Origin of the sequence: Bacillus velezensis, assembly GCF_001461825.1 — a bacterium.
Classification (GTDB): Bacteria; Bacillota; Bacilli; order Bacillales; family Bacillaceae; genus Bacillus; species Bacillus velezensis.
On sequence record NZ_LLZC01000020.1, the window covers coordinates 57,672 to 115,342 of the forward strand.

The 57,671-nt window shown below is 46.4% G+C and carries 50 protein-coding genes (2 of these 50 cut by a window edge); 22 read left to right on the top strand and 28 right to left on the bottom strand.

Going from position 1 to position 57,671, the window contains the following annotated elements:
* The 8 genes from tuaE to AR442_RS15360 form a co-directional block, all read right to left on the bottom strand.
* A protein-coding gene (gene tuaE / locus AR442_RS15325) for a teichuronic acid biosynthesis protein TuaE (RefSeq protein ID WP_014419016.1) crosses the window boundary here: on the bottom strand, positions 1-261 show its beginning. It extends 1,227 nt beyond the left edge of the window; the window shows 261 of its 1,488 coding nt (coding positions 1-261); it begins with the start codon at positions 259-261; its stop codon lies beyond the left edge, outside the window.
* A gap of 67 nt (positions 262-328) precedes the next feature.
* The gene (gene tuaD, locus AR442_RS15330) at positions 329-1,669 is read right to left on the bottom strand and encodes a UDP-glucose 6-dehydrogenase TuaD (protein WP_014419017.1); all 1,341 of its coding nucleotides are present in this window, start codon (positions 1,667-1,669) and stop codon (positions 329-331) included.
* A gap of 4 nt (positions 1,670-1,673) precedes the next feature.
* Positions 1,674-2,870, bottom strand: coding sequence for a teichuronic acid biosynthesis protein TuaC (tuaC, locus tag AR442_RS15335; RefSeq protein WP_014419018.1), 1,197 nt, complete (start codon positions 2,868-2,870; stop codon positions 1,674-1,676).
* Complete coding sequence (gene tuaB, locus AR442_RS15340) at positions 2,867-4,315, bottom strand: teichuronic acid biosynthesis protein TuaB (RefSeq protein ID WP_022553871.1); 1,449 nt, start codon at positions 4,313-4,315, stop codon at positions 2,867-2,869. The genes tuaC and tuaB overlap by 4 nt, the downstream gene beginning before the upstream one ends.
* Before the next feature lie 36 nt (positions 4,316-4,351).
* On the bottom strand, positions 4,352-5,011 hold the full coding sequence (locus tag AR442_RS15345; protein WP_014721880.1) for an exopolysaccharide biosynthesis polyprenyl glycosylphosphotransferase: 660 nt from the start codon (positions 5,009-5,011) through the stop codon (positions 4,352-4,354).
* A 216-nt stretch (positions 5,012-5,227) separates the two neighbouring features.
* Entirely contained in the window at positions 5,228-6,718 is a 1,491-nt protein-coding gene (locus AR442_RS15350) for an N-acetylmuramoyl-L-alanine amidase (RefSeq protein ID WP_012118582.1), read from the bottom strand.
* Between the two features lie 21 nt (positions 6,719-6,739).
* Positions 6,740-8,860, bottom strand: coding sequence for a SpoIID/LytB domain-containing protein (locus AR442_RS15355; protein WP_022553874.1), 2,121 nt, complete (start codon positions 8,858-8,860; stop codon positions 6,740-6,742).
* Between the two features lie 32 nt (positions 8,861-8,892).
* Positions 8,893-9,210, bottom strand: coding sequence for a hypothetical protein (locus AR442_RS15360; protein WP_014419022.1), 318 nt, complete (start codon positions 9,208-9,210; stop codon positions 8,893-8,895).
* A 180-nt stretch (positions 9,211-9,390) separates the two neighbouring features.
* Between AR442_RS15360 and tagU the strand changes: the two genes are divergently transcribed.
* Positions 9,391-10,308: a polyisoprenyl-teichoic acid--peptidoglycan teichoic acid transferase TagU gene (tagU, locus tag AR442_RS15365; RefSeq protein WP_014419023.1), complete on the top strand. Its 918-nt coding sequence runs from the start codon at positions 9,391-9,393 to the stop codon at positions 10,306-10,308.
* A 30-nt stretch (positions 10,309-10,338) separates the two neighbouring features.
* Here the strand turns inward: tagU and wecB are convergent, their stop codons facing one another.
* Positions 10,339-11,478, bottom strand: a complete 1,140-nt coding sequence (wecB, locus tag AR442_RS15370) for a non-hydrolyzing UDP-N-acetylglucosamine 2-epimerase (RefSeq protein ID WP_014419024.1) — start codon at positions 11,476-11,478, stop codon at positions 10,339-10,341.
* A gap of 228 nt (positions 11,479-11,706) precedes the next feature.
* On the opposite strand from wecB, the gene galU reads away from it, so the two are divergent.
* Positions 11,707-12,591 carry a UTP--glucose-1-phosphate uridylyltransferase GalU gene (galU, locus tag AR442_RS15375; RefSeq protein ID WP_003151367.1) on the top strand — a complete coding sequence of 295 codons (885 nt, stop codon included), beginning with the start codon at positions 11,707-11,709 and terminating at the stop codon, positions 12,589-12,591.
* Between the two features lie 38 nt (positions 12,592-12,629).
* On the opposite strand, the gene tagH is transcribed toward galU, so the two are convergent.
* The 5 genes from tagH to tagD all read right to left on the bottom strand — a co-directional run bounded on the left by tagH (position 12,630) and on the right by tagD (position 19,497).
* Positions 12,630-14,174: a teichoic acids export ABC transporter ATP-binding subunit TagH gene (gene tagH, locus AR442_RS15380; RefSeq protein WP_053285364.1), complete on the bottom strand. Its 1,545-nt coding sequence runs from the start codon at positions 14,172-14,174 to the stop codon at positions 12,630-12,632.
* Between the two features lie 20 nt (positions 14,175-14,194).
* Positions 14,195-15,022 (bottom strand): ABC transporter permease, encoded by an 828-nt coding sequence (locus AR442_RS15385; protein ID WP_003151365.1) that lies wholly within the window; start codon positions 15,020-15,022, stop codon positions 14,195-14,197.
* Positions 15,023-15,207: 185 nt separating this feature from the next.
* A complete protein-coding gene (locus AR442_RS15390) occupies positions 15,208-17,382 on the bottom strand; it encodes a CDP-glycerol glycerophosphotransferase family protein (protein ID WP_053285363.1) in 2,175 nt (724 codons plus the stop codon).
* A gap of 49 nt (positions 17,383-17,431) precedes the next feature.
* The gene (locus AR442_RS15395; RefSeq protein WP_053285362.1) at positions 17,432-18,970 is read right to left on the bottom strand and encodes a glycosyltransferase family 2 protein; all 1,539 of its coding nucleotides are present in this window, start codon (positions 18,968-18,970) and stop codon (positions 17,432-17,434) included.
* 137 nt (positions 18,971-19,107) lie between these two features.
* A complete protein-coding gene (gene tagD, locus AR442_RS15400; protein WP_003151361.1) occupies positions 19,108-19,497 on the bottom strand; it encodes a glycerol-3-phosphate cytidylyltransferase in 390 nt (129 codons plus the stop codon).
* Positions 19,498-19,852: 355 nt separating this feature from the next.
* On the opposite strand from tagD, the gene AR442_RS15405 reads away from it, so the two are divergent.
* Positions 19,853-20,623, top strand: a complete 771-nt coding sequence (locus AR442_RS15405; protein WP_014419028.1) for a WecB/TagA/CpsF family glycosyltransferase — start codon at positions 19,853-19,855, stop codon at positions 20,621-20,623.
* Between the two features lie 32 nt (positions 20,624-20,655).
* Positions 20,656-21,822, top strand: coding sequence for a CDP-glycerol--glycerophosphate glycerophosphotransferase (locus AR442_RS15410; RefSeq protein WP_014419029.1), 1,167 nt, complete (start codon positions 20,656-20,658; stop codon positions 21,820-21,822).
* Between the two features lie 60 nt (positions 21,823-21,882).
* Here AR442_RS15410 and AR442_RS15415 read toward each other — a convergent pair whose 3' ends face one another.
* On the bottom strand, positions 21,883-24,528 hold the full coding sequence (locus tag AR442_RS15415) for an N-acetylglucosaminidase (RefSeq protein WP_014419030.1): 2,646 nt from the start codon (positions 24,526-24,528) through the stop codon (positions 21,883-21,885).
* A gap of 140 nt (positions 24,529-24,668) precedes the next feature.
* Positions 24,669-25,619, bottom strand: coding sequence for a mannose-6-phosphate isomerase, class I (manA, locus tag AR442_RS15420; protein WP_014419031.1), 951 nt, complete (start codon positions 25,617-25,619; stop codon positions 24,669-24,671).
* A gap of 217 nt (positions 25,620-25,836) precedes the next feature.
* Here manA and gerBA point away from each other — a divergent pair, with 217 nt between their 5' ends.
* Genes gerBA through AR442_RS15435 form a run of 3 tightly spaced genes read left to right on the top strand, consistent with a single transcriptional unit; the run spans position 25,837 to position 29,527 of the window.
* Positions 25,837-27,288: a spore germination protein GerBA gene (gerBA, locus tag AR442_RS15425; RefSeq protein WP_014419032.1), complete on the top strand. Its 1,452-nt coding sequence runs from the start codon at positions 25,837-25,839 to the stop codon at positions 27,286-27,288.
* Positions 27,289-27,293: 5 nt separating this feature from the next.
* A complete protein-coding gene (locus AR442_RS15430; RefSeq protein WP_014419033.1) occupies positions 27,294-28,400 on the top strand; it encodes a GerAB/ArcD/ProY family transporter in 1,107 nt (368 codons plus the stop codon).
* Complete coding sequence (locus tag AR442_RS15435) at positions 28,397-29,527, top strand: Ger(x)C family spore germination protein (RefSeq protein ID WP_014419034.1); 1,131 nt, start codon at positions 28,397-28,399, stop codon at positions 29,525-29,527. The genes AR442_RS15430 and AR442_RS15435 overlap by 4 nt, the downstream gene beginning before the upstream one ends.
* Positions 29,528-29,530: 3 nt before the next feature.
* Here AR442_RS15435 and AR442_RS15440 read toward each other — a convergent pair whose 3' ends face one another.
* Together AR442_RS15440 and AR442_RS15445 are read right to left on the bottom strand one after the other, a co-directional pair.
* On the bottom strand, positions 29,531-30,943 hold the full coding sequence (locus AR442_RS15440) for a glycosyltransferase (RefSeq protein ID WP_079891280.1): 1,413 nt from the start codon (positions 30,941-30,943) through the stop codon (positions 29,531-29,533).
* Positions 30,944-31,036: 93 nt separating this feature from the next.
* Entirely contained in the window at positions 31,037-32,413 is a 1,377-nt protein-coding gene (locus tag AR442_RS15445; RefSeq protein WP_053285361.1) for a sugar porter family MFS transporter, read from the bottom strand.
* 304 nt (positions 32,414-32,717) lie between these two features.
* Here AR442_RS15445 and AR442_RS15450 point away from each other — a divergent pair, with 304 nt between their 5' ends.
* The 3 genes from AR442_RS15450 (at position 32,718) to AR442_RS15460 (ending at position 35,547) form a co-directional block, all read left to right on the top strand.
* Complete coding sequence (locus AR442_RS15450; RefSeq protein WP_014419036.1) at positions 32,718-33,704, top strand: LCP family protein; 987 nt, start codon at positions 32,718-32,720, stop codon at positions 33,702-33,704.
* A 154-nt stretch (positions 33,705-33,858) separates the two neighbouring features.
* Entirely contained in the window at positions 33,859-34,716 is an 858-nt protein-coding gene (locus AR442_RS15455; protein WP_053285360.1) for a Cof-type HAD-IIB family hydrolase, read from the top strand.
* Positions 34,717-34,821: 105 nt separating this feature from the next.
* A complete protein-coding gene (locus AR442_RS15460) occupies positions 34,822-35,547 on the top strand; it encodes a sunset domain-containing protein (RefSeq protein WP_038461639.1) in 726 nt (241 codons plus the stop codon).
* 38 nt (positions 35,548-35,585) lie between these two features.
* On the opposite strand, the gene AR442_RS15465 is transcribed toward AR442_RS15460, so the two are convergent.
* The 5 genes from AR442_RS15465 to pgsB all read right to left on the bottom strand — a co-directional run bounded on the left by AR442_RS15465 (position 35,586) and on the right by pgsB (position 39,953).
* Complete coding sequence (locus tag AR442_RS15465) at positions 35,586-36,821, bottom strand: C40 family peptidase (protein WP_053285359.1); 1,236 nt, start codon at positions 36,819-36,821, stop codon at positions 35,586-35,588.
* Between the two features lie 150 nt (positions 36,822-36,971).
* The gene (gene edmS, locus AR442_RS20370; protein WP_003151344.1) at positions 36,972-37,133 is read right to left on the bottom strand and encodes an extrachromosomal elements maintenance protein EdmS; all 162 of its coding nucleotides are present in this window, start codon (positions 37,131-37,133) and stop codon (positions 36,972-36,974) included.
* 7 nt (positions 37,134-37,140) lie between these two features.
* Positions 37,141-38,289, bottom strand: a complete 1,149-nt coding sequence (locus AR442_RS15470; RefSeq protein WP_017418784.1) for a CapA family protein — start codon at positions 38,287-38,289, stop codon at positions 37,141-37,143.
* An 18-nt stretch (positions 38,290-38,307) separates the two neighbouring features.
* Entirely contained in the window at positions 38,308-38,757 is a 450-nt protein-coding gene (gene pgsC / locus AR442_RS15475) for a poly-gamma-glutamate biosynthesis protein PgsC (protein WP_003151340.1), read from the bottom strand.
* Between the two features lie 14 nt (positions 38,758-38,771).
* Entirely contained in the window at positions 38,772-39,953 is a 1,182-nt protein-coding gene (pgsB, locus tag AR442_RS15480; protein ID WP_003151337.1) for a poly-gamma-glutamate synthase PgsB, read from the bottom strand.
* Positions 39,954-40,684: 731 nt separating this feature from the next.
* Between pgsB and AR442_RS15485 the strand changes: the two genes are divergently transcribed.
* The 10 genes from AR442_RS15485 to AR442_RS15530 all read left to right on the top strand — a co-directional run bounded on the left by AR442_RS15485 (position 40,685) and on the right by AR442_RS15530 (position 50,702).
* Complete coding sequence (locus AR442_RS15485) at positions 40,685-42,154, top strand: spore germination protein (protein ID WP_014419041.1); 1,470 nt, start codon at positions 40,685-40,687, stop codon at positions 42,152-42,154.
* Positions 42,144-43,235 carry a GerAB/ArcD/ProY family transporter gene (locus AR442_RS15490; protein WP_012118599.1) on the top strand — a complete coding sequence of 364 codons (1,092 nt, stop codon included), beginning with the start codon at positions 42,144-42,146 and terminating at the stop codon, positions 43,233-43,235. Before AR442_RS15485 ends, AR442_RS15490 begins: the two co-directional genes overlap by 11 nt.
* A complete protein-coding gene (locus tag AR442_RS15495) occupies positions 43,225-44,358 on the top strand; it encodes a Ger(x)C family spore germination protein (protein WP_021494852.1) in 1,134 nt (377 codons plus the stop codon). Before AR442_RS15490 ends, AR442_RS15495 begins: the two co-directional genes overlap by 11 nt.
* A 92-nt stretch (positions 44,359-44,450) precedes the next feature.
* Positions 44,451-45,440, top strand: a complete 990-nt coding sequence (locus AR442_RS15500) for a LacI family DNA-binding transcriptional regulator (protein WP_053285358.1) — start codon at positions 44,451-44,453, stop codon at positions 45,438-45,440.
* Entirely contained in the window at positions 45,433-46,314 is an 882-nt protein-coding gene (gene rbsK, locus AR442_RS15505) for a ribokinase (protein ID WP_021494850.1), read from the top strand. The genes AR442_RS15500 and rbsK overlap by 8 nt, the downstream gene beginning before the upstream one ends.
* On the top strand, positions 46,311-46,706 hold the full coding sequence (gene rbsD, locus AR442_RS15510; protein WP_053285357.1) for a D-ribose pyranase: 396 nt from the start codon (positions 46,311-46,313) through the stop codon (positions 46,704-46,706). The genes rbsK and rbsD overlap by 4 nt, the downstream gene beginning before the upstream one ends.
* 16 nt (positions 46,707-46,722) lie before the next feature.
* Positions 46,723-48,216: a sugar ABC transporter ATP-binding protein gene (locus tag AR442_RS15515; RefSeq protein WP_053285356.1), complete on the top strand. Its 1,494-nt coding sequence runs from the start codon at positions 46,723-46,725 to the stop codon at positions 48,214-48,216.
* Positions 48,206-49,177, top strand: a complete 972-nt coding sequence (rbsC, locus tag AR442_RS15520; protein WP_053285355.1) for a ribose ABC transporter permease RbsC — start codon at positions 48,206-48,208, stop codon at positions 49,175-49,177. Before AR442_RS15515 ends, rbsC begins: the two co-directional genes overlap by 11 nt.
* A gap of 13 nt (positions 49,178-49,190) precedes the next feature.
* Complete coding sequence (rbsB, locus tag AR442_RS15525; protein ID WP_053285354.1) at positions 49,191-50,108, top strand: ribose ABC transporter substrate-binding protein RbsB; 918 nt, start codon at positions 49,191-49,193, stop codon at positions 50,106-50,108.
* Positions 50,109-50,168: 60 nt separating this feature from the next.
* Positions 50,169-50,702 carry an SH3 domain-containing protein gene (locus AR442_RS15530; protein WP_021494846.1) on the top strand — a complete coding sequence of 178 codons (534 nt, stop codon included), beginning with the start codon at positions 50,169-50,171 and terminating at the stop codon, positions 50,700-50,702.
* Between the two features lie 124 nt (positions 50,703-50,826).
* Here AR442_RS15530 and AR442_RS15535 read toward each other — a convergent pair whose 3' ends face one another.
* The 3 genes from AR442_RS15535 to alsS all read right to left on the bottom strand — a co-directional run bounded on the left by AR442_RS15535 (position 50,827) and on the right by alsS (position 53,994).
* The gene (locus AR442_RS15535; protein ID WP_020956445.1) at positions 50,827-51,351 is read right to left on the bottom strand and encodes an NAD(P)H-dependent oxidoreductase; all 525 of its coding nucleotides are present in this window, start codon (positions 51,349-51,351) and stop codon (positions 50,827-50,829) included.
* A 102-nt stretch (positions 51,352-51,453) separates the two neighbouring features.
* Positions 51,454-52,221 (bottom strand): acetolactate decarboxylase, encoded by a 768-nt coding sequence (budA, locus tag AR442_RS15540; RefSeq protein WP_003151318.1) that lies wholly within the window; start codon positions 52,219-52,221, stop codon positions 51,454-51,456.
* A 60-nt stretch (positions 52,222-52,281) separates the two neighbouring features.
* A complete protein-coding gene (gene alsS / locus AR442_RS15545; protein ID WP_032860108.1) occupies positions 52,282-53,994 on the bottom strand; it encodes an acetolactate synthase AlsS in 1,713 nt (570 codons plus the stop codon).
* Positions 53,995-54,150: 156 nt separating this feature from the next.
* On the opposite strand from alsS, the gene alsR reads away from it, so the two are divergent.
* Entirely contained in the window at positions 54,151-55,059 is a 909-nt protein-coding gene (alsR, locus tag AR442_RS15550) for an acetoin biosynthesis transcriptional regulator AlsR (protein WP_007407528.1), read from the top strand.
* 195 nt (positions 55,060-55,254) lie between these two features.
* Positions 55,255-56,586: an arsenic transporter gene (locus AR442_RS15555; RefSeq protein ID WP_012118610.1), complete on the top strand. Its 1,332-nt coding sequence runs from the start codon at positions 55,255-55,257 to the stop codon at positions 56,584-56,586.
* Between the two features lie 47 nt (positions 56,587-56,633).
* On the opposite strand, the gene AR442_RS15560 is transcribed toward AR442_RS15555, so the two are convergent.
* Both AR442_RS15560 and AR442_RS15565 read right to left on the bottom strand, forming a co-directional pair.
* Complete coding sequence (locus AR442_RS15560; RefSeq protein ID WP_007407530.1) at positions 56,634-57,308, bottom strand: hypothetical protein; 675 nt, start codon at positions 57,306-57,308, stop codon at positions 56,634-56,636.
* Between the two features lie 41 nt (positions 57,309-57,349).
* Positions 57,350-57,671, bottom strand: partial view of a hypothetical protein gene (locus AR442_RS15565; RefSeq protein ID WP_014419049.1) — the final stretch only. It continues 572 nt past the right edge of the window; only the last 322 of its 894 coding nucleotides appear in the window; the start codon falls outside the window, past its right edge; it ends in the stop codon at positions 57,350-57,352.

Consider the following 57,671-nt stretch of genomic DNA (forward strand, 5'->3'; position numbering starts at 1 on the left):
TCCGAGATGAACCGCAAAGAAGGCCTGGTTTAAAAATGTACACGCGATCAGTATGTAAATGAGCCCCATAAACATCTGACCGTTTGTTGTAAAGGCGGATAGCAAAGCAAGCCCGGCAATGCCGATCATGGCGGCAAGCAGCAGCACGGTGATTTTTCCGAAGCCGGCATCCGCTCTGACCGCCTCCAGCATGATGAATCCTCCTGTAATGAGAGCGGCAAGCAGCACAAGAACATGTGCCGCTGAACGTTTGATACTCACATGGCAAACCCCTTTCCAAAACCGGCAGCCGAGCCGGGCTGCCGAGAGCCTGAAGACAAATCTTTTTCTATCTTGCCAGTTCTTTTATTTGCCGATCGGCATGAACCGCCGGACGTCCGACGGAATGATAAGTGAATCCTGAAACCCTCATATACTCCAGCGGAAACATATTTCTGCCGTCAATGATGACCGGCTGTTTGAGCAGCTGCTTCACTCTCTGAAGATCCATCTCCTTGACTTCCGGCCAATCTGTTGTAATCAGGCATGCGTCCGCGTTTTTGATGGCACTGTACAGCTTTGTGTGATATTCAATACCGCCGTCTCCTAATATCGCTGACGCTTCGGGAATCGCGATCGGATCATACGCTTTCACGTGAGCGCCCTGCTCTTTAAGACTTGTGATGATATCAAGAGCCGGGGCGGAGCGGACGTCATTTGTGTGCGGTTTAAAGGCCAGCCCCAGTACGGCCACGGTTTTCCCTTTTAAGGGACCGATAGCGCGGTTCAATTTTTCCGTAATACGGACCCGCTGCTTCTGATTGGTTTCAATGACGGCTTCCATCATTTGAAACGGATAGCCGGCGGCGTTTGCGATATGCAATAAAGCCGTTGTATCCTTCGGAAAGCAGGATCCGCCGAATCCGATGCCCGCCTGCAGAAATTTATTCCCGATCCGGCTGTCAAGACCGACGCCTTCTGACACGTGGGAAATGTCCGCCCCGACACGTTCGCAAATATTGGCGATATCGTTAATAAAAGATATTTTGGCGGCTAAAAAAGCATTTGCGGCATACTTAATCATTTCCGCGCTTTCAAGATTGGTCTTTACGATCTTCGTACGGAACGGCTTATGAAGCTCTTCAATGACCGAAGCGGCATGTTCGCTTGTGGCGCCGATAACCGCCCGCTCCATCTGCATCGTATCCCGCACCGCCGAACCTTCGCGGAGGAATTCAGGATTTGACGCGACATCAAACGGATATTTTCCCTTTGACGCTTCGCTGACGATTTGGTAAACGAGCTTTCCCGTCCCGACCGGAACAGTGCTTTTGGTGACAATGATTTTGTATCCGTTCAGCTGTTCTCCGATTGTTTGCGCCGCTGCCTTAATGTAGGTCAGATCGGCTTCACCCGTCTTTGACATCGGCGTACCGACGGCGATATAGATGATATCAGCGGCTTTCACAGCCGGCTCAATATCGGCCGTAAAGGATAACCGCCCGGCACTGACATTTTTTTCGGCTAATTCCTCAAGCCCCGGTTCATATATCGGGATGACTCCGTTTTGCAAGCTTCTGATTTTCGCTTCATTGATGTCACAGCAAGTCACATGATGGCCGATTTCCGCAAAACAAGTTCCAGATACAAGACCTACATACCCTGTTCCTAATACAGCGATTTTTTTCACAGCTTCATCCCTCTTTCGAAAGGTTCTCCTCTTGCCCGGCCCGGTTCATTACGGATCGGTATTTCTCTTTCAGCGCTTTCGCGTTTTGGCTTGCGTCAAAATACGTGCGGACGGTTTGATAAAGTTCCTCGGCTGTTTGCGGCGTCCAAGCCTCTCCTCCGTCATATTGCAGAATCGATTCTGCCAGCGTCTCAGGTGAACCCGGCTTGATCAGCAACCCCCGGTGTTTCCCGAATAAAGAAGCCAATCCTCCGACATCGGTGCAGATTACCGGCACCTTCAGAGCGAGCGCCTCAATGACCACAGTCGGCATGCCTTCGCTGTAGGACGGCAGCGCCATTACATCCGAGGCCAGCAGATAGTCCTGTACCTTGTCGTTCGGCACTTGCCCCGTGATGATATGAGCGGCTTCCCGCAATGAAGATGCGGCGGGACCGTCACCGACAAAGACAGCTTTATATCTTTCATCCAATGACTGAACGGCTTTTGATAAGTCGAAAACACCTTTCTCTTTGACAAGCCTGCCGATGAACACGATCATTTTTTTATCCGGAGGAAGGCCGAGCCGTTTTCTGACGGCTTCTTTCGTCTCGTTCCTTTCTCGGAAGGCGTCAAGCGTGATGCCGATCGGAAGCACGCTGCACTCCGCTTCGATGAGCTTTTTCATTTGTTCCCGCAGACTGCCGCTCACAGCGTAAATATCGGCTGCTTCCCGCACCGCAAATGTAAATGCGCGATGAGCGCTTTTGCTGTAATGCGGATAGACATTGACATCACTGCCATGCAAGGTCAGCACATACGGAATGCCTAGAGCCTTCGACACAATGGCGGCCGCTCCGCCTGACGGCATGGCGAAATGCGCGTGAATCAGATCGGGCTTCAGGCCATGATTTCTAATCGCGGAAAGAACCGATGCCGCCATTCTTTTATGCGGCTGCGCCCATTTCAGCTGCCCGGGAACCGCCTGATAAAACGGCCGGTGGACGGACACGCCTTTCCGCCATTCATGCGCCGGCCTTATATCCTTTTGCCGATACGTCTTTTTCAGCACCCGGAATGGCGCGGCAAGTTTCGGCCGCGGACAAATGACGGTCATCTCCGCGCCAAGCTTTCTCAGTTCTTGCGCCTGTGTTTCATGAAAAACGCCTTCCCCCGGCTTTTCACTGCTCGGATAGACACTTGTCATCCACAATACCTTCATAGCAAACGTCCTTTTCTTAATTTACTTTTCATATGCGGATAAGCTTTTCCTAACAGGAATAAATAACACAACGCGCCGCAGACTACGGAGATTGCCAGACGCAGCTTGACATCAAGGCTGATCCGCTCCGTGCCGAAGCTGGCTGTAAAGGCGATGACACCCATTGCCGCCGTAAGCAGAAACGGTTTGGCCACGGCTTTGAAGTAAGCCGACAGACGCAGCTTAATGACATATGCCAACAGCCAGCGCCCGATCAGGAAATTCAGGATGCTGATGAAAGCGTACGTCCAGGCTACCGTCAAGAGATTTCCGGACAGCACGGCGGCGTACAAAGATGCACCATACAGCAGCATCACCCCGGCGTCCCAATAAAACGCCAGATCGGCCCGCCCTTTTGCGAGCAGCACAGATCCGTTCGGATTCATCAGAACCCTTAAAATCCCGACGATGGCGAGAACGTTTAAAACCGGGACAGCCGCCAGCCATTTTTCTCCGAATACCGAAGCCACGAATGCATCCGACACTGAAACCAAACCGAGCAAAAGCGGAAAGGATATCAGCGCGAGTATTTTGGTCATATTGAGAAATCCTTCTCTGATAACGCTGTTTTCATGCTTGTTTTTCGCAAAGACGGGAAACGCGACTCTCGTAATGATCGGATTAATTTTTAATACCGGAAGCGTGACAATCTGGTAGGCCAGATTGTAAATGCCAAGCGCCTCGGCGCCGATAAAACTGCCGATCAGAATCATATCAATATTCGCCCCGAGCCGGTTCACAAGCCGGGAAGACAGCTGAAAGGCCCCGAAAGAAAAGAAGCCTTTCATTCCTTTCAGATCAAAAACGAACGCCGGTCTCCATGTTTTTCTGCAGGACATCCAGTACAGAATGCCTTTTGACGATTGCAGCAGCACCTGGGAAATCACATAGGCGAGAATCGGGTCCGTATAAAAAACCGCGGCCGCCAAATACACGAAGGACAGCACATTTGAAAAGATTTCAATCTTGCTTAACGTGTTAAATGCCAGCGCTTTTTGCAGCATATACTGGTATTGCTGACCGATCGGCGCGATTAAAAACATGACGGCCAGCACGCGGATTAAATAGACAAGCTCCTCCCGCCGATAAAAATCGGCGATGAGCGGACTGCTGAAAAACAGCAGCGCAAACAGCGCAAGCCCCGTTATGATATTCAGCCAGTACAAGGAAGACATCTGTTTATCAGTCACATGATCTTTTTGAATGAGCGCGGCGCCAAAACCCATATCAAGCGCAATTTGGGCAAACACCACTACCGTTGTGATCATGCCGACAAGACCGAATTCAGCCAGTGACATGACCCGCCCGAGCAGGGCGAATTGGATGATTTGAATGACCGTAATACACGCTGTCGAAATACTTGTCCATTTGGCGCCGCTCAAGATTTGATTTGTAATACTAGGCATCGTTTTCCCTACTTTTTTGTCTGCTGACCAGAATTTTTATCGCGCCCCGTCACCGGTCCAGATCACTTTGCACGTTTTGAGCATAATCTTCAGTTCCAATGAAAAGGTCAGGTTGCGGATATAATATAAGTCAAACATCAGTTTTTCCCTCGGTGTCATGTCATATCCCCCGTTGACCTGCGCCCAGCCGCTTAATCCCGGCTTAACGGCCAGCCGCTCCGTAAACCCCGGAATCTCAGCCTGAAACTGTTCCGTGAACACGGGACGCTCGGGACGCGGGCCGATCAGGCTCATTTCTCCCCGAAGCACATTTACCAGCTGCGGCAGCTCATCAATACGGGTCCTTCTGATAAAAGCGCCGACCTTTGTCACGCGGGGATCCTTTTTCAGCGCCCAGACCGCCCCCGATTTTTCAGCATCTATTTTCATAGAGCGGAGCTTATACAAATAAAACGGCTTCCCGTCTTTGCCTACCCGCTCCTGCTTATAAAAAGCCGGGCCGGGCGACTCCAAACGAATCAGTATGGAGAACAGGCCCATCACCGGGAGCGCCGCCAAAAGCCCCGCAAGCGCAAACACAATGTCCATGAATCGCTTAAAAGCCAAATAACGGGCCGTTCTTTCCGTAACGGCACCGGAAGTCCCCTGCCGCACTGCATAGTTATTATTTACATTCATGCTTTTCTCTGCTCCCACTGACACACACCTCACGATTTGTTGGGATGTTTGATGACCTATGCCGTGAGTTTAGCAGATGGATGTTAATTGGAAGTAAAGGAAGCGTTAATGTTTATTAGAATGTTTCGATTATTGTTTTTTTATTGTAAATCTATTCATATCCATATTTGAGACAAAGCATAATGAAAAATAAAAAAACAGACCGGTATGAACCGGTCTGTTTCCATGAAAAAATTATCGGAAATAGGAGGAAACGCCTTGGGTGATCCCCGCCGCGAGTCTGTCCTTTTTCGTTGATTGTTTTAAAATATTGGCATCAATCGGGCTTGTGACAAAACCGGTTTCTAACAAGACACTCGGCATTTTAGAATACTTAATGACGTAAAATCCGGCAGTTTTCACACTGCGGTCACGCGTGCCGAGGGCAGAAACCATTCTCGGCTGAATATTTTGGGCAAGCCTCAGACTGTTTGCGGATTGGTACGTTTTATCATAATACGTCTCCGTACCGTTTGCACTGCTGTTATCATTCGCATTTGCATGGACGCTGATGAAAATATCGGCGTTCGCCTTCGCCCCTTTGTTCACTCTCTCCTCAAGCGAATCAAAGGTGTCGCCCTTTCTTGACATTACAGTAAGCGCGCCCGCGCCGTATAATTGATTGTTAAGACGCGTAGCGATATCAAGGTTTACATTTTTCTCAAGCAAGCCGTTTCCGGTTGCACCCGAATCCTGATAGCCGTGCCCTGGATCAATAAAGACCGTTTTGCCGACAACGGGATTTTTCAGCTGCGACGCGGCATTGTTGCTTAAAGATGAAGCACTTCCTATAACGGTGAAGCTGGTGATGTTTTTACTTCCGATATACGTCCGGACGTCTTTTGACAGACTGTCTCCATTCGTCAGCAGGTGAACTCTTCCCTGTTTGGCGCTCAGCACGCCTCCGACGATGGTATCCGCCTCTTTAAAACCATTGGTAACAAACGTATAGCCTGTGCTTAAGCCTGTCTTTTTTGCAAGATTCACAGACAGGTTATAGCGGTTTTTGCCGCTGATTCTTGAAGGGTTCGGCAGTTTATTGTAAAGTGAGCTGCTGATGCTGCTTGTCCCGCCGATGACAATCGTGTTTTTAATCCCTAAGCTTTTGATCGCATTGGACGTAGAACCATTTAACGTTGAATCATTAGTGAATAAAATCGGATATTTTTTAGCAGACGCATAAGAAATCGCAGCCATTCCATCTGCATCAACAAACCCGTTGACCACAAGGGCTGTAGAAGATCTTGTCATTTCACCCGCCACTTTTGCGGCTGTGGCATATCTCGTGCTTCCTGATAATCGTTTGACACTGATGCCTAATTTAGCAATTTGATTTTCAGTATTTTTCGAAACGGCAGGTGTGCCGCCTACGATAATCACATTTTTCGTTTTTAAATCAATTAATCCCTTTTTTGTGCCGGCAGACAGCTGATCTTTATTTGTAAACAGCAGCGGTGCATTTTTTTGATATGAAAGCGGCGCAGCGGCAATTGCATCGGCATATGAAGTCCCGCCGGTGATAATGACCGTTTTCGCTTCACCCCATGATTGTTTTGCCGCCAGTACAGCCGTATCATACCGGGTGCTTCCGCCGATCCTTTTAACCGTGTTGTCAGCCAAAGCGGAAGGGACAAATAGAATGACCCCGAGAATGAAGACGGGGAGACATTTTATGATGAATTTCAATCCGATCTCCTCCACAGAAGTTTAGTAGTTTGTAAGTGCTGTATTAGGATAATAGAACGCAAGAATAGAAGTATACGGCTCTCCGGCCTCCGCTCTTTCTTTTGCTCCGTATTGACTCATTCCTACGCCGTGACCGTATCCCTTTCCTGATATCGTGATTTGCGAAGAATTACCGGACGCACTGGCGTATGTGCTTTTAAAAGATGAAGCTCCGATCATCGTCCTGAGTTCAGACGCTTTCACCTCAACAGATGCAGTCTTGTTCATGACATAGCCCTTCGACTTGTCATTCACATGGTACGTGACCTTCACCGCGGCGTCTTCCGCGCGCTGGCCTTTTGTTTTTCCGGTGAGCGAGAGATCAGAGATGCTTGCAATTTTTATGGAACTTGCATTGGTTTCTTTATTTTTCATCAGCCAATTTTTTATTCCGTTGAGCTGCGCGGCATTTGCTTCGTTTGTTTTAGACCACCAGGATGCGGGATTTTTCATATCCAGACCCGCTGGCAGCTGCTGCTTCTGCAATGTTAAAGACCAGCTGATTTCCGGATCTTTTGTATCCTTTTTGGCTACTAAATACGGCACTTTCGATCCCCACACTTCATCGCCGGCTTCCATGTAACCGCCATTGCTTGATGAGTAAGTGGCATCTATCAATCTGCCGGAATAAGTGAGCACTTTCCCTTTTGTTCCGTTAACGGCTGCGGTGGCGTTTGGATACCAGCTGTATCCCCCGTAAACCTGGAAGGCCGTTGTATCCGCGACCGTTTGTCCCATCTTGCCGATAGAGTAGGTGCGGGCGGCAACAGCCTGGGCTTTCAGCGCTTCTGTCGGCCAGCTTCCCGGCATTTCATTCGGCAGGACACCTTTCAGATAATCCTCAAAAGGAATGTTTTCATTAACAGGTCTTACATATTTTCCGGATTCCGCAGTGAAACTCATATTCCCCAGATATGGTTTCCCGTCAATGCTGATTGTGTTTGCTGTTGAATATTTTTCAGGAACCGCCTTGAAAGACGTTTTTCCGCTGTTAATGCCTGCAACGCCTAATTTGCCGCCGGACGTTTCAATACGGTACGTCTTTCCGTTTACGAGATAAAACTCTTTTGCGTAAGCAGCCTTAACTGAATCGGCAATTGAATTCGCGCTGCCTATTAATGTATAAGAATAGGTGCCTTTCGTTTTAAAAAGGCTGGCCTCGTCGGCGGGTGTTTCGCTTTTTTTGATGTATACAAGCGGCATGTGATTTGCGGCGGCAATATTTGATCCGACAACGATGTCCGCTAATTTAGTCCCATTGGCAGCCACCGTTTTGCTTGCATCCATGCCAAGCGAAGTGACTGCGTTTGCTGATATTTGATATCTGTTTGATCCGGTAATTCTTTTGGTGACCGAGGCCTTCTTTTTAATTTGATTCTCCACATCTTTGCTGACGCTTGAAGTGCCTCCCATGATGATCACTTTTTTAGGCAGATTGTAGCTCGGGAGGGAGTCTTTTTTCGTCAGGAGAATCGGATAGCCGTTTTGCGCAGCATAAGGCGCGATTGCCAGCGCATCCGTATATACATCCCCCGTTACTACGACCGCCTGGTCATAGCTGCCCATTTCGGCCGCAATATTTTTGGACAGATCATATCTGTTTTTTCCGCTGATCCGTTTCGTGCGGCCGTATTTCTTCAATGTCTTTTCCGCGGCTGACGAAATACTGTTCGTCCCGCCGATGATTAAAATATTATCCGGACTGAATTTCTTGATTTGCGCTTCTGTGCTGCTGCTCAGTTTTTTCGCTTCAGTCAGCAGAACAGGCGCTTTCAGTTTATTCGCTAAAGGAATGACGGAAAGCGTGTCCGCAAAATAAGCATCCGTATTAACGACGACTACGTTGGACGGGTTTTTCCAATACTTAGATGTCGCAGCGTTAGCCGTATCATATTTGGACGCGCCTCCCAATCTGACAACGGAGGAGACATCGCTTCCCGTCAGTTTATAAGTTCCTGAAGGTTCGATATTCAGAGTCGATTTATTACCAATATAATTCGTCAGTTTTACTGAGATATCAGAACTGGCCGCAAAAGTGCTTTCCGGTAATAAAGCCAGGCTGAATATCACAGAAAAACAGACAGCCCATATTGTTTTCTTCAATTTTTATCCCGCCTTTTGCTGATCATGGTGTATTATTTTTCTTTCTCGATTTCCTTGATCTCTTTTTGGCCTTTATCATTTGTGAAATAAGTAATGCTGACTTTGTCATTTTCGCTGAATTTATTCAGAACATCAGAGAAGTCATCAGAAAATTCAAAGCTGACGGGCTGATCATCCACTTTTACTTCAATTGTGTGCGTATCCGCCATACCGACATAATATGCCGTTTCTTTTTGAGCCTGGTTCTCCGCAGAACCGCTTCCCTTCTTTGATTGATCCGCCGTTCCGCACGCTGCCAACACAACAGAAAAAAGCAGTATTAAGAACGAAGCTGCAATAGTTTTTTTCATTTTTTTCACCTCATCTTTATGTATCGTCTTATACTAACTTTTTTTTAAGGTAATTTTAAGGTCTTTTTGTAACCTTTTTTTAAGAATTTCGTCTATTACATGGTTATAAGTAAAAATATGACTGGGTTTATAAAGATTAGTAAATTGTATCAGGAAAGTTAATAGAAAAGGTGATGACAAATGAGAGCTGAACGAAAAAGAAAGAAGAAAAAAGTTCTTCTGACAATCGTAACAATCATCGGGCTGTTAGTTTTATCATCAGGAGGCTACATCTACTACTTGTGGCACAAAGCAGCTTCAACGGTGGCAAGCATTCAGGAAGACTTGAAAAAATCGGACAAACGTGACACGGATATAGATCTCGGAAAGAAGGATCCGATTTCTGTTTTAATCATGGGCGTCGATGAGCGGAAAAATGACAAGGGGCGCGCGGATACGATGATTTATATGACCGTCAATCCTAAAACGAATACAACAGAAATGGTCAGCATTCCGCGTGATACGTATACGAAAATCTCCGGCAAAGGTACGATGGATAAAATCAACCACTCCTATGCTTTCGGCGGAACGCAGATGGCCGCGGATACCGTCGAGGACCTGCTTGACGTGCCGGTAGATTATTTTGTGAAAGTAAACATGGAGAGCTTCAAAGATACCGTGGATACACTCGGCGGGATTACGGTGAACAGCACGTTTGCCTTCAACTACGACGGGCACTCTTTCGGAACAGGGAACATCAGCCTGAACGGCGAAGAAGCACTTGCCTACACGCGTATGAGAAAAGAAGATCCCCGGGGGGATTTCGGCAGGCAGCAGCGCCAGCGCCAAGTGATTGAAGGGATTATTTCTAAAGGGGCAAACATCTCGTCTGTCACGAAATTCGGAGATATGTTTAAGGTCATTGAAAACAATATGAAAACAAACATGTCATTCGATGATATGTGGACGGTTATGACTGACTATAAAAACGCCCGCAGCAAAGTCACTCAGCATGAACTGAAGGGAACGGGAACGAGAATCAACAATATCTATTATTACAAATTAGATGAAGCAAGCCTCGCTTCAGTCAAAAAAGAATTAAAAGAAAGCCTGAAATAATAAAAAACTCTGCATATGATGCAGAGTTTTTTATTCTGTAAAAGGCTGCGGACGGGTTTTTCTATAGCCGTACCGATAAAGCAGTTCTTCCACAATCCGTTTTGAAGCCGATCCGTCACCATAAGGGTTTGACGCCTTTGACATCCGTTCATATTCAGCCTGATCGGTTAAGAGCTGTTTTGTCAGCTGATACACCGTTTCTTCATCTGTACCCGCCAGCTTTAATGTCCCGGCTTTCACTCCTTCGGGGCGCTCGGTTGTGTCCCGAAGCACCAAGACCGGCTTTCCGAGAGAAGGCGCTTCCTCCTGCACTCCGCCCGAGTCGGTCAAAATGAAATGTGCTTTCGCAGCGAAGTTATGGAAATCCACGACCTCCAGAGGTTCTATTAAATGCACCCTGTCCGAATCAGCGAAATGGGCTTCTGCGGCCTCACGAACTGCGGGATTCAAATGAACGGGATAAACGACTTGTACGTCCTCAAACTCTTCAACGATTCTTCTGACGGCCTTAAACATCTGTTCCATCGGCCTGCCTAAATTTTCACGTCTGTGCGCTGTCAAAAGAATCATCCTGCTTCCGTCCAGCTTGTCAAAAATCGGATGAGAATAGTCTTCCCGCACTGTCGTTTGAAGCGCGTCTATCGCTGTATTTCCCGTGACAAATATAGAATCCGGCTTTTTATTTTCAGCAAGCAGATTCTGTTCAGCCTGGCTTGTCGGCGCAAAATTCACATCAGCGATCACGCCCGTCATCTGCCGGTTGATTTCCTCAGGGAAAGGAGAGTATTTATTTTGCGTACGCAGACCGGCTTCCACATGGCCGACAGCGATTTGATGATAAAAGGCGGCAAGGCTTCCGGCGAACGTTGTCGTCGTATCTCCGTGGACCAACACGATATCTGGTTTTACTTCTTGGAACAGCTTGTCCAGTTTCAGCAAAGCATGAGATGTAATTTCTGAAAGCGTTTGACGCTCTTTCATAATATTCAAATCAAAATCAGGCGTAATGCTGAATGCTTCAAGCACTTGATCCAGCATCTGTCTGTGCTGTGCGGTTACAGTCACCAGCGAATCAATTTCCTGATATTTTTCAAGCTCTAATACAAGCGGAGCCATTTTAATTGCTTCAGGTCTTGTACCGAATACGGTCATTACTTTTAGTTTTTTCAACGGTTTGTCTGCACCTCGTTTTATATGTCGGATATCCCTTCATGTTAACATATTTATGCCGTTTCTAAGATATTGTAAAGCTTAATGGCAAACAAAGCAAAAACCTTTATAACACTCTTTGAAAGCGGATTAAAAGGTGTGAATTTTAATCAATTGTGGTAAAGTGGAAAAAGACTAGGTTATAGTTCTGAAAAAAAGATTTTGCAGAAACAAGGATGGTGTTATTCAGTGAAGAAAGTACGCAAAGCCATTATTCCGGCAGCAGGTTTAGGCACTCGTTTTTTGCCGGCCACTAAAGCAATGCCTAAAGAAATGCTTCCAATCGTTGATAAGCCTACAATTCAGTATATTATCGAAGAAGCTGTCGAATCCGGCATCGAAGATATTATTATCGTAACCGGAAAAGGAAAAAGAGCAATAGAAGACCATTTCGACAATGCCCCTGAACTGGAACGTAATTTAGAAGAAAAAGGGAAAATCGAACTGCTTCAAAAAGTGAAAAAATCGTCAAATATTGCGGATATCCACTATATTCGCCAAAAAGAGCCAAAAGGACTCGGTCATGCCGTTTGGTGCGCACGCAACTTCATCGGCGATGAACCTTTCGCCGTTCTTCTCGGCGATGATATTGTCCAGGCTGAAAAACCGGGACTTCGTCAGCTGATGGATGAATACGAAAAAACATTGTCTTCAATCATCGGTGTTCAGCAAGTTCCTGAAAGCGACACACACCGCTACGGAATTATCGATCCGTTAACAAATGAAGGCCGCCGTTACCAGGTCAAAAATTTTGTAGAGAAGCCTGAACCGGGCACAGCTCCTTCCAACTTGGCTATTTTAGGAAGATACGTTTTCACTCCTGAAATTTTCATGTACCTGGAACAGCAGGAAGTCGGTGCAGGAGGAGAAATTCAATTAACGGACGCCATCCAAAAGCTCAATGACATTCAGCGTGTCTTCGCTTATGATTTCGAAGGAAAACGTTACGATGTCGGTGAAAAACTCGGATTTATCGAGACGACGCTTGAATTTGCCTTACAGGATCAGGATATCCGCCATAAATTGATTCCGTTCATGAAGGATCTTCTTGAAAAAGAAGAAGCTGACGAATAGAAAAAGCTGCCGAATCCGGCAGCTTTTTTATGTGATCTTTACTTTTTAGACGTTACCGTCAGTGTTTTATCAGCATTGTTCACAGAAAAAGTATATTTCTGGTTTTTAAGCATGAGCAAATTCTGATTGATTTTGCTGCCGCCTTTTTCACTTAAAGCTGAGATGTCTGCGGGACGCGATAAATGAAAAACCACTTCGGAAACTGTATCATTGTCAATTACTACATCCGTTTTGGCATCGGATGTTTTTAATACGTTCCGTCCGTCAGCCGTTTGTCCGGCAGCTGGATTTTTCAATTTACTCTGTACATCGTCCCGGCTTTTATTGAGATATGAGAGAAACTCTTCTGCTGTTTGGCTTGATAAACTGCCGCTGAAATCATTAAGCTGAACATCCGTCTTTTTTAAAGCGTTCACTTTATACAGATCAGTCTTTCTCATAAAGTACTCTTTATCGTTTAATTTCACTTTGGCTGCCTGGTTATTTTCAGCTTCTACCTGCACCTTCGTGCCGAAACTTACACTTGCGGAGGCTTTTCCTTTTATATCTTTTTCAGTATAAAGGTCCGCCTTTTCAGCTTTTACCAAAGCAGGTTTATTCACAGACTCATAAAGGCCGGCATCGCTCTGTTTGACGTCACCGAAAGATGCGATCGCACGCAGAGGCTTGTCTGAAAACATCGAAGCGCCTGCGCCGACAGCCAGCAATGCAAGCAGCGTAATCTGTATCGTATTGGCAATGAATTTAGGCTTCGCTTTCTTTTGCTGCGCCTGAGTGATTTTCTGTTCCTCGGCTGCCCGCGTTCTGCCTTCAATCTGCTCGTTTTGATATTTCTTTTTTTCTTTCTTTGAAAGCTTGTTGAACCAATCCACAAAAGCTTTATATTCTTTCACAACGGCTTTCGTTTCGTCGAACATGCGCATTTCGCCGTAATGCATCCAAGCCACCCGATCACACATTTTCTCAATCTGTCCGATGGAATGACTGACGAAAAAGATCGTTTTGCCGCGTTCTTTAAATTCCGTAATGCGGTCCACACATTTCTGATAGAAAGTCTGGTCCCCTACTGAGAGCGCCTCATCAATAATGAGGATGTCAGGGTCCATATGCGCCGATATGGCAAAACCGAGACGGGATTTCATACCGCTTGAATAGCTTTTAACAGGCTGATCTATAAAGTCGCCGATATCCGCGAATTCAACGATTTTTTCATAAAGCTCGTCTATCTGCCGATTGTTGAGACCCATCATCAAGCATTTTAAACGAATGTTGTCTTTACCGCTTAATTGATTGTTTAATCCGGCAGAAATCGCGATTAAAGACGGCTGCCCGTTCATATCAATCTCACCGCTTGTCGGCGGAATGATCTTTGCAAGCAAATTGGACATCGTTGATTTTCCCGAGCCGTTGATCCCTACGAATCCGATCGTTTCCCCTTCATAGACGTCAAAAGAAACATTTCGGACAGCGAAAAAACCTTTTTGATTTCTGTTTGGGAAAAACAGTCCTTTAATTTTGTCAGACTGTTTTTTATATAGAAAATACTGTTTTGAAACATTTCTGAACGAAACTTTTAGTTTCATCGTATAATCTCCTTACTATATTAAAGAAAGTCAACAAACTTATCTCTGAATTTCATATGAAGAAGTGAACCGACTGTTAACAACAGCAGTGTGACGAACCAGAAATACAGCGTGTATTTCACATCGTGGAAAAACCACTGCCCTTCCATAAAGCTGTCTCTAAAGCCCTCGATAATATAGAAAAGAGGGTTTAACTTCAAGATGGTCAAAACTTCAGGTCTGTTTCCAAATTTCTCCGCAATGTCCCAGAAAATCGGCAGAAGAAAAAAGAGCAGCCTTGTGACGGCCTGAAGCAAAAACTGGTAGTCCCTGATTAATACGCTGATGGTTGAATTAAACAGGCCGAAAGCAAACATAAAACTAATCATGCAAAACAAGTAATAAATATATTGCAGCCAGTGAAGCGTCGGAAACAGTCCGTTGCTCAGCAGCACAATAATGTAAATCGCCATCATCACAAAGTAACTGAATAAATTGGATGCTATCACTACAGAAGGCAGTGAACTGATCGGAAAGTTCATTTTCGACACTAAATTTATCCGTTTAAAAACGCTGTTAGATGCATCCAGTATCGTCGGACTGATAAAGAACCAAGGAATTAAGCCGGCCAGCATCCAGACGATGAACGGTACGCTGTCTCCATTTCCAAGCACCATATCATGTCCGCCGCGAATCCCGAGACCAAATACGAACCAGTAAGCCAGCATTTGAATCATAGGGTTGAGAAACTGCCACAATATACCCAAATAGTTCACTTGATACTTTGATTTCGTTTCGTACACTGCAAGCCGCATAATCAGCGGAAATGAGTTGAATTGCTCTTTCAGAATTTTTACCAATGCATTCATTCTAATCTTCCTTAGTCGTAAGTTTTAGGTAATAGCTTTGACTTACAAAAGCACCGCTCATAATTGTAACAGATTACGATGTATTTTTCACTTCATAACAAGCCTGAGCCCCATGAGCGCAACATGCCGTCACTTAAGCAAAAAAGCATAATTAACGTGGTTAAATTATGCTTTTTTGCACTTATTTACTTGTCCCCGAAAATCACTTTTACGGCTTTTTCAGACGATTCTCCGGTTTCTAAATAACAGAACTTCTCGTAAAAAGGCCCGAACGAATCCGGAAGCTTATAATCATCTGATTCCGTTTCATTGACCCATTTGATAACGTCACCTGTTTCTTTGACAAGCGGGCCGGGCGCTTCTTTTTCAAAGTCAAAGTAAAACCCTCTGAGTTTATCCCGATACGTTTCGATATCAGGCACATAAAACAGCATCGGTCTTTTCAGATTTGCATAGTCAAAAAAGACAGAGGAATAGTCCGTTATGAGTAAATCAGAGACCATATACAGCTCACGGATATCTTCGTAGCTGGAGAAATCATAAGCAAATCCTTCATACGGTCCGAGATCAAAGTTTTCCGCCACGAGATAATGCATCCGTAAAATAATGACATAACGATCGCCGATCGCTTCTCTCAATTGATGAAGGTCTAAATCAAGGTCAAACTTGTATTTTCCCTTCTTATAAAATTGGTCATCCCGCCATGTCGGTGCGTAGATAATCACTTTTTTATCTTGCGGAAGATTCATTTTTTCTTTCAGCGCTTTGATGACAGAAGGGCTGTTATCCGTTTGAAGGAAGTCATTCCGCGGATATCCCGATTCAATCATGGTTTTACTAAACTGAAACGCCCGGGCGAATATTTCGGTTGAATATGCGTTCGGTGAAATCAGGTAATCCCACTTTGAAGCCTCTGTCGTAAAGTTGCGCTTGTATTTTTCAGTGTTTGTTCCCGGCATATGCACTTCATCCATATCTACTGCAAGGCGCTTTAAAGGCGTGCCATGCCATGTCTGGACATATGTCGTATGCTCAGGTTTCGGAATCCACAGCGGCATACGGCTGTTGACAACCCAGTACTCGGCTCTTGCCATGGCAAACAGCCATTTGAACGTAAAGCGTTCGATATAAGGAATTCCTTTATCTTTAAATGTCTGTGAGTAAGCGGGGTTTACACTCCAGCAGAGACGGTATTCCGGCATCTCTTTGCTCATGTATTCATAAATCGCCCGCGGATTGCAGCTGTACTGTTTTCCGGCAAAACTTTCAAACATGACAAATTTCTGTTTGACAGGCAGTTTCCCCGCAACCCTGAATCCCGCTTTATAAGTGTTTTGTATTCTTTTCTCAATGAACTTTTTCAGCTTATTCTTTCTCTTGCGTACAAAGGAAGCGCCTCGTTTCAGCTTTCCTTTCACAAAATACTCCACGCGGGTGCTGAAGCTGTAATCGTTCATTCTCAGGTGGAGATTTTTCGTTTTCTTTTTCGTGAAAACGTGAAATCTGGCAGGCCCTTTCTCCGTTTTCAGGATCGTGAATTGGTTAGGGTTTACTTGTTCAGATTTCAGAACCTTTAACGGTTTGCTGTTGGTGATAATCTCTTCACCTGTCCCGGCATCTTCAAAAATGAATTGAATATGGAATTGAAAGATTAGCTGCTGATTCAATTCTTTATAAATGGCATTCAAATCAATTTTTGTATCAAAGCCTATCGTGTCAAGCATCGTTGTGTCCTGAACATATTCATCAAGGTCGTGTCTCGGCACGTCGTGAAGCGGATACTTCAGAATGAGAGGCTCCTCTTCTTTTCCTTTTTTCATTTTCAGAATCAGGTTTTTTTCTTTTATCTTTAAGGTTTCTGCCGCATTCAGCCGGAATGCAAAACCTTTCAGATGTAAGCTGCCGTCAGATTCGAGCTCCATTTCATCAATCCGCGTGACGAACTTTTTCTGCAGCAGCTTTAAGGAGAAATTCCCTTTCTTCGTCGTGTAAGGGAAAAAGAACATATGATGAGCCTCATCTTTATAAGAAGACAGTTCAATAGGTTCAAGGCTGGATTTTAACCGTTTTTTACTGATATCACTGTCATCATTGATAAAGGAGACATAGAAATCCAGACATCCTTTGCCGTCCGTATGGTCAGAAAGCAGATCCGTGCTCATGACAGCATGGTACTCCCCGCCTTCTCCGGCCAACCGTTTCAGAGGGACGGAAAGTTCCGCTTTTGTCTTACGATTTATAATCTGAAGAGAAGGCTCTTCCCCTGCAGTGACATTTTCACAGGATATCGTAATGCTGAATGTCTCTTCCTTTATGTTAAGATGTTTTAACTTGTATCTGACAGGATTTTCTATACCCATAAAATAAGTCTACTCCTCTGTTTCAATTAAACATATCCAATCACAATCATCATTTTGTTACTTTCAGTGAAAGGTTCTCCTTCACCGTCCGGTAGAATTGATATTGCAGTCCGTTCGCTTCTGCCGTCACCTTTTCACCGTCTTCTCTGTTTAACATGACACGTTCATAATCGTTATAAATGACATACATAATATAACCGCCAAGTCCGACTTTTTCAATGTCACGTAACGGGATTTCAAGGACGTACCGCCCGTCTCCCAGTGACTGAACCGGAAACTGGTGGAATACTTTCATGTTATCTCTGTGCTGAAACTGAATATATTGGGCATTATTTCTGTCCTGTCCGAACAAGCGGAACGTAACGGTGAATTTATGATCGGCGAACACCGCGTTTTCCGTTTCTCCGTGCATGCGAAGTTCGACCAGTTTATTTTCTTCATCCGTCAGCGGGCTTTCTAAATAAGCCAGCCCGTCTTGCGTCACGATGTTTTTATCGGGCTCTTTTTTGGACCAGCGGAACAGCTTTTCGACCTCGTCATACCGTTTTTGAGTCAGCAGACGGTAGGCTGTTTTATGAATCGGATGAAAAAATGTCTCGGAAATATCGTATTTCGTCTTCTTTAACACATTCAGAATTTCATTGAATTTATTGTAGTAGGCTTCTTTGTTTTCGCTTTTCAGGAAGTGCATCCGATCGAAAAGCCGCGTAATGGAATCGAATTCGATCAGGCGGTTCATCGCCATCTTCTCTTTTTCAGTATCTAATTTTTTGTTCAGAATATACTTCATTACGGCTATGTTCGTGTCGGTTTTTTCCATTATATTAGTCTGCTTTGTCAGCGACTCATTATTGTCCATTCTGTTCAGATAATAGACCGGTTCGGTTGACGTTGAAATATCTCCGCACGCCAAAAGAACATCCATAAAAAATTGCTTATCTTCAGCAAATTTCATTTCCGGATATCTGATATCATTATCTTTTAGAAATTGTAAGTTCATCATTCTTGCCCGCGGGCCCAGATGATAGAAAATATGCCGGATTGAAAAAGGCGATACCTTCGCTCTGTTCAGCGAAGACTCATGTTTCCCGATCGTTTTTTGACCGTTCACCTGCATTTCGATCGTTTTTCCGACTGCATAATTTACCTGATCTCTTTCGAGCATGTCGAATAAGATTTTAACTCCGTTCGGCGCAAACCAATCATCCGCATCCAAAAATGTAATGTACTTCGCATTTGCCAGCTCAATTCCCAAGTTTCTCGGATAAGCCGGGGTTCCCGTGTTGTCTTTCAAAAAGACGACTGTAATATTTTCATACAATTCGGCGTACTCAGTCAGGATGTTTCTGGAATCATCAGTAGAGCAATCATCGACCAGAATTAAAGAAATATGCTGAAAGCCGATGTTTTGAAGGATCACTGAATCAACTGTTTTCCTTACATATTCTTCTGCATTATAAACAGGAACGACTACCGCTACCTTCTTCTCTTCCGCCAATGCTTCTTTGTTTAAAATGGTATATTCGCGTTCTTCTATGGACGGCTTGGACTCTTTTTTATTCAACTTAAAAAAGTTACTAAGATTCATCTTTAAATTCTCCTCTTATTGTCTAGCTTTTTTTCAAAAGCGCATAACAAATATAGCGAAAATAACCTTATATTACAAGAAGTACTCCCTATCCGGAGGGAGTACTTCTTTATCATCTGTATATCCGAATGTTTCAATTACACCCCGGCAATTTCTTTTTTAATCTGTGTGGTGGAAATGCCTTCGGTTCTAGGGAGGTAGATGACTTCGCATTGATCTTTAAGGAAATCGAATTTGCCTTCCCAATCGTCTCCCATTACGAACACGTCGATGTTGTGATCCGCTACGTCACGTACTTTTTGATCCCAGCTGTTTTCCGGAATGACTTCGTCGACATAACGGATCGTTTCCAGAATCAGCTTTCTGTGTTCATAGCTGTGGTAGGCCTTTTTTTGTTTTTGCAGGTTGAACTCGTCTGTTGAGATGGCAACAACAAGGTAATCTCCAAGCTGCTTTGCGCGCTCAAGCAGTTTAATATGACCCCAATGCAGTAAATCAAACGTTCCGTAAGTAATGACCTTCTTCATGAAACAAAAGCTCCTTTCTATCATCATACGTATAACAAGCAACTGCTCTGAAATGCTGCGCAGCTGTATCCTTAATCACTAAAGTGCCAATTTCGTACTCATGGAACCTCATTATATCACATAGCCCTGAAAAGGTTAAGCCAATGTAAAACGAAGTTAAATTCCACTTATTAACAAATGTTATTACAATAGGAGTTTAGCAGGGTTTTTGCGCGTATGATTAAAGAAATTGTTATCTTATTTATATTTTTGTAAAACTATTGTTAAGTTTATCTGAAGGTATTATGTTAAAATAAAGCTTAGCCTAAGTCACGAAAAAGTGAAAGAAAATCCCGTACAAAAAGGAGGACGGCAGATGCAGACTGAAATGGTGCACAACCTTTCTTACGTTAATGGAAATTTACAGGAGTTTATTTCATATTTAGACACTTATTATATCGCACAGAAGCAAGGAGCCGTCATTGCGACGGTCAATCCTGAGATCGGATACGCTGCGGCGAAAGACAAAGGTTATCATCAAGTCATTTCTTCCGCGGATTTCGTCCTGCCGGATGGTATCGGTGTCGTGTTAATGTCACGTTTGATGCAGCACCCGCTGAAATCAAGAATTGCGGGATTCGATGTGTTTCTTGCGCTGCTCGGCCTCGCAAACCGGCAGTCTAAAAAAATATTTTTATACGGAGCTAAACAAGACGTGCTTGACGCCGTTTTGAACCGGATCAGCAAAGAGTATCCGAATATTGAGGTTGTCGGAGCCAGCAACGGTTATGAAGCGGATAAACGCTTCGTCGCCAAACAGATTTCCCGGGCGAAACCCGATCTCGTATTTGTCGCCTTAGGATATCCCCATCAGGAACAATTTATTTATGAACACAAACATCTTTTCCCTCAGGCTGTATCGATCGGTTTGGGCGGAAGCTTTGATGTGTTCAGCGGAACGGTGAAACGCGCCCCTGAATGGATGATCAAAACGAATCTGGAATGGCTGTACAGACTGGTGACGAATCCGTGGAGATGGAAAAGGATGCTGAACATTCCGAAGTATGCTTTTACCGTTTTGAGAAATAATAAATCAAATAAAAGCCTGTATTCCAAGCAGGCAGAAGATCAAACGAAACAGCTTTAAACAAATAAAACAGCAAAAGAGATTGGTAATCTATGAACTTGCGATCTTTATTCGCCGCTTTTTATTCTATATATCTGTCTGTTCTCGGCGTTTTGTTCAAGCCTGTAAAGCCCAAGAACCATCTGACCCTGCTGGTATCTTTTGAAGAGAATGCGCAGGCTCTCATCCGTTCTTACAAAGCGCACGCTGAATCGCTTTCTTATGAAATGACGGTTTTGTATACGAGACACGCCGTCAGTCTGAAAAAAGAGCTGGAAGGTGTCGGCTCTTTTTATCTGAACGAAAAACATCCGCTGCATCTTTTGAAGGCTGTTTTGTTCCTTTTTAAAAGCAAAGTGGTGATAACGGATAACTATTTCCTCATGACAAGCGTCTTAAACCGCCGGCCGCAAACGACATGCATTCAGGTGTGGCATGCGAACGGCTCTTTGAAAAAGTTCGGCCTTGAGGATGTGACGAATCAAAATCGTCCGGCATCAGATATCAGCCGTTTTAAAAAAGTGTACCGCTCGTTTGACTTTGTTACCGTCGGTTCAGACGCCATGGCTGACGTTTTTAAAAAGTCGTTCGGCATACGGGACGGCCAGCTGTTAAAAACGGGTATCCCCCTGACTGACGTCTATTATGAAGAACACAAGCCGGAACTGAAGCACAAATGGCCGAAAAAAATCATCTTGTACGCACCGACATTCAGGGATTATGATATGCAGTCCTTTCGGCTGCCATTCACCGAAGAACAGCTCACAAACGCGTTAAACGGAGAGTATATGCTGCTTGTAAAGCTTCATCCTGCCGTTTTGCATCATATTTCGGCTTCGTTTGAAAGCGAACTGATCAAGAACGTGTCTGACATGCGTCTTCATGATCTCTTGAAAGCGGCTGATATTTTAATTACGGATTACTCTTCCGTGCCTTTTGAATTCGCGCTCTTAAATAAACCGATTTTCTTTTTCACGTATGATCTGGAGGAATATGATCGAAAACGCGGTTTAATCGACAATTATACGTCCGTCATTCCCGGAAAGGCTTGTCATGACAGCGAAGCCCTTCTGGAGGAAATGACGAAAAAGCCATTTCGTGCAGAAGAAATGAAGCGGTTCTCGGACAAATGGAATATGTATTCAGATGGAAATTCGAGTGAAGCGTTATTGAAATTTGCGGAAACAAAAATGAAAAATTGTGCTGAAGCACCTGCCTGAATCGACGGCGGGTGTTTTTTGCATGAAGAAAGGGCTGAAGCATACACTTCAGCCCTTTTTTTATACTTTCATATACACGGGAACATCATAGTAAAGCGTATAGTCATCCAGCAGTGAGTATAAGCCGTACATGCGGTTTACCTGCTTATACGCCCAGCCGATGTCTGTCGCATACTGATGGGCCGCGGCTGGAGACCATCTCATTTTATACAGCGTATCCTGCTCGTATGAAGGATTGTGAATATAAGACGCACCGATAAATTGGGCTCCGCCGATAATCGCGGCTTCCGGAGTAAACCAGCCTTGATTATACGCGTATTGTGCGCCGTAGTAATTCGGGTTGCTGTCATAAGCCCCGATGCCGTACATGTTGTAAACCTTTTTACCATTATACATAATGCCGTTCGCAAGCTCTGACGTGCCATTGCCCGTTTCAAGCAAAGCATGCGAAATCAAATACACTTCATTGATGCTGTATTTGCCGGCGGCTGTAATAAAGGCCTGGCCTTTCCCTGTCAGTATTCCTTTATTGACCAGCACTTTTTGATTCAGTTCCGATGCGTTCAGTCCGGCTGTCTGAGAAAGCTTCAGAAATTGAAAGTAATACTTGCTGTCTTGTGCGAAGTGAGCCGGATTGACATACTGCCCGACTTCGTCACTGCTGGCGTTTCTCCAGCCCATGCTGAGTTTGGCCCAGCCGTTTGTCTGGCCTGTGATGCTGACTTTATCGCCTTTTTTCAACTGCCCGATAATATTGCCGGAGCTGACTTCCGGGGTTGACCGGACGTTCAGGACGTCGGCTGTGACCGTTCCGGAGGCCGTATTGATGTACGTAAGCGATGCATAAGCCGCGGCATCAGTCTGCGGGCTGACTGTCATTTGTTTTTTGACCATATCTGCCAGCGAGATGTTGTAATTGGTATTCATGATTTGCGGTCCGTTTTTTATTTTCAAAATAGCCATCGTCCACCCGTACAGCTTTTTCAGCTTTTGGGAGGCGGCGTCCGCTGACTGCGCTCCCGTGAATTGATCGCGAATGCGGAGTTCATAAACCGGATGGCTTTCACTCGTATAGCCGGCCTGTAATTGTTTGGCGCTGAAAAAGCTCATGCTTTTATTTAAAACGGTTTTACTGCTGAATGTTTCGGTTTTGATGACGTACTGTGCAGACCCGGTTTTCCCCGTCTCCTTCACAGTGCCGGCCGCTTTGTTTTGCTTGAAAAAAGCAGTCACGCGGTCAATGTCTTCCTTTTTAAGCAGCGGTGCCGTTTCAATTCTGAATTGTGTATACGCCGCTTCACCTGTTTTCTGTGCGGAGGCGGATACTTTTTTCCCTTTGAAAAAGTCCAGCGAACGATTGATTTTTGCCGTATCCAGCAGTGATTCAGTTGTGACTTGGTACGTTGTGTCCGTCTGCTTGGATATCGTTTTTGTAATGGCAGTCAGTTTATATCCCGCCAGCAGATTCAATCCTTTTTTTATCTTCGACTGGTCTGCCGTCTGCTGAGAAAGCAGCTGATATTCGTTTTCTGCTGTTTTTCCCGCCGCTGTTCTTGCCGTCTTTACATGCTGCTGGCGGAAATACGCCTCCGCTTGATCTGCCTGCGCAGCGGTAAGCTGCCCTGCCGTGATCCGATAAACGGACACTGATGCTGTCTTTTTGACAGGCGATGCGTCGCAATGCCATTTTTTCTTTTTAAAGAAAGCTTGAACGCTTTTCAGCTGCTTAGCCGTCAGTCCGCTCATCCCGACCGTATAATTATTTTTCTTGCCGGCTTTTTGATAGCTTCCGCTGACACCCGTATTCTTCTTGATTTGGGTAATAGCATTTTGTACGGCGCTTACTCCGTTAAAATATCCTGACTGCACGTTGTACACGGTTGCTGTTTTGCTTTGGGCATACTTTTGAACGTTCCCTTTGACGCCCGTTTTCTGCTGCAGCTGTTTCGCTAAACCAGCCGCATCATTTGCATTTGAGATGTCAGAGGCTGTCACGGTGATATTCGGACTGGCCTTTGCCGTGACTTTCAGCGACGACTGCAATCCTGTTTCCTTTTGAAAATCAGTTTGGATTTGAGCGGCTTTTTGATCGCCGGAGATTGTTCCTGATTGGATCTGAAACCGGGCTGTTTCCCGTTTGATCTGACGGTATGACGCTTTCACGCCCGTCTGCTTCGTCAACGCTTGCGAGAGCGCTTTTGCGTCTGCTTCGGCCGCCATCTCAGCAGTCACGACCTGCATGTACGGCTGTTTTGTCCCCGCCGTCTTGACGGCGCCGGTCACGCTCGTTTTTTTCGTCAGTTCGGCAAGAAGATTTTTCGTCTGCCGCTCGTCTGATAGAACGCCTGATGTGACGGTCACGTACGGCTGTTTGCTTCCGCTTGCGCTGTAAGTGCCGGCCACACCCGTCTGCTTCGTAAAATCTTTCAGCACGGTTTTCGCATCCGTTTCATCGTGTAAGCCTGAAGCTGAGATTTGATAAGTGAGCGGCGTATTTCCGGCTTTCTTTGCGTCAGCCTGCCACCCCGTATCCTTTTTCAATTTCGCTGCCGCTTGAAGCGCCTCGTTCTCAGAACCAAATTGCTGCTTCGTTTCCAGCTCGTAAACGGAGTAGTCGCTGTATGCGGCCTCAGCGGGCTGTGCAAGGTTGCAAAAGACAAGGAAAACGGCGGACAATAACATAGGTGCAACGAATCTCTTTTTCATTCCTTCTCCTCTTTCTGATTCAATTGGTTTCTATCAAACTAGTTTATTTATCGGCCGGCCTTCTTCATTTTTACAGAGAGAAATCACCCAATTTTCCAAATAAAAAAAACTTAATCCCAGAGCTGGGATTAAGTTTGGTTTTATATATGAGAAACGATGATCGTGCAATCTCCGTTTATCGTAAAGTCAGGCATCTGATCCGGCAGTATGAAATGCGCGCCTTTTTCAAGCTTGGCGGACTTGCCTTCACAGATGATGGAGCCGCTTCCTTCTGTGACGCTGCACAGCATAAACGGAGCGTCCTGGGTCATTTCCGCCGTCCCGCTGATATCCCATTTGTATACAGAAAAATATTCTCCCTGCACAAAGGTTTTGATGGTGACGCCTTTTCTCGTTTCAGTTGATTCATCTAAAAATCCGTCCACATGAGGAACGGTCGCGGCGTTGACGGCATCGCGGATATGCAGATCACGCGTCCCGCCGTTCTGATCTGTACGCCCGTAATCATATATCCGGTAGGCGGCCTCTGAATTCTGCTGTGTTTCAAGCACGAGCGCCCCCGCGCAAATGGCATGGATGGTTCCGCTCGGCACATAATAAAAATCGCCGGGTTTGATCTTCACGCGGCGCAGCAGGCCTTCCCAGTCACCGCTGTTAATCATGGTGACAAGTTCCGCTTTCGAACGGGCCGTGTGACCGTATATGATTTCCGCATTTTCTTTACAGTCAATAATGTACCAGCACTCAGATTTCCCCGTTTCGCCCAGTCCATGCTCCTCGGCGTCATAATCGTCAGGATGGACTTTAACAGACTGATGATGTTTGACGTCCAGTATTTTCGTCAGCAGCGGAAAACGGTCCCCTTCCGTTCCGCCGAATAATTCTCTATGCTGATCCCACAGTTCCATCAAGGTTTTCCCTTGATACGGACCGCTTTTGACCGTGCTCATTCCGTGCGGATGGGCTGATATCGCCCAGCATTCGCCGGTTGTTTCTGAAGGTATGTCGTATCCGAATCGTTCGCGTAATAACGTGCCGCCCCATAGTTTTTCTTTACATACAGGCTGTAAAAAAATCGGCTCTTGCGTCATGTTCGTTCCCCTCCCCTTAAAAAGCGGCTCATATCCCATTCCCCCTGTGTCTTTTTTAAAACACGGAGGGAGCCGCGGTTAAAAACAATATGTATAAAATGGCTGACCTGCTCATTATACCATTCGGATGGGGCGGAATGCTCAGTCATTTCCTATTCCAGAATAAAATGCCTTGTTTGTTGCAAATTAAAATAACTGATGGAAAGGGGGGAACATTATGACGATACATGCGGAGCTCGGCAAAAACCTTGAAGCGCTGAAAAAACGGTTCGGCCAAAGCGATGACATGATGTTTTATTCGTTTACGTACGGAAACGGCAAATGTGACGCCTGTCTTATATATATAGACGGACTGACCGACAATCAATTGCTTGCGGAATATATTATTTCGCCCGTGCAGGCGGCCGCCCGGCATCAAGAGGAGCCGGCTGAAACAACGCCGTCATCCATCTCTTTCGGCTATCGTCACACCCGGCTTTCTTCACTTAAGGACGCGGAGGCAGACATTTTCTCCGGCAAATCGGTTTTGTTGGCGGAGGGATGGGAGGAAGCCCTTTCGTTTGAGACGGAAACATTTAAAATGCGTGATATTGAAGAACCGGCTTCAGAAGTGCTTGAACGGGGGCCGAGGATAGGTTTTGTCGAAAAGCTCCGAACGAACACGGCGCTGTTGCGCGAGCAGTCCGGTGATCCCAACCTCCAGATCAAAGAGATCACACTCGGCGAACGGACAAAAAAGCGGATCGCCGTTGCCTACATTCGGGATATCGCGCCTGATGATGTTGTAAAAGAAGTGATGAAAAGACTGGATTCGATCACCATTGATGACATTCCGGAATCAGGAGCGATTGAACAGCTTATTGAAGATAACACGTATTCCATTTTTCCGACCGTCTTGACGACCGAACGGCCAGACCGGGTTATGGGCGCTCTTTTGGAAGGAAGGGTCTCCATTCTTGTAGACGGAACGCCTTTTACCCTTTTGGTGCCGGCGACCATTGATGAATTTATCCACTCACCGGACGATTATAATCAGCGGTGGGTTCCGGTTACCTTTCTCAGGCTGCTTCGGTACACATGCATTTTAATCACGATTTATTTACCCGGCCTTTACATATCGCTCGTTACGTTTCACACGGGGCTTTTGCCGACGAGAATGGCGGTTACGATTGCCGGGAGCAGATTGAATGTCCCGTTCCCTCCTTTTGTTGAAGCGTTCATCATGATTTTTACGATCGAGATGATCAGAGAAGCCGGACTCAGGCTGCCGAAGCCGATCGGACAGACGATCGGCCTGATCGGGGGCGTGGTGATCGGGCAGGCGGCCGTTCAGGCGAATATTGTCAGCGCGATGATGGTCATTGTCGTATCCGTTACGGCATTGGCTTCTTTTACGGCGCCCTCCTATGCGTTCAATTTTCCGCTGAGGCTCATCCGTATTTTTTCGATGATTTTGTCGGCGATATTAGGTTTATACGGACTGATCATGTGTTATCTGCTTGTCGTCGGCCATCTGATGCGTCTGAAAAGCTTCGGTCAGGACTATCTTATTCCGATCATGGCGCAGCCTGGCCAAGACTTAAAAGATACGATCGTCAGACTGCCGACGCCTCTTTTGAAAAAACGGCCGACTAGAAAAGAGACGAAAGATAAAATCAAGCAAAGGTGATCCCCATGAAAAAACCGGAAGACAAGCTGTCGTTTATGCAGACACTTCTCATGGTAAGCGGAACAATGATCGGAGCGGGCGTGTTAACACTGCCTCGCTCCGCCGCAACAGCGGACAGTCCGAGCGGATGGATCATTATTCTTGTGCAGGGTGTCGTGTTTATCGGCATCGTCCTGCTCTTTATGCCGTTTTTGCAGAAAAACAGCGGGGAAACCATATATGAGCTGAATCAAAGCATCATGGGACGCGCCATCGGTTCTCTTCTGAATTTATTCATCAGCTGTTATTTTGTCGTCACCGTCTGTTTTCAAGCCCGTTTTCTAGGTGAAGTCATCAATTACTTTTTACTGAAAAATACGCCGATGGGTGTCGTCATATTCATCTTTCTGGCGGTCGGCATCTACCATGTGACCGGCGGGGTCTATCCCATTTCAAAGCTTTATGCCTATCTGTTCCCGGTTACGATCGTCATTTTGATTATGCTGCTTATATTCAGCCTGAGACTGTTTAAGCTGGATTTCGTCCGCCCGGTCATGGAAGGAGGCTACAAAAGCTTTTTTGAGATGTTTCCGCGGACCCTTTTGTATTTTTCAGGACTTGAGGTGATTCTGTATCTGGTGCCGTTTATGAAAAATCCGAAGCAGGCGAAAAAGGCTGCTGTCTTCGGCATCGCCAGCGCAGGCTTATTTTACAGCGTTACGCTGCTTGTCGTCATCGGCTGTATGTCGGTCGCTGAAGCCAAAACGGTGACGTATCCGACCATTTCCCTGATTCACGCCTTAGAAATCCGGGGTATTTTCATTGAGCGGTTTGATATCTTTCTTTTAATCACGTGGACATGCCAGCAGTTTACCTGTATGCTCGGCTCTTTTAAAGGGGCGCATATCGGATTAAACACCATTTTCAGACTGAAAAATAAAAACAATGCCTGGCTGATGGGGAGCTTATTGGCAGTGACATTCGGCCTTTCGATGTACCCCGATGATATCAACAGCGTGTTTGCATTCGCGAATATTCTCGGGTATACGTTTTTTGCCGTCATTATGATTCCTTTTCTCATCTGGTTTGTCAGCTGGATGAAAAAAATAGCCGGGAGGAAACAGACGTCATGACACTTTTCATAAAATGGGCGGCGGCGCTTTTCATACTGATGACGCTTTCAGGATGCTGGGACGCGAAGGAAGTCGAAAAGCTATCTTTCGCCCGGGGACTGGCGATAGACGAGACGAGTGACCGCCGATATAAATTAACCTATCAAAACCTGCTGCCCCAAAGTGAAAACAGCCAGGCTTCCGGCCGGCCCGTGTTTGTCAATGTGACGACGCGGGGGGATACCATTCTTGAAGCCGTCAGTGAAGTCGCTTTAAAAGATCCGCCCGTTTACAGCGATCACTTAAAAGTGCTGATATTCAGCGACAAATTGCTGGCCGACCAAAATATACTGCAGATGATGAATCATTTTATCCGCGATGATGAATTAAGGAGGAGCAGCTATCTCTTCGCGGTAAGAGGAAAAGCGTCCGATATTCTGACGGAGCCGACGCCGAATCAGCAGCAGCCCATGCCCGCGGAAAAGCTGATCGACCTTACGAACAACGGAAACTACAACGGGAAGATTTTACAACCGCTCCGAATCGGGAGAGCTTCAATTTACTGCCATAATAAACGCAGTTTTCTCATTCAGGCCGTCAGCAATCAAAAAGGAAAAACGGTGTATGACGGAGCGGCCATTATCAAAAACGCAAAACAAAACAGATTGGCGGGCTTTCTGTCACCATACGAAATACAGAGCCTGAATTGGCTCATGGGGACGATACGGGGCGGCGTGCTGCCCGCTTTGGATAAAGGGGGGCACCCGATTACCTTCGAGATCAAAAAATCAACATCCGCCATCACTCCCAGGCTGAAAAACGGGAAGCTGTCATTTCATGTAGCGGTAAAAACAAAAGGACTTTTGTCAGAGGATCAATATGCCGGAGAAGATTCATTCGATCAGCACTATTTAAACGGGCTGGAAAAGATTTTCGAAAAAAAACTGAAAAGCGATGTGAAAGAAGTCATCGATAAGCTGCAGAATCAATATGAAACGGACCCTGTCTTCTTTTCTGACAGAGTCCGCATTCAATATCCCGACTATTGGAAGAAAGTAAAGCATCATTGGGATGAGACCTTCTCCGAAGCGGCCTTTGACTATGATGTTTCCATTCAGATTACCAACTTCGGAACGATGGGACGGTAGCCTTCAGCGTGTTTTTTCGACACGGAGGAGAATTTGATAAATCCGGCTTTGTTCGGGCAGCTGTGTCACCGGAAATTGCATCGATTGCGCCATTCGTGTGATTTCCTGTAAAAACAGCTGCACCCGCTCATCCACGTGAACATACGTATAGGACTGCTTTTTCACAGCAAATGTCTCTTCCGGAAAGAGCGTGCGCACCGTCTGCGGCGTAAAAAACCGCAAGTGGGTGCGGTCGAGAATGCCGGCGTCTCTGTATGTCCAGTCACCGAGCAGAAGCGGGAACAGCGCTTCGGCGTGGGAAATATTCGGAATGCTGCAAACGATTGATCCGGCAGGCGACAAATAGGATGAGTACGTTTCAATGACGCGCCACGGGTCTTTTAAGTGCTCAAGGATGTCCGCGAAAATGATGCAATCAAAAAAGCCTTCCGGATAAGGAAGCTTCACTTCTTCGACATCTTCCTGCAGCACCGCTTCATAGTGTCCTTTTGCCGCTTGCGCCGCCAGCGGGTGCAGTTCTATTCCGTACAGTTCGCAAGGCTGTCTGTTTTGTAGTTCCAGCCCCGTAGCCCCCGCGCCGCAGCCGACATCAAGTATCCGTTTCGCCTCCCGGGGAACGAGCTCCGCAATTTCCGGTCTCGGATGAGTAAAGTACGTAAAATCAGTGCCCCATTTTTTCGTAAAACGCTGGCGGTTCTCCGAATATAACTGATTGATATTGATATCCTGATTAGCCGTAAACGTCGCGTGCCCGTGGTGATGCACAAAGGCATCGAGGGCGATGTGCAGGCTGTAGCCTTTTTGCAGGGCTCGCAGACATAGGTCATCATCTTCAAAAGAACCGTATCCGAATTGCTCATCGAACGGGCCGATGTCTTCAATGACGCTTTTTTTCACCAGAAGACAGAAGCCGACAAGGCGCAGCACCCGCTTTGTATGATGCTTTTCCCGTGCGCAATACGCCTCCGCGAATGACTCCAGCTCATCAAGCGATTGATACGCGTCATGGATCATTTGCGCGCCGCTGACATAATTGCTGACGGGCCCGACCATACCGGCTTTTTCAGAATGATACAGCACCCTCAGCATGGAGGTGAGCCAATTTTTCGTGACCATCGTATCGTTGTTCAGAAACAGCAGATTTTCTCCCCCTGCCGCTTCGATACCCTGGTTGCACCCTTTGGCGAACCCGAGGTTTTTTTCATTTAGGATGACTTTGACGTCAGGCAGATTTGATATGTATTCTCTCGTTCCGTCTGAGGAACCGTTGTCAACTATAATCAGTTCAATCTTATCTTTGTCGGTGTATCGTTCAATGCTGGCCAGACATTTTTTCGTCAGCTCAAGTTCATTATATGTAAGGATAATAATACTCGTTTTCACCGGCATCCCCGCCTTTATCGTGACTTTATACAACGTATGACATATCCCCGTCATTTATGTGACCGGGCGCCCGCTCGGCATCCGTTTTGAGGGGCCGGTGAATAACCGCCCCCCTAAAACTGAATATTACGGATGAACTGTCCGCCGATTTGATTCTGATCCCGAGCCTCCGTTACGGCTTTTCAGATCCTGCTCAATTTCTTCAAGGCTTTTCCCCTTCGTCTCGGTCACTTTAAACCGGACGAACAGGAATGCCAGTATCCCGATCGCGGCATAAATGAGAAATAAATAGCTGATGCCGACTGCTTCCATTAACATCGGATAGGTTAATGAGACAATCAATGTTCCGGCATGCAGCATCAAAGTGGAGACACCCGTCCCGATACCCCGGACATGCAGCGGGAATAATTCAGGAAGCATGACCCACACGGCAGGCCCCCAGCTGACCGCAAACACAATGATAAACAGGCCTAAACAAATCACCGTTGTCCATGATGCGGCTGCTGAATGTTCAAAGAAGAGATTGACCGCGGCCAATACGAGCAGACTGATGACCATGCCCGCATTTCCGGCCAGCAGCAGCGGCTTCCGGCCGATCTTATCAATGACTTTAATAGCCGCAAGCGTCATGATGACATTGACGGCGCCGATTCCGACCGTTCCCAATATAGACGCGGAATTGCCGAACCCGACACTGGTAAATGTTTTCGGGGCGTAATAAATAATTGTATTTGTCCCGATGAATTGCTGCAAAAAGGCAAGTCCGAGGCCGGCAATCAGCGCGGGTCTCACCCACGGCTCAAACAATTCTTTCAAGCCGCCTTCGTTTTCCTTTTCCGCTTCTTTCATCTGATCAATCTCATCATCAATATTCTTCGTTCCCCGCAATGATGAAAGGATTTCTCTTGCTTTCTCTTCTCTGCCGATCGTAAACAGCCAGCGCGGGCTTTCCGGCATAAATAAGATTCCGATCAGCAGAATGACTGACGGCACAACCGCAAGTCCAAGCATCCAGCGCCAAGCGCCTGCATCGGCAAATATATAGTTCACGATATAAGAAACGAGGATTCCGACCGTAATCATCAGCTGATTCAGCGAAGAAAGCGCCCCCCGTTTATGCTTCGGAGCCAGCTCCGATAAATAGAGCGGAACGATCGTTGTAGATGTTCCGACAGCCAGTCCGAGAATGATCCGGAAAAGAACCATCACCTCTGTATTCGGGGCAAAAGCGACTCCTAAACCGCCTATACAAAACAGCAGCGCCGCTCCCATGATGGCCTTCCGCCTGCCGAACCGGTCGGTCAGTTTGCCGGCGAATCCCGATCCGAGAATCGCCCCCGCCAATAACGAACTGACGACGAGGCCTTCTGTAAAGGCGTTCAGTCCCAGTTCTTTTTTCATAAATAAAATAGCTCCGGAAATGACTCCGGTATCATATCCGTATAACGCGCCGCCGAGTGCGCCGAAAAAATAGAGCCATTTATTCGAGTGTATGCTTTTCATGTTATTTAGACTCCCTTCATCCAACGCTGTATCCGCGCGGAATTGTTCTACTGCTTCTTTTGCCTGTTTCCGTCCGTTTCAAACCTTCCGCACCGTTAATATCCATTATTTTACTAACTATTTTTTACAAAGCGACGAAACATTTCCCGCTTCCTGCCGTCCAATATAATGTGAACCTGATGCAAAAATAACAGTAGATGTTGTCGAAATAGAGAGAAAGATTTGGAATTTTCTCATTTGAAGAGTTGCTCCAAGTCAACAATTATGGTACGCTTCACAAAGAATAGAAACGAGAGGTAATGATATGGAAGAACGATCTCAACGCAGAAAAAAGAAAAGACGCCTCAGAAAATGGGTGAAATTTGTACTGGTATTCGCCGCTTTCTTATTGGTGATCGCCGGTTCCGTCGGCACCTACGCATTTGTGAAATTGAATAATGCGACCAAAGAAGCGCACGTCAGCCTTGACCGCGGCGACCAGTCCGTAAAACGGATCAAAGAATTTGACCCGAAGAAGGATTCTTTCACCGTATTGCTTTTAGGAATAGACGCCCGTGACAGTAAGGGCGAATCAGTAGATGACGCAAGAAGTGACGCCAACGTGCTCGTCACCTTCAACCGGAAAAAGAAAACAGCGACGATGCTCAGCATTCCGCGGGATTCCTATGTCAACATCCCGGGACACGGCTATGACAAATTCGCGCACGCACATGCTTACGGCGGTTATAATTTAACTTATAAAACAGTAGAAAACATGCTTGATATTCCGGTAGATTATGTGGTTGAGAGCAACTTCGACGCGTTCCGCGATGTCGTCAATGAGTTGAATGGCGTCACGGTAAATGTGAAAAGCCAGAAAATTGCCGATCGTATTAAAGTCGATACAAAAGGAAAAGTCGTGCTGAAGCCGGGCGTCCAGACGCTTGACGGTGAGCAGGCGCTGGCTTATGTAAGAACACGCAAAGCGGACACCGATCTGATGCGCGGACAAAGACAGATGGAAGTGCTGAGCGCCATTATTAAAAAATCTAAATCGTTAAGCTCGATCCCATCTTATGACGATATCGTCGACAGCTTAGGGAAAAACTTAAAAATGAACTTATCTCTTAATGACGCCATCGGTCTGTTCCCGTTTATCACATCGCTGAAATCGGTGGATTCTTTGCAGCTGACAGGTTCAGACAGCTATATTTACACTCCTCAGTACGGCAAAAATATTTATTACTTCAAGCTGAATGAGGAAAACCTTCAAGAAGTGAAAACGAAATTAAAAAATGATTTAAACGCGTAAGATGTCACGGCGGGGTTAGCAAATCCCGCCGTTTTTCTGTTGAAAAAAAGGACATGAAGGTATAGCCTTTTAACTGACGGCTTTCTGCTGATTTCGCACAAAGCTGAACATACTACATGAAGCAGCTTTATTTTTAAGGAGGGCATCCATACATATGAAATTGATAGCCATTGACTTAGACGGCACATTACTGAACTCGGACAGTGTGATTTCTCCGGAAAACAGAGCGGCTTTACAAAGAGCGGATGAAGCGGGCATTCTCGTGGCCATCTGCACGGGCAGAGCCACATTTGATGTAAAAGCGCTCTTAAAGGATTTGGATATTCCGATCATTGCGGCAAACGGCGGGACAGTCCATGACAAAGGATACCGCCTCGTCAGCCGGCTCTTAATGGATCAGCAGGCCGGGAAGGATATCGCCGCTTATTTAACGGACAACAACATTTACTTTGAGGTCTATACAGATGATCATCTGCTGTCCCCGTTTGACGGCGAGTCCAAACTGCAGGCAGAACTGGACATTCTGAAAAGCGCCAATCCCAAGGAAGATATTCGGACATTATGGGAGGGCGCAAAGACGCAGTTCAAACAATTCGGCATTAAACCCGTGCAGGATATACAGGCGATTTTTAACGGAGACGAACATGTTTACAAGCTTCTTTGTTTCTCTTTTGATATGGAAAAACTGAGAAACGCCAAAGAAGAAATTACACATCATCCGAAATTATCCCAGACATCTTCCGGGAAACACATTATCGAAATCCTCCCTGCCGGTTCCGGAAAGGGACGTGCTCTGACGGAGCTTGCCTCACTGTACGGAATTGAAAAACAGGATATTTACGCCATCGGCGACAGCCCGAATGATTTCTCCATGTTTGAAGCGGCGGGAAACCGCATCGCAATGGGCAATGCGATTGATGAACTGAAGGAAAAAAGCACGTATATTACAAAAAGCAACGATGAAAACGGCGTCGCATATTTCATCAACCGGCTTCTCGACAACGAGCAATAAAAGGCAAAAGCCAGGTCTTTCACGGCCTGGTTTTTCATGTTTCCCAAAAAAGGAATTCCCAAAAATGAAAATAAATTGTAAGATAAAGAAAAAAGGAGTTTCATGATGTCGAATGCAATCGCTATTATAGGATGTTTAGCTTTTCTCTGCGCAGTCGGATACGGAATATTCCATCTCATATGCAAAGCGGCAAAAAAAGACAAACATTTTTCAAAAAAGCTGTTTTGGCCCCTTCTCATCGGCGGATTTATCCTGCTTCTGACCGGCGCCTCCCTCGCAGAGCCGGACGCCTCGGCCGTGAAGGCAGAGGAGAAATACAGCACCCTTGATACCGCTTATCAAAAATTGACGAAGGAACACCAGGCGCTTGAGAAAAAATATGAAAACATCAGTGCCGCGGCCGAAAAGGAGAAATCCGAAGCCGAAGCCGGCAATGAAGAAAAACTCAGCAAACTCAGCCAAGAGATAAGCGAGCTGAAAAAAACAAACAAATCACTCAAACAAGACAATGAGAAATTAAAAAATTCACAAAAGAAGCTCGAAAAGACCGCTGAAACGCTTCAGTCAGAAAATAAATCTTTAAAGCGGCAGAAAGCAGAAACAAAAACATCCGAAAACGCGGAAACGGCGCAAAACAACGCCCCTTCCTCCGGCGGACATGCCGAGACGAAAGCAGCCGGCACCTCACAGGGATGCGACATTAAAGGCAGCCGGAACGGCATTTATCACACGCCGGGAAGTACATACTACGACCGGACGACAGATCCCGCGGAAATGTTCTGTTCCGTAGAGGATGCGGTAGCGGCCGGATACAGAGCGCCGAAACGGTAAAAGAAAAAGACGTCAGAGACACTCTCTGACGTCTTTTTTTACGGGAGCCGGATGCTGCCCGCATATTTGTCCTTCCAATAAGCGCTTGTGTTCATATTTGTTATGGTAACGCCTGCGGACACGGTGACATGAATCACTTGTCCGTTCCCGATATAAATGGCCGGATTCAGGCTTTCCGCTTTAAAGAAGACCAGATCGCCGGGCTTCAGATCTTGTTTATCGACCGGAACGCCCGCCTGCATCTGCTTGTCCGCATAACGCGGCAGGCTGATTCCTTTCGCTTTTTGATAGATGTATTGAACAAATCCCGCCGTATCAAAGCCGGTTTCCGGTGAAACGCCGCCTTTCAGATAAGAAATTCCGATATGATCGGCCGCTGTGGACACAACGGGATTTTCTTTAGAAATGGCTAAATTGCTGAATCGGCGCACCCCCGTAAAATGTTTTTTCCAATAATCTTCCGACAAGTAAGAAATGGTGACTTTTGCGGAGCGGCTTGCTTGGATGAACCTTCCCTCTCCCGCATAAATGCCCGCATGGGAAATTCCTTTTTTATACGTGTCGCTGAAATAAATCACGTCCCCGGGCTTTATGCCGCTCAGTTTGATTTTCTCACCGACCAGCCACTGCTGTTCCGCAGATCTCGGCAGGTAAATGTGAAGCTTGTTTTCAAAAACATATTGAACCAGCCCCGAACAGTCGAATCCCTCCTCGGGCGTGCTTCCGCCGAATACATACGGAATGTCGAGGTAAAGGGCTGCCTCCTGAACGATCGGATCATCAGCCAGTTCCGGATCTTTTGTAATCCGCTTTGCGCCAAGATATAAATTCATCCAATAACTGCTTTTTTGAAAGCGTGTGACGGTTACGCCTTCAGACGGAGAACTGTGTATCATCTCTCCGTTTCCGATATAAAGACCGTCATGGACGGGCGCGTTTTGTGTTGAATCCGACTTTTTGAAAAACACAAGATCTCCCGGTAAAAGGTCATTTTCTTTGACGGCGGTTCCAATCTTCCATTGATCACTGACCGTTCTCGGCAGATGGATGTTCTGCCTGCTGAAAAGATAATGGATCAATCCGGACGGATCAAAACCGTCCTCAGGCTCTTCGCCTCCGTAAACATATTTATTTCCGACAAGTTTTTGCGCGTCTGAAACGATCAGGACAGAAACTTGAGAATCCGCTTCAGCAATTTCCGTTCTCGTTACTGCGGGTGCCACAAGACAAATCATAAGGCCGGCAAGGATGTACTTCCTCCAGCTTGTGAGCATGTTTTCTATTCACTCTCCTTATTTTTGGTAGTTTTTACATCGGTAACTTTTAACAAATGTTTAGGAGAGTACACAAAAAAAGAATGCCCGATATGGGCATTCTTTACTGGATTCGGAACAAACACTATGCCGGCAAGCGGAATCATGCGCTTATTTTGCGCCCGCTGTGTCCTCTTGCTGAATTTTTTGCATTTCCGTGTCAATTTTTTGTTTTTCCTGATCTGTGAGCTGATCATTGTATTTAAACGCTGACATAAACATAAAGACCATAATGATCGCGGCAAACGGCCATCCCGCTTTAATGATTTTCATTTGTTTTTCACTCCGCTTTCTTTTTTAAGATATCGCTGTGATCCACATCAAACGTTAATTTTCCATCCTTGACGCTCCACTTGAAATTCGATTCTTTCGTCAGTTCACGTACGATCGTTTTATGATTGATGCTGCCTTTTTTAACCGGTGCAGGCGTTGCTTCATGAATATTCATCGGCGTGACTTCAAAGCGTCCCGTGCCGTTTTTCTGCAGATGATATTGAACAAGCGCCGTGTCTCTCGTTCTTGTCCACCCCTGGTCGAATACGAAGTTGCCCAGGCTGTAGAAAATAACGGTGCCGTGGTACATTTCGATCGGTTCTAGCACATGCGGATGGTGTCCGACGATAATATCCGCTCCGGCATCTGACATTGCTCTTGCCAATTGGCGCTGTCTGTCATTCGGATCATTATCGTATTCCTGTCCCCAGTGTGTTTGAACAATGACAAGATCGGCTTTCTTTTTGGCTTTAGAAATCATCGGAATAAACAGCTCTGGATCGGCCGGAAGCACACCCGGCGCATTTCGTTTCGCTGCAAAGCCTTTTCCGGAAACATCAGTGAAACCCAGTGTTGCGATTTTGATTCCGTTTACATCTTGATACGAAATGTTCTGCTCGGCTTCCTTCAGCGTGAGGCCCGCGCCGACAAGTTCAAGATTTTGCTTTGAAAACTCTTCAACCGTATCCCGCATTCCTTGAGGGCCGTAATCCATCGCATGGTTGTTGGCTGCCGTGAGAACGGTGAAATTCATGTCCTTCAATACTTTTACGGCATCTTTGTTTGACTGAAGGTGGATATTTTTTTCTGCTTCTTTGTAGTTCTTTTTATATGTAACCGGGTTTTCAAAGTTCCCCGACACATAGTCGGATGCTTCGAAGAATGGCTTTGCGTAACGGAAGACACTCTCCGTGCCTTTATGCTTTGTCACTTTCTCGACATTCCGGCCCATCATAATATCTCCGACGAATGAGGCTGATACAAGGTCATCGGCATTTCTTTTCACACTCGGCGTTTCCGCCTTCCCTGTCAGGATGCAGACGAACATCAGGCAAAAGACGATCGGCAGCGCGATAAAAACGTGAAGATTGGTCTTCTTTTTCTGCTGTTTGGTCAGCTTCAGCAGTTTTTCTTGAAAGCTTAATTGTTTTTTCATCGTTTGACACACCTTACATTAGATTAAGTAGTAAGCAAACATAATGGCAAAAGTTGCGCCGCTTAAGAACAGCGTGCTGGCAAATGTAATCGTTAATCCCTGTTTCTGAATGGTATTGGCGATCAGACCCGGTACGATGATACCGATTCCGCGGAATTCTGATATCTCAAACGGTACGATCGGGTAAAGGAAATCAAGGGCGATTTTTAAGCAGATTCCCGTTATCAGCATAGCTGCGAACTTTCTGCGTCCGTACAAAATCATAAATCTGGATAAACCGTATTTGACGATCACGTATGTAAGAAGACTCACTAACAATACGAGTAAAATAAAGACCGGCTGGTTAAAAACGAGCCCTAAATAACCCGGCACGACTAAACCGGCAGGTACGATACCTGTTTTTTCCGCGAAAATTAAACTGATTAACACGCCTAAAATAAGTGAGATGTATAAATCTGATCCGAACATTTATCCTTTTCCTCCTAGCTAACGAGCTGTTTCACCTTATACTCTTGAATTTTTTCAATTAATGGTTCCGCTGAACCGTGGATATTGCCGACGCCATATATGACACGGTTTTGCATTCTTGTTTTCAGCACGTCCATGATTTCGTCTGTTGATTTATATTCCAGATCGTGCAGTGTATCGGCAGGAATCTTGCCTTCTTCATAAGCTCTGACGATCGGTTCTGTCGTCTCGCCGATGAGTATGAGTTCCTTCGTTTTAATGTACGGAAGCACGTCGTTTGCGAACTGAATCGTTCTGTCCACACGGTCGGCGCGGCAGTTCATGATAACGATAGGTTCATCTGTCGGGTAGCCGATTTCCTTTACACGTTTCCATATATTCAAAGTAGAAGATGCATCATTTGCGGCAAAGCCGTTTACGAAATGACCGGGCTCCTTCGTGCTGAGCAGCGGCAGGATTCTCATGGCGCCAGGATCAGGCGGCGCATTCAGCATTCCTTTAAACGCCGTTTCTTCATCTATCCCAAGAGCCTGGGCAACGCCGAGCGCAAGGGAAGCGTTATCAGGAAAGACCATATATTCAAATTTTCGAAGGTATTCATCTGTAATTTTAGAGTTATCCGCAATAATGACCTCGGTATTCCGCTCTGCGGCTTTTTCTTTAAAGAAGTCTGTGTATTCACTGTCTGTAATGACAAGGTGACCGTTATACGGTATCGTCGCGGTAAAAGCTTCAGCGATTTCATCAAGCGTCGGCCCCATGACGTCCATATGGTCTTCAAGCACATTCACGATGACGCCGATGTTGGCTTGAAGGAGTTCTTCCTGAAAGATAATCTGATAATCCGGGTTTACCGCCATACATTCACTGACAATGGCATTGGCGCCCCGTTCTACGGTTTCCTTCATTACTTCTTTTTGCTCGCCGATATTCGGGCCCTGCGGTTTCCGTTTGATCGGTTTCTCCTCAGGTGTATCCCAATAGATCATCCTTGCATCTGTTCCCGTCGTCTTTCCGACTGTTTTGTAGCCCGCCTCCATCAGTATTCCGGTCGTCAGCCTTGTTACGGTTGACTTTCCGCGGATACCATTAATATTGACGCGTACTGGCAGAGCATCGATATTCTTCTGATGCCGCCTTTTTTCAATGATTCCGATGATTAGTACGGCAGCACAGGCTATAATGAGTAACCACATTGATTTTTGACATCTCCTTCTGTATTGATAAATTCATTCATCAGTATATAGCTTCACTATGAATTCTCAATCGGCATTATGTAACATAATCTTCCCGCTTTCACTGAGCCAAACTTCTCTATTAGTGACGCTATTCTTCCTATTATCGAATTGCTTTTTTTGGGAATAGGCAGGACTTCAACCTTACTTCAATTTTTCAAAAGAAAAATGAATGCGTTTACATTTCCGCGCAGAAATTCATTTGGACCAATGGAACTATTCGCGTTCCGGAAGAAAAAGATGTAATGATAATCCATCTTTTCCAGCCCGTTTGTATCAGCGTTTTTCGCACTGCGCATACGTTTCGGGACTCTCTGTCCGCTGTGTGCAGACTGCCTGTTTTGTTAAGGATAAGGTCTTAAAGTCATTCATTTTTCCCCCGTATCCTGCTTTCAGTCCCATTCCAAAATAACTAGCGGAATGACTGGTACATGACAGAAAAAGACGGGTCCGGAGTGTTTACAAGAAATACACATTTTATATGCGGAAAGCCTTTCTCCTTTTAAACCATTTACAGGACGTTTATCACTCTTTTGAAATAATTTTAATAAATCTTTATATTCGTTCAAGAAATATTCATCCATAATTGTGAAGTTCTTGGTAAAACATCGAGGAACTCCTCTATTTTATAAAATGCATAAAAAAGGAATACCCGCTGAAAACTACAGATAACCAGGAAAGGAGGCGGTCTGATGTCTGCGGATAAACAAAACAAACGGATTCCCGGCGATTTTGAATCGGCTGTACGGGAAATGCAGGAGCTGATGTGTGTTTGCGGTGATTTTAAAATACGAAGGATCAAACTGCAGAACCGTCATACCGCTTTCTTTTATATTGAACAGATGATAGAAGAACAGAAGCTGAATGAGTTTCTGTTAAGCGACACCCTGCAGAACGGCCCGCTTGAGGAAACGATGAATGCCGTCAGCAGTGCGGAAACGGATGAAACCAGAAAACTCATTGACGGGATTTTGGCAGGCCAGGTTGTTTTTCTCAGCGATGCATCGAGGAAAGCGAAGCTGTTTTCCGTCGGCCAGAATCCGCTGCGTTCCATTATGGAACCAGAATCTGAAAGTATCGTCCGCGGCGCCCATGACGGGTTTGTGGAAAGTTTGGAAACGAACATTCATCAGCTGCGGTTTCACATACAGGACCGCCATCTCTCCGTTCATTATATGGATATCGGGGAAAGAGCCAAATCAAAGGTTGCGGTTATCTTTGTTGAGAATATCGCCAATCCGGAGATTGTGGAGGAAGTGAAGCGGCGCCTGTCATACCTGCGTATAGACAGCGTGCTTGCGCCCGGGATTATCGAGGAATCAATAGAAGATAATTCGTTTTCCATTTTTCCGCAGATCATTCATACGGAACGGCCGGATAAAGCAAAAGCATGCGTGATGGAAGGCTGTGTGCTGATCATGATGGATGGGAGCCCGTCGGCTTTGATTGCGCCGATCACATTCTTTTCTTTTTTTCAATCGCCGGATGACTACAGCACGAGATGGATTTCCGCCAGTTTTTTAAGAGTGCTGAGATTTTTCGCCTTTATGATCGCGATTACGCTGCCCGCTTTTTATATCGCGCTGATTGCATTTCATTTTGAAGTCATTCCCAACGATCTGATTATCACCATGAAAAATTCGATTGTTGATATTCCCTTCCCTCCGCTGATAGAAGCCATGATTATGGAGATTACGATTGAACTGATCCGCGAAGCCGGTATCAGGCTGCCGAAACCGATCAGTCAGACGATCGGCATTGTCGGCGGTCTCGTGATCGGTGACGCAGTCGTTCAGGCGGGACTCATTTCTAATATGATGATCATCGTCGTAGCCGTTACGGCCGTTTCTTCTTTTGTGCTTCCTTCATATGAAATGAGCACGTCCATCCGAACGCTCAGATTTCCGCTTATGTTTCTGGCATCTTCGTTCGGTTTTATCGGCATCGCACTCGGCTTCGGGCTTATTCTGATGAACCTGTGCAAGCTTGAATCACTCGGCGTCCCTTACTTATCATCTCTGACGCCGTTTCATTTCAGCGACTTGAAGGATGCATTTATCCGGCTGCCGGCTTGGTTTATTAAAAGAAGGCCTTTTTATTTGAGACCGCAAGACTCAAAGCAGATAAAACATGTTCGGGGGTGGAGAAAAGATGAAGCCTAAAAAAATCAGCCCGCTTCAAGGCGTGTTTTTCATCAATCAGACGCAGATCAGCATCGGCATTTTGGCGCTGCCCCATTTACTGATGATGAAATCGGGAAGCAGCGGATGGATTTCCATTCTGCTTACCGGATTGCTCGTCCAGCTTACATTCAGCCTGTATATGATATTATTTCACCGGTTTCCGAAGCTGAACCTGTACGAAATGCTGGAGGAGGTATTCGGAACACTTGCCGGCAAAGGGGTGCAGGTGCTGTATATTTTATATTTCGCGTTTCTCTGCACGCTCATTCTTTCTGTATTTACACGGATATTGGATATCTGGGTGCTCCCGCAGACTCCGAATTGGGTGGTCAGCTTAATGCTGATCCTCGGTTCTGTCTATATCGCCCAAGCCCCGCTGAATGCGATCGCCAGGTTCAGCTTTATCTTAACGCCGTTTTTGCTGCTGATCTCTCTGCCGATTTTATACACGCTGGGAAAAGCCGATATCACATACATTATGCCGATTTTTCACGGAACCGCAAAAGACATGCTTACCGGGGTGCAGCAAACACTTGTCAGCATTACCGGCTTTCAGGCGGCGCTCGTGATCGGGCCCCTTATCAACTGCACCGTCAGCCAGCGCTACAAAATACTGACGATTTCAAACATCTTGATTATCCTTTATTACCTGTATATCACCCTTACTTGCTTTGTCACAATCAGCCCCGAAGAAATAAAAATGATCCCGGAGCCTGTGCTGTACCTGTTAAAAACCGTTTCATTCAGAATTATCGAACGGACGGATCTGCTCTTTTTGACGTTTTGGTTCGTGACCGTCTTTTCAACACTGGCCAACGTGTTTTACTTGGCAAGCACCGGCATCGCCAAGCTGTTCAATCAAAAAGACCACAGCCGGTTTGTTTATCCGCTGGCCCTGCTCGTCTTCCTTCTGTCTATTTGGGCCACAAGCACGGATAAAACGATACAGCAGCTTGATCAGTTTTTCCGCATTTCCGATATAGTGTTTGTGTATTTGTTTCCGTTGTTTATGGTATTGATTGTCCTTGTACGCAAAAAGGGTGTCCGCCATGCGCATTAAAAAAGCGGTTCTTATCAGTCTCATGTGCGCAAGCCTGACACTTGCGGGATGCTGGGATCAAAATTTGCTGAAAGATATTTCTCTCGTGCTGACCGCAAGCCTTGATGTTGATCATGACGGTAAAAATAAAATCGGCATCACCTATCGGAAGGTTCAGTCGTCCCAGGCGGAACAGGAAACGGGCGGCTCATTCATTACGACGGTGCTCAGCGCTTCCGGGCACACCATCCGTGAAGCGCGGTTTCAATTGGATAAGCTTGTCGATCAGCGCATTGACACGTCCAAGCAAAGAGTCTTATTAATCGGTGAGAAAATGGCGGAAAAACCGCTTTTTCCTTATCTCGATGTCTTTTACAGAGATCCGAAAAGCCCGCTTCTCGCTCATCCGGCGGTTGTAAAAGACGGCGAGGCGATTGAAGTGCTGAAGCTGATCGTCCGGCAGAAATTGATCGTCAGCAAGTACTTAACGAATTTATTAACAAGCGCTAATGCGGAATCAAATATCAGCATGGAAAATTTGCAATCCATCCGTTCAAGCATGCTGACGGCTGATAAGGATTTCGCCCTTCCTTATTTATCGATTAACGGACAGACGATAAAGGTAGAGGGTTCTGCCCTGTTCAGCGGCCAGCGGAAAGTGACTGAGGTGCTCGGTCAGGATTCGACCCTCCTGACCCTTTTAAGCGGGCAATTTAATAAATCGGCTAATATTAATCTGAAGCTGTGGGACAAATACAAAATGGATATTGAAAATTATCTTTCTCTCGGCATCACGGATGCCACGCGAAAGATTGTATTTATAGATACAGATCCGCAGCATATAAAAGTGAAAATCCGTTTAAAACTGAATGCACGCGTCTTGGAATATCCAAAGGACAAGCTGAATTCTTATACGGCAATCGACCAAATGAACAAACAAGCCTCAACAAATCTGAACGGGCAGGCCAGATCGGTGATCAGCCATATTCAGGAGCACAACTCGGATATCCTCGGCATCGGCCGGAACTATCAAACCCATTATTATGAGCGGGGCAAGCGGCTCAATTGGCGTGAGGTCTATCCTTCCATCGAGATCGTCCCTGATATCAAAGTGAATATCTCGCAAATCGGCATCGTGAACTAAAAGAGACCCCGGTCTCTTTTTTGTTGCCAACCGAAATGATTCGTGTTACTCTTTTTATGTAAACGGTTACATAAATGAAGGAGGAGTGTTTGTTGGCAACGATTAAAGATGTCGCAGGCGCTGCCGGCGTCTCTGTTGCCACGGTTTCGCGTGTCCTCAATGACAACGGCTACGTGCATGAAGATACACGAACGAAGGTCATGCTTGCCATGGAGAAGCTGAATTATTATCCGAATGAAGTTGCCCGCTCTCTTTATAAAAGAGAATCCAGACTGGTCGGGCTTTTGCTTCCGGATATTACGAATCCCTTTTTCCCTCAGCTTGCCCGCGGGGCTGAAGACGAGTTGCAGCGGGAAGGATACCGGCTGATCATCGGCAACAGCGATGAAGAATTGGAAAAAGAACTCGACTACCTGCAAACATTTAAACAAAATCAAGTTGCCGGTATTTTGGCGGCCACCCATTACCCCGACCTTCCCGAATACAGCGGCAGCCTTTACCCGGTCGTATTTCTGGACCGGACAAAAGAAGGCGCCCCAGCCGTATTCAGTGACGGGCGGGCAGGCGGAAAACGGGCGGCTGAGGAAATGCTTCGCGGCAAAAGCACAAGCATCACGCTTGTCAAAGGCCCAGCCCACCTTCCGACCGCTCAGGAACGTTTTAACGGCGCACTTGATGTGCTGCAAAAAGCGGGCGCGCAGTTCAATGTCATCTCTGCCGCTTCATTTTCCATCAAGGATGCCGCCATTTTAGCAGAAGAATTGTTTGCAGCATACCCAGAAACCGACGGAGTCATTGCCAGCAACGACATTGCGGCGGCTGCCGTCCTCCATGAGGCGCTGCGGCTCGGCAAAAAAGTTCCGGAGGAGATTCAGATCATCGGATACGACGATATTCCGCAGAGCAGGCTTTTGTTTCCGCCTCTTTCAACCATCCGCCAGCCTGCATATGAGATGGGAAAAAAAGCGGCAAACCTGCTGCTGCAATTGATAAAGAAAGAGCCGCCGAAAGAGACGGCCATTCAACTGCCCGTGACTTACATAAGAAGACAAACGACGAGAAAGGATGATCACCATGAGTGAAATTTGTGTTATCGGAAGCTGTTCTATGGATCTGGTCGTCACATCCGATCGGCGTCCGAAAGCCGGAGAAACCGTACTGGGCACAGACTTTCAAACTGTGCCCGGAGGAAAAGGCGCAAATCAGGCCGTAGCCGCTTCCCGCCTGGGCGCAAACGTATATATGGTAGGAAAAGCAGGCAATGACAGCTACGGAAAAGCGATTATTGAAAACCTGAAGGCAAACGGTGTCAATACGGACTATATGGAAACGGTTACACATAAAAAAAGCGGAACGGCTCATATTGTGCTCGCAGAAGGAGACAACAGCATCGTCGTCGTAAAAGGCGCAAACGATGACATCTCCCCCGATTATGCCAAAAGTGCGCTGGCAAAACTTCCCGGCATTGATATCGTGCTGATCCAGCAGGAGATTCCTGAAGAAACCGTTGAAGAAGTGTGCAGCTACTGCCGCGCGCAGCAAATTCCGGTTATCCTGAATCCCGCGCCGGCCCGGCCGCTGAAACAATCGACGATTGAGGATGCCGCATATCTTACGCCGAACGAACATGAAGCATCCATTTTATTTCCTGACCGGACGAAAGAAGAAGCGCTCGCCGGCTATCCCGGCAAATTGTTCATTACCGAAGGAAAACAAGGCGTGCGCTACTCAGACGGCACCGCGGAACGGCTTGTTCCCGCCTTCCCTGCAGAAGCGGTCGACACGACGGGAGCCGGCGATACCTTTAATGCGGCACTTGCCGTCGCACTCGCGGAAGGACGGGACATCGAGCAAGCGCTCCTGTTTGCCAACCGCGCCGCCTCCCTGTCCGTGCAGCACTTCGGCGCCCAAGGCGGGATGCCGGCCAGAAAAGAAGTTGAGGAGCTGCTGTCATGAAAAAACACGGAATGTTAAACAGCCACATTGCCAAAGTATTAGCCGATCTCGGGCATACAGACCTCATCGCGATCGCCGATGCAGGTCTCCCCGTCCCTGACGGCGTACCTAAAATTGATTTGTCCTTAACGGCGGGCGTTCCCGCCTTTCGGGACGTGACCGGCCTGGTAGCCGGGGAGATGGCAGTCGAAAAGGTGATAGCCGCTTCCGAGATCAAAGACGCAAATCCTGAGAATGCAAGTTTCATAGAAAGCCATTTCTCAGCGCAGACGATCGAGTACATCTCCCACGAGGAATTCAAACGGCTCACACAGAAAGCAAAAGCCGTCATCCGAACGGGTGAAATGACTCCATACGCCAACTGCATCCTGCAGGCGGGTGTGATTTTCTAGAAAGAAGGGATCCAGCATGCACATCGGCATGACAGACATTCATAAAGCATTCGGCAAAAACCAAGTGCTCTCCGGCGTCTCATTTGAGCTTCTGCCGGGAGAAATCCACGCTTTAATGGGAGAAAACGGAGCGGGAAAATCGACGTTAATGAATCTGCTCACCGGGCTCCACCGGCTCGACAAGGGAAACATTACGATAAACGGAACAAATATGAGCTTCTCCAATCCAAAGGAAGCCGAAAAGCACGGAATCGCCTTTATCCATCAGGAACTGAATATATGGCCGGACATGACGGTGCTTGAAAACCTTTTTATCGGCAAAGAGCTGACGACGGCGTTCGGCGTTTTAGAAACAAAGAAAATGAAAGCGCTAGCAAAATCACAGCTTGAAAAACTGGGAGTCTCTCTTCCTCTTGACCGGGAAGCCGGACAATGTTCCGTCGGACAGCAGCAGATGATTGAGATTGCCAAAGCGCTGATGACAAACGCCGAAGTCATTATTATGGACGAACCGACCGCGGCGCTGACCGAACGGGAAATCAGCAAACTGTTTGACGTGATGACGGCGTTAAAGCGGGACGGCGTATCCATCGTCTATATTTCGCACCGAATGGAAGAGATATTTTCGATTTGCGACCGGATCACCATTATGCGGGACGGCCTCACTGTGGATACGGCGCATATTAAAGATACTAATTTTGATGAAGTGGTCAAACAAATGGTCGGGCGGGAGCTGACCGATCGGTATCCGACTCGCACGCCGTCACTCGGCGATAAGGTGCTCGAAGTGAAAAACGCCTCAAAAAAAGGAAGCTTTTCACAGATCAGTTTCCATGTGAGCGCCGGAGAAATCCTCGGCGTTTCCGGCTTAATGGGTGCCGGACGGACAGAAATCATGAGGGCGCTGTTCGGAATTGACAGGCTCGATTCCGGAGAGATCTGGATTTCCGGCCGAAAAACCGGCATTCGGGGTCCGTACGATGCCATTCGCAAGGGACTCGGCCTGATTACGGAGAACCGCAAAGATGAAGGGCTGCTGCTGGATACGTCCATTCGTGAAAATATTTCATTGCCGAACCTGACCAGCTTCTCTCCGAAAGGCATCATTGACCGAAAACGCGAGGCGGAGTTCGTTGAGCTGCTCATCAAGCGTCTGACCATTAAGACCGCATCTCCGGAAACCGCCGCCCGGCATTTATCAGGAGGAAATCAGCAAAAAGTCGTCATCGCCAAATGGATCGGAATCGGCCCGAAAGTTCTCATCCTTGATGAACCGACAAGAGGCGTCGACGTAGGCGCGAAAAGGGAAATCTATTCATTAATGAATGAACTGACCGATCGCGGAGTCGCCATCATCATGGTGTCTTCCGAGCTGCCGGAAATTCTCGGCATGAGTGACAGAATCATCGTCGTCCACGAAGGGCGCATCAGCGGAGAAATCAATGCGGCCGGCGCAACACAAGAACACATCATGACACTTGCCACGGGAGGGCAGCAGAATGAAAACTGAACCAATGACATCAACTGAACAAAAGCGATTTTCCATTCATACCTTTACGCAAAAACTCGGTCCGTTTCTCGGCTTACTGATTCTTGTGCTGATCGTTTCCGTTTTAAACCCGAGTTTTCTTGAACCCCTCAATATTCTCAACCTTCTTCGGCAGGTTGCGATTAACGCTCTGATTGCATTCGGAATGACGTTTGTCATTTTAACGGGAGGCATTGATCTCTCTGTCGGAGCCATCCTCGCCTTATCGAGCGCATTGGTCGCAGGTATGATGGTCTCAGGCATCGATCCGATCTTAGCCGTCATCATCGGCTGCGCGATCGGCGCCGTACTCGGCATGATAAACGGATTATTAATCACAAAAGGAAAAATGGCGCCGTTCATCGCCACTTTGGCGACAATGACCGTCTTTCGCGGACTGACCCTCGTCTATACGGACGGAAATCCGATTACGGGGCTCGGTTCAAATTACGCATTTCAATTATTCGGGCGCGGTTATTTTCTCGGCATTCCCGTACCTGCCATTACGATGCTGATTGCATTTGCGGCCCTGTGGGTTCTTCTGCACAAAACACCGTTCGGCCGCCGGACATACGCCATCGGCGGCAATGAGAAAGCGGCGCTGATATCGGGAATCAAAGTGCCCCGCATCAAGATCATGATCTATTCTCTGACAGGTTTATTATCGGCGCTGGCAGGAGCGATTCTGACATCACGCTTAAATTCCGCACAGCCGACGGCCGGGGAATCATACGAGCTGGACGCCATCGCAGCGGTCGTTCTCGGCGGAACGAGCCTATCCGGTGGCCGAGGGCGCATCATCGGTACGCTGATCGGGGTTTTGATTATCGGAACGCTGAACAACGGCTTGAACCTTCTCGGCGTATCATCTTTTTATCAGCTCGTCGTCAAAGGAATCGTCATTTTAATCGCGGTGCTGCTGGACCGCAAAAAATCGGCATAGTAGGAGGACCATTATGAAGAAAGCCATCATCACGATCGCGGCATTATCACTGTTTTTGCTGTCCGCCTGTTCACTTGAACCGCCACAATGGGCAAAACCGTCAAACACAAAACATAAAAAAGAATTCACTATCGGGCTCTCCGTCTCTACATTGAACAATCCGTTCTTCGTTTCATTAAAAGAAGGCGTTGTAAAGGAAGCCAAAAAACGGGGCATGAAGGTCATTATTGTCGATGCCCAAAATGATTCATCTAAACAGTCAAATGACGTAGAAGATTTGATCCAGCAGGGAGTCGATACGCTGCTGATCAATCCGACCGATTCATCAGCGATTTCAACAGCCGTTGAATCGGCAAATTCCCTCGGCATTCCCGTCATTGCGCTTGATCGTTCAGCCGAACACGGCAAAGTCGAAACGCTTGTCGCCTCTGACAATGTCAAAGGAGGAGAAATGGCGGCTGACTACCTCGCCGATCAGCTCGGAAAAGGCGCCAAAGTGGCTGAATTGCAAGGGGTGCCGGGCGCATCCGCGACACGGGAACGCGGAACGGGCTTTCATCATATTGCCGACAAAAAGCTGGATGTCGTAACAAAGCAAGCGGCGGATTTTGACCGTACAAAAGGATTGACCGTCATGGAAAACCTGCTGCAGGGACATCCGGATATTAAAGCCGTGTTCGCCCATAATGATGAAATGGCACTCGGGGCGCTCGAAGCGATTAACAGCTCGGGCAAACACATTTTGGTCGTCGGTTTCGACGGAAATAAAGATGCGATTTCTTCCATTAAAAACGGAAAGCTGACAGCCACGGTCGCCCAGCAGCCGGAGCTGATCGGAAAACTGGCAGCCGAAGCGGCGGAGCAGGTGCTCAAAGGAGAAAAAGTCAAAAAAACCATTTCCGCTCCATTGAAACTTCAAACACAAAAATAACCGGCCGATGTTTAGACTTCCGGTAAAACGTGAAAGGATGAAGTAAAAGGAGAGATACAGATGAAGAAAACAGCCAAAGCGGCATCCATTCTGACCCTTGCAGCGGGAATAACAGCGGCTTCAGCTGCCGGAATAACGCCTCTTCCGGAGACACACGCGCAAGAAGCGGTCAAAATTGACGATCTGTACAGCTACCCGCTTGACTCTTATCTCGTTTCCGCGGAAGCATTGAACGTCAGAACAAAAGCATCAGCAGCCAGTCCGAGAGCTGATACCCTTCATTTAGGCGACAGCTTAAAGATCGTTTCATTCCAGAACGCTGACTGGGCAAAAGTACATTATAAAAACGGAAAAACAGGATTTGTATCTACTCATTATATTGTTAAAGAAGCAACAACCGTAAAAACGACGGCAAAAACAAAAGTATATACAGACAAACAAGCGGTCAAAGCTTCCCTTGCTAAAAACACGAGCGTTTCTTTCCTCGGATGGAAAAAGACATCCGGCGGCGGCATTGATTTCGGCTGGGCGCTTGTCGATTACGGGGGCGCAACGGGATATATCAGCACAAAAGATCTGCAAAAACTGACATAATATCAAAACGGTTTTCGCAAATTCAGCGCGAAATCCGTTTTTTCTTTCTTGAGCAGTCAGAAACGTCTAAGGTTCGAAATATTTCTCAGGAAATATTGTCGGATGAAGATGAATGCATACAACTCTAAAATGGCTTCTTTATGTAATCCGCCAGGCGTTTGGCATTGTCACGGATAGCCGCAGCATCGGCGCTGCTTACCCCGTACATCGCAAAAGCCGGCAAATAGGTCATACCCGTAAAATTAGCCATTGCCTGAAACGGCCTTAAGAGCTCGCTCAGTGAAAAATGGTTAGACCCGCCTGCCTGATATGCATCCTCTCCGGCACCTACGGAAACAGCCAGCAGCAATTCTTTGCCGTGCAGCGCCTTTCCTTTGGAGCCGTAAGCCCATCCATACGCCAGCACATGATCCATCCATGTTTTTAAAAGCGGAGGCGCACTGTACCAGTACAGCGGGAATTGAAATACGATCCGGTCATACTGTTCACACAGCTGCCGTTCCTTTTCCGCATCTATTTTCCCGTCCGGATATTCTTTATAAAGCTCACGGACCGTGATTTCATCATGATTTTTTAATTCTTCTGTCCACGCCTTATTGACCGCTGAGTTGTTCATGTCAGGATGAACCGCTAATACCAATACTTTCACAGCTACCACACCTTTCCCTTTTGACTGTATTTTACCTAATCTTTGCCGGTTCAGCCAAATAAAAAGAAAGCCCCCGAGAAAAATGGGGCTTTCTTTTTTAATTTATTCCGGGCTTCCTTCGGTTGTTTCGATGTCCTTCGCAAAATTCGGATTATCTAAATTTGCGTTGAAAAAGTCCGCCGTATTCGGAAGCTTGAGGTTCATATTCATTTTTTGAGAAATGGTCACTTTACAATCTTTAATGACATAGTCAAACACGTGTCCGCCGGAATTGCGTCCTTCATCAATGAAGTGCAGGTGATATCCGGAAACAGCGATGCCGTTTGCGTAACCCGGCGTCCAGAAGCCGGCGATTGTACCCTGGATGTCGTCAAAGTTGAACACAGGCTGTGTTTTTACCGCTTCGATCATCGGAACGTACGGTTTCTCCTGGCGTTCTACCGTTCTTGTCTGCACCTTTTTAAATACGCCGTCTAAACGGATCGCATAAAATAAGTTTTTACTAGGCAGAAGGCTGGCGATTTCCTGCTCGAATTCTTCACGGGTCATTTCGCCGTCGATCGTATGCGTCATATCCGGCGTAAAAAATGTGAATGAGCAGAATGGTGACAGGTCTCCGCCTTTAACAGGCGTAGCCGTACCGTCGCCGCGCAGACGGTAAAATTCTCCGTCAAATCCGATTAATTCGCCGTCCAGTTTGTTGAACGTGCCGATTCCGAAATCACCGAACTTCGGAATGTCAGCCATATCAAAATCTCCGTCATATACTCCGTCCAGCAGAGATGTCATTGTGGATACTTGATAGATCTGATCCTCAGGTGAGCCTTTTTCTCCGCGGCTCATCATATGGATGTCGCTTGCGTTTTTCATATTCCCTTCACTCCTTTTAAATTGGGCTGTTTTAGAAAACAGGTCATGGTGCGCAGAGTGCTAGAGAGCTTTTGCTTTCATTTTTTCTTTGAATTGCTTCGGAAGCATGTCGCTTGATAAATGAACATTGTCACTGTAATCGACAGGAATGTCAATGATGACAGGGCCTTCTGTGTTCAAGCCTTTTTGCAGCACGTCTGCCAGCTGTTCCGGTGACTCAACGCGCAAGCCGGTGGCGCCGAAGCTTTCTGCATATTTTACGATGTCAATGTTTCCGAAATCTACGCATGATGTACGGTTATATTTTTTCATTTGCTGGAATGCGACCATATCATATGTGCTGTCATTCCATACAAGGTGAACGATCGGCGCTTTTAAGCGGACTGCCGTTTCCAATTCCATTGCAGAGAACAGGAATCCTCCGTCTCCTGAAACGGATACGACTTTTTCACCCGGATTCACCAATGTGGCGGCAATCGCCCAAGGAAGCGCTACGCCCAATGTCTGCATGCCGTTGCTGATCAACAGTTTCAGCGGCTCATAAGCGCGGAAGTAGCGGGACATCCAGATCGCGTGAGAACCGATATCGCAAGTGACGGTTACGTCGTCATCAATTGCATTGCGCAGTTCTTGGACGATTTGCAGAGGGTGCACTCTGTCGGATTTATGGTCGCTTGGCGCCTTCTCGCTGTCTGTGAGCATCTGTTTTAATTCGCTCAGCACTTCTTGTTCACGGCTGCCCATATCAAATGTCACAGCGTCGTGTTCAATTTGTTTAACCGTAGCGGCGATATCGCCTAATAATTCTAATTCCGGCTGATAGGCATGATCGATATCGGCCTGGATTTCGTCAAGATGGATAATAGCACGGTCGCCGTTTACGTTCCAGAACTTCGGATCGTATTCAATCGGATCATAACCGATCGTTAATACGACATCCGCCTGTTCAAGCAGAAGATCGCCCGGCTGGTTGCGGAACAGTCCGATCCGGCCGAAATATTGGTCTTCCAGCTCTCTGGACAATGTGCCGGCCCCTTGGTACGTTTCTACGAAAGGCAGTTTTGTTTTGGCAAGCAGTTTGCGGATTTGTTTTACCGCTTCCGGTCTTCCGCCTTTCATGCCGACTAACAGAACGGGAAGTTTCGCCGTCTGGATTTTCGCGATAGCCGCGCTGACCGCTTCTTCCGGTGCAGGGCCTTGTTTCGGCGCCGGCACGCTGCGTACGTTTTTCACGTTTGTGATTTCATTCACAACATCCTGCGGAAAGCTCACAAAAGCCGCGCCTGCCTGACCTGCTGACGCTGCCCTGAAGGCGTTTGTTACCGCTTCTGGTATATTCCCTGTTTCCTGTACTTCTACACTGTATTTTGTAATCGGCTGAAATAGCGCCGCATTGTCCAATGATTGGTGTGTCCGTTTTAACCGGTCTGCGCGAATGACGTTACCCGCCAGCGCCACTACCGGATCACCTTCTGTATTAGCCGTTAACAAGCCGGTCGCCAAGTTGGATGCCCCCGGGCCTGAAGTAACGAGACAAACGCCTGGTTTTCCAGTCAGTCTTCCGACAGCCGCAGCCATAAATGCAGCGTTCTGTTCGTGACGGCATAAAACCAGTTCAGGTCCTTTATCTTTTAACGCATCAAATACTGCATCAATTTTTGCACCCGGAATGCCAAAAACATGTGTGACACCTTGCTCCACTAAGCAATCAACAACAAGCTCCGCCCCCCGATTTTTTTCAGAGGTTTTTAGTTCATTTGTTGCTTTTGCCAACACCCTCACTCCTTATTATGCATATTAAATATAAAATTTTAAGTAATTTGTGATATTATTCACTATACACTCTTTGGAAATTGACCTCCAATATCAATTCGCCGTATGATTAATATGTTTCACGAATAATTAACAAAGAGAAAGGAATGGATAAGGATGGAGCTTCGCCATCTTCAATACTTTATTGCCGTTGCCGAAGAACTTCATTTCGGCAAAGCTGCGCTTCGGTTAAATATGACACAGCCGCCTCTCAGCCAGCAGATCAAACAGCTTGAGAAGGAAGTCGGCGTGACCTTATTAAAGCGCACGAAACGGGTTGTAGAGCTTTCAGCTGCCGGAGAAAGTTTTTTAAAACACAGCAGAAACGCGATCGAAGAAATAGACAAAGCGATTGAAATGGCGCAGAGAACGGCGCGGGGAGAGCTCGGCCGCCTTGTCGTCGGTTTTGTCGGCTCGGCCACATATGAATTTCTGCCGCCGATCATTCGGGAATTCCGCGAAAAATTCCCCTCCGTCAAGCTTGATCTGCGTGAAATTTCTTCTTTCAGACAGCAGGAAGAACTTCTGAAGGGGAACATTGATATCGGCATCCTTCATCCGCCTTTACAGCATTCCGCGTTACATATGGAAAAGGTGCAGAGCAGTCCGTGCATTCTGGCTTTGCCGAAGCAGCACCCGCTTACCGCTAAACAGACAATCGACATTCAGGATTTAAAAAATGAACCGATTATCACACTGTCGAAAGAAACATGGCCGACTTTATACCTAGAGTTTGTAAACTACTGCGAGCAGGCGGGCTTCAAACCGAAAATCGTTCAGGAAGCGACGGAGTATCAAATGGTGATCGGATTGGTTAGTGCCGGTATCGGCGTAACCTTCGTGCCTTCTTCTGCTAAAAAGCTGTTTAATCTCGAAGTCGCCTACCGCGGCATTAATCAGGTGCAGCTCACTGCCGAATGGGTCATTGCCTACCGCAAGGATAATCAAAACCCGATTCTGAAACATTTTCTGGATATTATGAATAAACGTCAGGCTTTATTGCAGGCGGATAAGGAAAATGCATAAAAAAGAGGGCCGCCGAAAGCAGCCTCTTTTTTTTGTGCTTTTATGGAATTTTACTAAATTGGTAGAAACGCTCAGTACACCTTACGACCTGTACCCGTATACATACAGTACAACTGATCAGGAGGGATAAAAATAACGGGGCGGCAATGACCCATCTAAAAGGAGGCAGAACACATTACACATATTACCGTCATTTTGACCCTGATTTCTTTCTTTGTGACCATTATTTTTATATTTTGGAGACCCGGGGGATTAAATGAAGCCGTTCCGGCGTCGCTGGGCGCCATTCTCGTTTTGTTATGCGGAACCGTTTCCTTTCATGATTTGGGGGATATAGGGTCAAAAGTCACCGGAGCATCAATCACCATTATCTCCACAATGATTATGGCGATCGCGCTGGAAAGCTTCGGTTTTTTTAACTGGGCGGCGGCCAAACTGCTTCACCGCGCCAAGGGATCGGGCATCCGGCTTTTTTGGCTGACCAACCTGCTCTGTTTTTCAATGACGCTCTTTCTGAATAATGACGGCAGCGTCTTAATCACCACTCCTATTTTACTATTGGTCTTACAATATCTCGGACTTAAAAGACATCAGAAAACACCGTATTTAATAAGCGGCGTATTAATTGCGACGGCGGCAAGCACCCCGATCGGCGTCAGTAATATCGTCAATTTAATTTCTCTCAAAATGATAGGCATGGACCTTTATTTGTACACCAATATGATGTTTATCCCCGGCACGCTGGGACTGGTGTTTATGGCCTTTCTGCTGTTTGCCGTTTTTTACCGCCGTTTGCCGAAACAGCTCCCCGATATTCCGGTTCATTTTGATTCGCTGGAACACAAACGATATCACCCGCTTCAGCCTCCGCCAGACCCGACCCAAAACAGCCGTACGAACATCATGTTTTGTGTTTTGGCATTTGTATTGTTCGTCCGGATCAGTCTGTTTGCAGCTTCTTACAACGGCATATCCGTTTCGCTCGTGGCTGTCATCAGTTCAGTCATCCTGCTTGGCTGGAGATGGTTTTATTTAAAAATCGGACCGGCAGACTTATTAAGGAAAGCGCCTTGGCATATCTTTATTTTTGCCTTCACGATGTACATTATCATCTACGGACTGCATAATATCGGACTGACGGCGCTGCTTGTTCAGTCTATTGAACCTTATGTCTCACAAAGCATTGCCCACGCTGCATCTATTATGGGCATTGCTACATCCGTCCTCTCTAATTTGTTCAATAACCATCCCGCCTTAATGATCAGCACTTTGACATTAACTGAAATGTCCATCGACCCATTAACCGTAAAAATCATTTATCTGGCTAATATTATCGGCAGTGATATCGGATCATTGCTTCTGCCGATCGGGACATTAGCCACGCTGATCTGGATGCATATCATCAGACAGCACGGCGAAAAAGTTTCTTGGTCAGAATATATCAAAACGACCATTATCGTTGTCCCTCTCACCGTCGTGTTTACCATTACCGTTTTATATGTTTGGATCAGTTGGATTTACCTTTAGCTCCCATAAAAAAACTGCCTGCTGTATAAGAGAGGCAGTTTTATCATTTATGGCAGGTGCATGGTCTTTAAATGATTCAATTTCCAAAAAACAGTATCGCCGTCTGCATTGGTCAATTCAAGAATATTATCTGAGACATCCTGCAACAGCCCCACTTTATTCGGTATATCTCCTAAATCCAGAATAATCAGCTTCCCGATATACCTTTTTAATTGCTCCTCAAAATTCCGGACAAGGGGCACATTAGCGGGAACAACCGGCAGCTCTGAACTGTTTAATGTATACGGCGTCTGCTCATCGGAATAGGGTGTCAGCCATTTCAAATGATGCATCGAGATGAAAAGAGTCTTATAAACCGGAGAGAAGAAAACAAAATAATCATTTAAAACACTTGTCACATACCCATGAATAGAACGGTCTCCCGTAACAAATATTTCTGTAAATCTGCCTTTTATATGCTGGAGGGTATTCCGGTAAGAAAATGAATGTTCCTGTTTTTCGGGATGCGGACTTTTTTTTCTTGCGTACGGTTCTTTATTCTCTTCGTCCGGGAGCGTCAATGTCATCCGCTGAAGATGCAGCAGCGGAATATAAAGAAACGTCCGGCCGTCATGAATCACAATGATATCCTGACCGATATCCAAAAGAGTTCCTGAAAATGTCGTATTCCCCGATATCTCAATATCGACTTGTTTATCCAGAAATCTGCTTAATCCAGCCATTTCATTCCCCCCTCTCCCGCGTTTACGGACAATCTTTCCAATCATTTACGGCCGCGTTTCCACCGATAATCTATTGTCCTTAATACAGTGGCGTAGCTATAAGAGACCTCTTTCTCCCGTTTTGAGGATCGAACGGATCTTGATGATCTTTTCGACTTTTTAGAGGAAGTACGCTTCTCTTCGCGTGATTCTTCTTCATGCGGCTTTTCTTCTTCGGCGCTCTCTTTCTCACCTTTATTCTCGTCGTCTTTATTCTCCTCTTTTTTAGCTGCGCCTTTTGCCCCTTCGCTGATGCTCTTGATATGAAAAGGATAGATCCGCAGCACTTCTTTATCTTTCACAAGAGTGTAGTGGCCGTCGGAA

Bases quoted from the DNA above. Each gene is read 5' to 3' on its own strand.
- AR442_RS15385 (WP_003151365.1), bottom strand. From the start codon at position 15,022: ATGAATGCATTGGTAAAAATTCTGAAAGAGCAATTCAACTCATTTCCG.
- AR442_RS15490 (WP_012118599.1), top strand. From the start codon at position 42,144: ATGAAGCCTAAAAAAATCAGCCCGCTTCAAGGCGTGTTTTTCATCAAT.
- tuaB (WP_022553871.1), bottom strand. From the start codon at position 4,315: ATGCCTAGTATTACAAATCAAATCTTGAGCGGCGCCAAATGGACAAGT.
- budA (WP_003151318.1), bottom strand. From the start codon at position 52,221: ATGAAAAACGCAAGCGACATCCATATGATGAGCCGCGGAGAAAAAGGC.
- pgsC (WP_003151340.1), bottom strand. From the start codon at position 38,757: ATGTTCGGATCAGATTTATACATCTCACTTATTTTAGGCGTGTTAATC.
- tagH (WP_053285364.1), bottom strand. From the start codon at position 14,174: ATGAAACTAAAAGTTTCGTTCAGAAATGTTTCAAAACAGTATTTTCTA.
- AR442_RS15460 (WP_038461639.1), top strand. From the start codon at position 34,822: ATGTCGAATGCAATCGCTATTATAGGATGTTTAGCTTTTCTCTGCGCA.
- alsR (WP_007407528.1), top strand. From the start codon at position 54,151: ATGGAGCTTCGCCATCTTCAATACTTTATTGCCGTTGCCGAAGAACTT.
- AR442_RS15415 (WP_014419030.1), bottom strand. From the start codon at position 24,528: ATGAAAAAGAGATTCGTTGCACCTATGTTATTGTCCGCCGTTTTCCTT.
- AR442_RS15430 (WP_014419033.1), top strand. From the start codon at position 27,294: ATGAAAAAACCGGAAGACAAGCTGTCGTTTATGCAGACACTTCTCATG.
- AR442_RS15445 (WP_053285361.1), bottom strand. From the start codon at position 32,413: ATGAAAAGCATACACTCGAATAAATGGCTCTATTTTTTCGGCGCACTC.
- rbsB (WP_053285354.1), top strand. From the start codon at position 49,191: ATGAAGAAAGCCATCATCACGATCGCGGCATTATCACTGTTTTTGCTG.
- rbsK (WP_021494850.1), top strand. From the start codon at position 45,433: ATGAGTGAAATTTGTGTTATCGGAAGCTGTTCTATGGATCTGGTCGTC.
- AR442_RS15435 (WP_014419034.1), top strand. From the start codon at position 28,397: ATGACACTTTTCATAAAATGGGCGGCGGCGCTTTTCATACTGATGACG.
- AR442_RS15455 (WP_053285360.1), top strand. From the start codon at position 33,859: ATGAAATTGATAGCCATTGACTTAGACGGCACATTACTGAACTCGGAC.
- AR442_RS15410 (WP_014419029.1), top strand. From the start codon at position 20,656: ATGAACTTGCGATCTTTATTCGCCGCTTTTTATTCTATATATCTGTCT.
- AR442_RS15405 (WP_014419028.1), top strand. From the start codon at position 19,853: ATGCAGACTGAAATGGTGCACAACCTTTCTTACGTTAATGGAAATTTA.
- AR442_RS15360 (WP_014419022.1), bottom strand. From the start codon at position 9,210: ATGAAAAAAACTATTGCAGCTTCGTTCTTAATACTGCTTTTTTCTGTT.
- AR442_RS15450 (WP_014419036.1), top strand. From the start codon at position 32,718: ATGGAAGAACGATCTCAACGCAGAAAAAAGAAAAGACGCCTCAGAAAA.
- AR442_RS15530 (WP_021494846.1), top strand. From the start codon at position 50,169: ATGAAGAAAACAGCCAAAGCGGCATCCATTCTGACCCTTGCAGCGGGA.
- AR442_RS15560 (WP_007407530.1), bottom strand. From the start codon at position 57,308: ATGGCTGGATTAAGCAGATTTCTGGATAAACAAGTCGATATTGAGATA.
- AR442_RS15515 (WP_053285356.1), top strand. From the start codon at position 46,723: ATGCACATCGGCATGACAGACATTCATAAAGCATTCGGCAAAAACCAA.
- AR442_RS15390 (WP_053285363.1), bottom strand. From the start codon at position 17,382: ATGGGTATAGAAAATCCTGTCAGATACAAGTTAAAACATCTTAACATA.
- tagD (WP_003151361.1), bottom strand. From the start codon at position 19,497: ATGAAGAAGGTCATTACTTACGGAACGTTTGATTTACTGCATTGGGGT.
- AR442_RS15395 (WP_053285362.1), bottom strand. From the start codon at position 18,970: ATGAATCTTAGTAACTTTTTTAAGTTGAATAAAAAAGAGTCCAAGCCG.
- tagU (WP_014419023.1), top strand. From the start codon at position 9,391: ATGAGAGCTGAACGAAAAAGAAAGAAGAAAAAAGTTCTTCTGACAATC.
- AR442_RS15485 (WP_014419041.1), top strand. From the start codon at position 40,685: ATGTCTGCGGATAAACAAAACAAACGGATTCCCGGCGATTTTGAATCG.
- pgsB (WP_003151337.1), bottom strand. From the start codon at position 39,953: ATGTGGTTACTCATTATAGCCTGTGCTGCCGTACTAATCATCGGAATC.
- rbsC (WP_053285355.1), top strand. From the start codon at position 48,206: ATGAAAACTGAACCAATGACATCAACTGAACAAAAGCGATTTTCCATT.
- edmS (WP_003151344.1), bottom strand. From the start codon at position 37,133: ATGAAAATCATTAAAGCGGGATGGCCGTTTGCCGCGATCATTATGGTC.
- tuaC (WP_014419018.1), bottom strand. From the start codon at position 2,870: ATGAAGGTATTGTGGATGACAAGTGTCTATCCGAGCAGTGAAAAGCCG.
- rbsD (WP_053285357.1), top strand. From the start codon at position 46,311: ATGAAAAAACACGGAATGTTAAACAGCCACATTGCCAAAGTATTAGCC.
- AR442_RS15465 (WP_053285359.1), bottom strand. From the start codon at position 36,821: ATGCTCACAAGCTGGAGGAAGTACATCCTTGCCGGCCTTATGATTTGT.
- AR442_RS15470 (WP_017418784.1), bottom strand. From the start codon at position 38,289: ATGAAAAAACAATTAAGCTTTCAAGAAAAACTGCTGAAGCTGACCAAA.
- gerBA (WP_014419032.1), top strand. From the start codon at position 25,837: ATGACGATACATGCGGAGCTCGGCAAAAACCTTGAAGCGCTGAAAAAA.
- manA (WP_014419031.1), bottom strand. From the start codon at position 25,619: ATGACGCAAGAGCCGATTTTTTTACAGCCTGTATGTAAAGAAAAACTA.
- AR442_RS15495 (WP_021494852.1), top strand. From the start codon at position 43,225: ATGCGCATTAAAAAAGCGGTTCTTATCAGTCTCATGTGCGCAAGCCTG.